The organism is uncultured Halovibrio sp. (assembly GCF_913056445.1).
Classification (GTDB): domain Bacteria; phylum Pseudomonadota; class Gammaproteobacteria; order Pseudomonadales; family Oleiphilaceae; genus Halospina; species Halospina utahensis_B.
The window spans coordinates 1-53,145 of record NZ_CAJXMA010000011.1; the positions used below are offsets into that span (position 1 = coordinate 1).

A 53,145-nucleotide genomic window follows, 5' to 3' on the forward strand; every position below is an offset into this window, starting at 1 on the left:
GTGGTCGCCCCGTTCGGGGTGTGCTCCCGCCGTCGAAAGAGCGTACGGGCCCCCACCCGAGAACGCGACGAGCCGCGCGGTGTCCACGCCCGCGTCGTCGAGTACCGGCGTGACGAACTCGGCGGCGTCGGCGACCGATCGGTTCGGCCACGGCGATGAACGACCGTATCCGGGCCTCTCAGGGGCGAGTACGCGGACGTCGTGCCTCCGAGCGGCGCGATCGAGCAGCGCCCCGAGGCGACGGGATCCCGGCGTTCCATGGAAGAAGACGAGCGGGGTTCCGTTCGATCGGCCGTACTCCGCGTACGCGATCTCTCGTTCTCCGTCGACGCGAACGATACGGGTCTCGCTGCGGTTCCGGTCTCTCTCGTCGCTCGACGGAGCGGACATCGTCATCGGTCGGTGGTTGTCATTGCTGCTCCGTGTCGGTGGTGCCGGACTGGTCCGCCGGTTTAAGTATTGTCTCGATGACCACCGTTCACGATTAGCACCCGGCTGGAATCGGTTGGACGATATATCGCCTCCCGAGACGACCCGTCACGTGGATACGATGACTGTGTCAGATCTGATGCGGACCGAAGTCGTCACCGCCCGAGCGGACACGCACGCCAGCGAGCTTGCCGCGCGGATGCGCGACGAGCAGGTCGGGAGCGTCGTCATCACGGAGGAGGAACGGCCGACCGGGATCGTCACCGACCGCGACCTCCGCAGCCGGGTACTGGCGGCGCGCCGTTCGCCGGACACCCCGGTTTCCGAAATCATGACGGCGGACCCGGTGAGCCTCGAGCGTAAGGCGACCCTGTTTGACGCCACCCTGCTGATGACCCGCCACCGCATGCACCACCTTCCGGTGCTTGAGGACCGCAGGCCTGTAGGCATCCTCACCACCTCGGACCTGATCACAGCCCGCCAGGACGACCCGGTCTACATCGTCCAGCGCCTGTCACGCCAGGAATCGGTCGCCACCATGCAGACGGTGCTTCGCGACATTCCCCAGTTCCTGCTGCGCTGGACGGATGCCGGGGTACCGGCGGATCAGGTCAGCCACATCCTCACCGCCATCAGCGATACCGTAACCAACCGGCTGATCGAAATGGCCCTGGACGAACTGGGCCCGGCCCCGGTGCCCTTCGCCTGGCTGTGCTTCGGCTCCCAGGCGCGGGCGGAGCAGCTGCTCAACGCCGATCAGGATAACGGCCTGGTGATCGCGGACAAGGCCACCGACGAGGACGTGGCCTGGTTCGAGAAGCTGGCCACCAGGGTCAGCGACTGGCTCAATGAGTGCGGCTATGTCTACTGCAATGGCAACGTCATGGCCACCAATCCCTTCTGGCGGCGCCGGCTCACGGGCTGGTACGAGGCCGTGGACAACTGGGTCACCAGTTTCAGCCCACACCATGTGATGGAGATCAGCATCGCCTTCGATCTCCGCACTGTCCACGGCGACGCCTCTCTTACCAGCCGGGTCCAGTCCCACATGCTGGAACGGGTCCGGGCCAACTCCATCTTCCAGGCCGCCCTGGCGGAGAACGTGCTGGAAGGCAGCCCGCCCATCGGCATCTTCCGGCGCTTCGTGGTGGAACGCAACGGCGATCACAAGGACACCCTGAACCTGAAGAAGCGTGGTCTGCTGCCGATCATCGAAATTGTGCGGCTGCACGCCCTGGCATCCGGGGTTGACCGCATCAACACGCTGGAACGGTTGGACGAGCTGGCCCGCGGCAAGCACATGACCCGGTATGACGCACGCAACCTGCAGGACGCCCTGCGCTTTCTGATGCAGGTGCGGCTCCAGGTACAGGCGGACCAGATCCGTGAGGGCGAGGAGCTGAGCAACTACTGCAACCCACGCAACCTGCCCAAACTGGCCCGCGAACAGCTGCGTGACGCCTTCCAGCTGGTGGACAGCGCCCAGAAGTCGGTGCGCCTGGCCTACCGCCAGGGGATGCGCTGATGTGGCTGACCCGCGCCCGCCGGGAGCGGGCACGGCGCCGCTATGCCCGCCACCCCTTCCCGGACCCGACGCTGCAGCGCCTCCTGGCAAGCCCCTGGCCGGACACCAACGCCCTCTGGGATGAGGTGGACTGGCTGGCCATCGACCTGGAAACCACCGGCCTCGACCCGAAGACCGGCTACATCATCAGCTTCGGCTGGGTGGCGGTGGACCGCGGCCGGATCCGGCTGGACACGGCCCGGCACCTGCTGATCGACAGCCGCAACCTGGTGGGCGACAGCGCCACCATCCATCACATCCGGGACACGGACCGCAGCGAAGGCGTGGATCTGCCCTCCGCATTACGCATGCTGGCAAGGGCGATGACCGACCGCCTCCCGGTCATGCACCATGCACCTCTGGACACAGGGTTTCTGCGCGCCGCCTACCGGGAACAGTTCGGCATGGACTGGTTCCAGCCCACGGCGGACACACTGGTGCTGGAGAAAAAACGCCTGTTCCAGCGCGAGCAGACAATGCCGGGGAATGTCCTGCGCCTGAACCGGTGCCGCGAGCGTTACGGCCTGCCGGAAACCAATGCGCACAATGCGTTGGAGGATGCCCTGGCGTGCGGGGAACTCTTCATGGCCTGGGCCCGCCACTTCGGCGGTGACGGCCCCAGGGTCAAGGACTGCCTCAGCCGGGTCTGACCCTACTTCAGCACCATGATGGCATCCATCTCCACCTGCGCGCCCTTGGGCAGTGCCGCCACGCCAATGGCGGCGCGCGCGGGATAGGGCTCGGTGAAGACGGTGGTCATGATCTCGTTGACGATGGCGAAGTTGCCCATGTCGGTGAGGTAGATATTGAGCTTGACCAGATCCTGGATGTTGCCCCCGGAGGCCTCACAGACGGCCTTCAGGTTCTCGAAGACCCGCTTGACCTGTTCCTCAAAGCCGCCGGGCACCAGGTCCATGGTCCGCGGATCCAGCGGGATCTGGCCGGAGAGATAGACCGTATCCCCCGCCTTCACAGCCTGGGAATAGGGGCCAATGGCTTCGGGGGCGGTATCCGTCTGGATAATGGACTTGTTCGTCATGGGTTGCGGCGTTCCTGTCGTCTGTAGCGGAAAAACACGATGCTCGCCCGCTGGCGCGGCGCTGTCAACGGCGTACCCGGGTAACGGATTTGACCGTGCGCAGGTTGCGGATGCGCCGCATGATCCGTGCCAGCTGGGTACGTCCGCGCACATGCAGGGTCATGACGACGACACTGTGGCGGGCGTCGTACTCGTCCACGTTGATCCCCTCGAGGTTGGCCTCCGCCAGGGCCACGGTATTGGCCAGCTCGGCAATCAGCCCGCGCTTACGCGCCGTCTCCACACGCAGCTCAACCGAGAAGTCATCGGTGATGTCCTTGGCCCAGCTCAGATAGACCAGCTGGGGTGAGTCCGCGTCCAGATGGCGCACGCTCTCGCAGCGCTCGGAGTGGATCACCATGCCGCTGCCGGAACTCATGCGGCCCACGATGGGGTCCCCCGGAATGGGCTGGCAGCAGTCCGCGAACTGGATGACCGAGCCCTCGCTGCCGGCAATGGTCATGGTCTGCCCGGCGCGGGTATCCTCCAGCGCCGGCGCGGCGTCGCTGTCCTGTCCGGTATCCGGTGCCAGCTGCCGGGCGACGATGTAGGCCATGCGGTTGCCCAGCCCGATGTCCGCCAGCAACCGGTCGAAGCTATCCACCTGGTTGTGCTCCAGAACCCGCTGGACGCGTGCGTCACCGAGCTCATCCAGGCGTGACCCGAAGCTGTTCAGGGAGCGGCTGAGCAGCTGCCTGCCAAGCTCCACGGACTCGCGCCGCTGCTGGGTCTTGAGAGCGTGGCGGATGCTCGAACGCGCCTTGCCGGTCACCACGTAGTTGAGCCAGACCGGGCTCGGCCGGGCGCCGGGCGCGGTGATCACCTCCACCGTCTGGCCGCTATGCAGCGGCTGACTGAGTGACGCCAGCTGACGGTCCACACGACAGGCGACGCAGGCGTTGCCGATGTCCGTATGGATGGCATAGGCGAAATCCACGGGCGTGGCCCCGCGCGGCAGCTCCATGATCCGGCCCTTGGGCGTGAACACGTAGATCTCGTCCGGGAACAGATCCACCTTCACGTGCTCGATGAACTCCAGCGAGTCGTCCGCCCGCTCACGCATCTCCATCAGCCCTTCCAGCCAGCGGTCGACCCGCCTCTGGTTGACCTCGCCCACCTCGGAATCGTGCTTGTACATCCAGTGCGCCGCGATGCCGTGGTTGGCCACGCTTTCCATCTCCTCGGTGCGGATCTGGATCTCGATATTCACGTGTTTGCCGAACAGGGTAGTGTGCAGGGACTGGTAGCCGTTGGCCTTGGGCATCGCGATGTAGTCCTTGAAGCGCCCCGGCAGTGGCTTGTAGAGGCTGTGTACCGCGCCCAGGATGCGGTAGCAGTCGTCCACAGAGTCGGTGATGATCCGGAAGGCGTAGACGTCCATGATCTCGCCAAAGGATTTGTGCTTGAACTTCATCTTGTTGTAGATGGAGTTCAGGTGTTTCTCGCGCCCCAGGATACGCCCGGGCAGTTCGCGCTCACGCAGCTTGTCCTCGAGTCCGGCGCGGATCTCGTTGATGATCTCGTGATGGTCGCCCCGCAGCTTGCGCACCGCCTTGGCGATGTACTGCGAGCGCATCGGGTACATGGCGGCAAAGCCCAGATCCTCCAGCTCCACGCACAGGCTGTGCATACCCAGGCGGTGGGCGATGGGCGCGTAGATGTCGAGGGTTTCGGTGGCGATCCGGCGGCGTTTCTCGGGGTTGAGCGGCCCCAGGGTGCGCATGTTGTGCAGCCGGTCCGCCAGCTTGACCAGGATCACGCGGATATCGCGTGCCATGGCCAGGGTCATCTTCTGGAAATTCTCGGCCTGAGCCTCGGCGCGGGAGCGGAATTCGATCTGGGTGAGCTTGCTGACGCCATCCACCAGTTCGGCCACTGGTGCCCCGAACTGCTCGATCAGGGCATCCTTGGGAATGCCCGTATCCTCGATCACGTCATGCAGCATGGCCGCCATCAGGCTCTGGTGATCGAGGTTGAGCTGGGCGAGGATGTTGGCCACTGCCAGCGGGTGGCTGATGTAGCGCTCACCACTGCGGCGATACTGCCCCTCATGGGCCTGTTCCGCATAGAAATAGGCCCTCCGTACCTGATTGACCTTCTGGTCATCCAGGTAGTTTCCGAGGCGTTCCGCCAGAGACTCGATCGTCGACATCGGCTGTTCAGGATGCTCCGCAAGGTGGTGTTAAGCCGGCTTCCTCCCTGCCCTGCTGCAAGTTTCCGAATTCCCTTTTCCCAGATTATAGCGTGTACAGGCATAAAAAAACCGGGTCGGGCCCGGTTTTTACAGGATCACGGCCGGCTGGTTTCAGCCTGCGGCTTCGCCTTCCTCGCCGGATGCGGCCTCGGTGCTGCGTGAGGGCGACTCCGCGGATTCCGCCTGCATTGCCCGCTCATCGGCTTCGACGCTCTCGAAGCTGATCTTGCCTGCGGCAATCTCGCGCAGTGCCAGAACCGTGGGCTTGTCGTTCTCCGGCGGAACCTTGGGCTCACTGCCATAGGTGGCCAGCTGGCGGGCCCGCCTGGTGGAGAGCATGACAAGCTGGAAGCGGTTGTCGACGTGGTCGAGACAGTCCTCAACGGTGACGCGTGCCATGGAGTACCTCTGTTCGTGTTTGGGTCACTGCGGATCGCACAGTGTAACCCAGTGATCGGTTTCTGGCCATCACTGATCGGCCAGGGAGAGGGCCCTCAGCAGGGTCTCATGACGCTGGCTCTGACGGCTCAGGCACTGGCGCTGGGCGCGGAAGACCACCAGCAGTTCATCCAGGGCCCGTTCAAAGTCGTCATTGACCACCAGGTAATCGTATTCGGCCACATGCCGGCACTCCTCAGCCGCCTCGCGCAGCCGGCGCTCGATCACCTCGTCACTGTCCTGGCCGCGCCCCTGGAGCCGCTCGCGCAGCGCTTCCGGCGAGGGCGGCACAATGAACACGGAGACAGCGTGCGGGCGCAGTCGCCGGATCTGCTGCGCGCCCTGCCAGTCGATCTCCAGGATCACGTCCAGGCCGGCGGCAAGCTGCTCATCCACCCAGTCCCCGGAGGTGCCGTAGTAGTTGTCGAACACCTGCGCGTGCTCCAGGAAGGTGCCCGCTTCCATGAGCGACAGGAACTCCTGCTCGGTGACGAAGTGATAGTTGACGCCATCCTGCTCGCCCGGGCGCGCCGGCCGTGTGGTGTGCGACACCGAAACGGTCAGTGCCGGGTCGCGCTCCAGCGCCTGGGATACCAGGCTGGTCTTGCCCGCCCCGGAAGGCGCCGACACCACAAATAGCGTGCCCAGGTAAGGCTGCTCGCTCATGATCGGATTACTCCACGTTCTGTACTTGTTCGCGCGTCTGTTCAATCAGCACCTTGATCTCCACCGCCACACGGGTCAGTTCCGCCGCCGTGGACTTGCTGCTGAGGGTGTTGGCCTCCCGGTTGAGTTCCTGCATCAGGAAATCCAGGCGCCGACCCACCGGACCGGTCTGTTCCAGCGCTGCCCGGACTTCCGCAACATGAGCATCAAGCCGGTCCAGCTCCTCGGATACGTCCGCTTTCTGGGCCAGGATTGCCAGTTCCTGCGCCAGGCGCTCATCCGCCGGTTCAGCTCCAAGCTCCGCCAGACGCTCCACCAACCGCTGGCGCTGCTGCTCTCGCCATTCCGGCATGCTCCGACGCAGTTCCGCCACGTACGCCTCAATGGCACCCAGCCGTTCCTCCAGCAGGGGCACCAGGCGCTCACCTTCCCGGCGGCGCTGCTCATCCACGTCATCAAGGGTAAGCTCAAGCAGCTCGTCCGCGGCTGCCACAACGGCTTCCTCCGGCAATTCGCCACCGGAGAGCACGCCCGGCCACCGCAGGACATCCAGTGGTGAGACCGGTGCCGTGTCCCCGATCTCCTGCTCCACCCGGACCATGGCCTGGCGCAGGCGGCGCAGCGCCACCGGGTCCGGCTCCTCACCGGACGCCCGCTCAGCCTCCTCCAGCCGGAACTGGAGTTCCACCCGCCCCCGTGAGAGACGCAGGCCAAGGCGTTCCCGGTACGCCATCTCCCGGTGACGCAGCGGTTCCGGCAGACGCAGGGATGGATCCAGATAGCGGTGATTCACGGTGCGGCATTCGCACGTCAGCGTGCCCCACGCCGCCTGGCTCCGGCGGCGTGCGAACGCCGTCATGCTGTTCAGTGTGGCCATGGCCACTCCCGTTGCGCTCGAGCATGAACCGCGCAGTATATCACCGCTGGCAAGCGCACGCCCGTACCCCGGCTGGCATGCTAGACTCTGCGCCCTGACCATCCATCAACCCTGAGGAGCGAGCATGCGCCCGAGTGGCCGAAACCCCGATCAACTGCGCGATATTCGCCTGACCCGCCACTACACCAAGCACGCCGAGGGGGCCGTCCTGACCGAGTTCGGTGACACCCGCGTGATCTGTACCGCCAGTGTGGAGAACAAAGTGCCCCCCTTCCTCAAAGGCCAGGGCCAGGGCTGGGTAACCGCCGAGTACGGCATGCTGCCCCGTTCCACCGGCGACCGCATGGGCCGTGAGGCCAGCCGCGGCAAGCAGGGCGGGCGCACCATCGAGATCCAGCGCCTGATCGGGCGCTCACTGCGCGCGGCCGTGGACCTGGAAGCGCTGGGCGAGCACAGCATCGTGATTGACTGCGACGTTATCCAGGCCGATGGCGGCACCCGTACCGCGGCGATCACCGGCGGCTGTGTGGCCCTGGTGGATGCCCTCAACACCCTGGTCGCCAACGGCCGGTTGAGCCGCAGCCCGCTCAAGCAGATGGTCGGCGCCATTTCGGTGGGCGTCTATGACGGCACGCCCGTTCTGGACCTGGACTATCCGGAGGATTCCTCGGCGGAGACCGACATGAACGTGATCATGACGGACAGGGGCGGCTTCATCGAGATCCAGGGTACGGCGGAAGGCGAGTCGTTCGAGCAGCAGGAGCTGGATGCCATGCTGGGTCTGGCACGCAAGGGCATCAACGAGCTGTTCGAGGCCCAGAAGGCCGCGCTTGCCGGGTAATCACTCCGGCGAGATGCGGTAATCCATCACCACGGGCGCGTGGTCGGAGAACCCCGCGTCCGTGTCGATCCAGCCATCCTCAAGCGCATCGTGCAGGCCCGGTGTCAGCATCTGGTAGTCCGTCCGCCAGCCGGCGGCCCGACGCCAGTTGCGCGCCCACTCCGGCCACCAGGACGCTGCCCTGTCATCCGCCTCCAGTGAGCGGAAAGCATCCAGGTAGCCCTGCTGGTTGAACAGCTCGTCCATCCAAGCCCGTTCATGGGGCAGGAATCCGGAAACAGGCTGGCGGTGGAAGAAGGAGTCGGCGTCCTCGTCCCGGTGGGCGGTGCGCAGATTGGCGCAGATGATGTACTGGCGCCGCTTCCGGGCGGTCTTGCCGGTATGGGTCAGGAAGGCCTCCATGAAGGCGTCGCGGGCCTGCTCCCCACCGGCCTCGTCGGCCGCCGGCGCCAGCACGGACGCCACACTCAGTTTCTGGAAGTCCGCCTGCAGATAACGGCCCTCCATATCCCCGGGCCCGTAGTTGAAGCCGTAGATGATGGCCTTGGGGAAATGCCGGGTGTAGAACCCCACACCGCCGCTTTCCGGATTCTCCGCATCCACGAACCAGGCCTGATAGCCCTCGGGGGTCAGCGCCGGATCATCCTCGATCTCCGCGACCCGAACCCGGTGATCCTGAACCGCCACCACGTCCGCATCCTGCTCCGCGAGCCACTCGAAAAACCCCTTGCTGATTGCCTCGCGCAATCCGTTGACACTGACTGTAACGACCCGCATAAATGATTCCAGTATCGATTTGTGTGTATCATACCCATGCTTGCCAATGGACAAAATACGCTGACCCCGAAGGCCCCTATGATCGAAACCTATCAGAGAGAGTTCATCGAGTTCGCCATTGCCCGCAAAGTGCTCCGCTTCGGGGAGTTCGAACTGAAATCCGGCCGCACCAGCCCGTATTTCTTCAATACGGGCCTTTTCCAGCGCGGCAGTGATCTGGCCCGGCTCGGCCAGGCCTATGCCCAGGCGCTGACGCGCAGTGACCTGGAGTGCGACATGGTCTTCGGCCCGGCCTACAAGGGCATTCCCCTGGCCACCGCCACCGCCTCAGCACTGGCCACCCACCATCGCCTGGACCTGCCCTGGGCCTTCAACCGCAAGGAAGACAAGGCCCACGGCGAGGGCGGCGACATCGTGGGCGCCCCGCTGGAAGGCCGGGTCCTGATCGTGGACGACGTGATCACCGCCGGCACCGCCGTGCGTGAATCCATCGAGCGCATCCAGGCCGCAGGCGCAACACCGGCCGGCGTCCTGGTGGCTCTGGACCGCCAGGAAAAGGGCCAGGCGGAACGCTCCGCCATCCAGGAGGTGGAGGCGGAATTCGACATACCGGTGGTGAGCATCATCAGCCTCGACCAGATCCTGGAGTACCTGCGCGAACTGCCGGACATGTCGGACTATGCTGAAGAAGTAGCCCGCTACCGGGACACCTACGGCGTGGCGTGAGCACGCGGACTGGAGAGAACCCCCGATGTACCGATGGTTACTGACTGCACTGTGCCTGACCCTGACCGCGCCCGTCTTCGGCGAGATGTACCGGTATGAGACCGAGGAGGGCAGGACGGTCATGAGCAACACACTGCCCCGGGAAGCGCTCAAACAGGGTTATGAAGTGCTCAACAAAAGTGGCCGCGTCATCGAGAAGGTCCCGCCACCGCCGACCGAGGAAGAGCTGGCCGAACGCCGTCGGGAGCGCGAACGCCAGGAACGGCTCGAAAAGGAACGCGAGGAACAGAAAAAAGAGGACCGGCGGCTGCTGCGCCAGTACAGCTCACCGGATGACGCGGTGCGCGCCCTTCAGCGCAAGCTGCGCGAGCGCTTCGGAACCGTGCGCCTGAAGCTGGCCAACATAAAAAATATCGAAGGGCAGATCGCGAACCTCCAGAAACGTGCCGCCAACCAGGAACGTACCGGCCAGGAGGTTCCGGAATCACTGCGTGAGAAGATGGAAACCCAGCGCGCCGAAAAAACCGCTCTGCTGAACGAGATCCAGCAAGAGATCAGCAGGGCGGAACAGACCCGTGAGGACTACCGGGACAAGATCAAACGCCTTGAGAAGCTGACCGGGAAGAAGCGCAGTTTACCCCTGACCATCCCGGAGGAAGAGACGGCCCGCGAGGAACTGGCCACGATGGGCGACTGACATTCCATAAAAAAACGGGCAGCGGCTCGCGCCACTGCCCGTTCCATTTCAGCCCGAAGGCTGAGGCTTTACGCGGAAGCCTGACTCTCAGTCTGCTTCTTCGCGCCGCCGGTGCTCTTCTTGGCACCGCTGGACTGCTTGCTGGCGCTGGATGCGGACTTCTTCTGGGCGCCGGACTGGGCACTGCTGGCGCTCTTCTGCTCAGCCTGCTTCTCAGCCGGAGCTGCTTCCTTGTCGAAGCGGCCGATCAGGCTGTTGGCATAGTCGCCCAGACGCTGGTTCCACACGCGCAGGGTTTCGTACGCGGTATTGGCGTAGTCGTCGTGCTTGGCGCGCACGGACTTCACACTGTAGCTCTTGGCCTGCTGCTCAACCTTCTCGGCAAGTTCGAAGGGCCGCTCGGCCAGGGTCTTGTGCTGCTTCTCAACAGTGTTGATGCCCTTTTCGATCACGTCCTGTACCTGCTGCTGATAATCGCGGATCTTACTCATGATGAACCTCCTTTGAATGGATCATTCGGCGCGCCTGCGCCCATTGATTACTTCACCATGCACACTACGGGGAATAATTAGAATACACATACTAATGGTGTAAAAAAGCGGGTTGCAGTCGCCGGAAATAACCTCATAATGGCGTCCATGTTCGGATTCCGCCTGAGATTATACGCCCTGATCCCCGTCTTTCTGATTTCAGGGTGCGTGTCCAGCAGCGACGAGGACAACACCGTAACCCTGGGCTGGGAGGCACCGCTTACCCGCATCGACGGCAGCAAGCTCTACCCCGGGGAAATCGAGGGGTACCGGGTCTATTACCGCCAGTCGGGGGACCCCGACTTCGATGTCCAGGTGATTGAGCAAGCCGGCACCACTCAGTGGCAGCCCTCGCAGCTGCCCTCAGGGGAATACCAGTTCGCCGTCTCCACCCTGGACACCTCTGGACTGGAAAGCCCCCGTTCTGAAACACTCCGCGTTACCATACCCTGAAGCGACACCTCCATGATTGAGCTCAGCAAAGACCGCCCTGTCGTCCTAGTGGACGGCTCTTCCTATCTGTTCCGCGCCTTCCATGCCCTGCCGCCACTGACCACCTCCAACGGCCAGCCCACGGGTGCGGTCAAGGGCGTGATCAGCATGATCCGCCGGCTGCAGCAGGATTATCCCGGCTCCCCCATTGCCGTGGTCTTCGACCCCCGCGGCAAAACCTTCCGGCACGAGCTGTACGAGGACTACAAGGCCAACCGCCCGGAAATGCCCGAGGAGCTGGCCGGCCAGATCCAGCCCATCCACGCCATCATCCGCGCCATGGGCCTGCCGCTGCTGATCGAAGAGGGTATGGAGGCGGATGACGTCATCGGCACCCTGGCCAACGAGGCCACGGACAAGGGGGTGGACGTGATCATCTCCACCGGCGACAAGGACATGGCCCAGCTGGTCAGCGACCATGTCTCACTGATCAACACCATGAATGAGACCACGATGGACCGGGAGGGCGTGATCGAGAAGTTCGGCGTGACGCCGGAGCAGATCGTGGACTACCTGGCACTGGTGGGCGATACCGTGGACAACATTCCCGGCGTAACCAAGTGCGGGCCCAAGACGGCCGTGAAGTGGCTCCAGCAGTACGACAACCTGGACAACCTCATGGCCCATGCGGATGAAGTGGGCGGCAAGATCGGCGAGAACCTGCGCGCGGCCCTTGACCAATTACCCCTGAGCCGGGATCTGGCCCGTATCCGCACGGAGCTGGACCTGGGCTACAGCGTGGAAGCGCTGGATCCTGAACCGGTGGACCGGGATCAACTGCTGGAACAGTTCCGGGAGATGGAGTTCCGCGGCTGGATCCGGGAACTGGAAAACGGCGGCGGCGAGCAACCGCAATCCGACGCAGGCGAGAATCCGAACACCGCGAACACACCGGCGAGCACGGATTACCACACTGTCCTGGATCAGGAAGCGCTGGATGCCTGGCTGACCACGCTGCGCGATGCGCCGGCGTTCGCCTTCGACACGGAAACCACCAGCCTCAATTACATGGACGCGCGCATCGTGGGCGTTTCCTTTGCCGTCGAGTCCGGTACCGCCGCCTACGTGCCCCTCGGGCACAGTTATCTGGGCGCACCGGATCAGCTGGAATGCGACGACGTACTGGAGCAGCTGCGCCCACTGCTGGAGGACCCGGCACGGGTCAAGATCGGCCAGAACCTCAAGTACGACATCAATGTGCTGGCCAACCACGCCATCACCCTGCGCGGCGGCATCGAAGACACCATGCTCCAGTCCTACGTGCTGAACTCATCGGGCTCGCGCCACGACATGGGCACCCTGGCCCAGCGTTACCTGGAGCGCGAGGTCACCAGCTTCGAGAGCATCGCCGGCAAGGGCGCCAAGCAGAAGCGCTTCGATGAGATCGAACTGGAGACCGCCGGCCATTACGCCGCCGAAGATGCGGACATCACCTTCCAGCTCCATGAGACGCTGCGCCCGCGCCTGAAGGACGACCCGTCCCTGGAGTCGGTCTACCACGACATCGAGCTGCCGCTGGTGCCGGTGCTGGCCCACATGGAATACCGCGGCACCCTGGTGGATGCCAACCTTCTGGCCACCCAGAGTGGCGAACTGGCCGAGCGCATGAAGGCCCTGGAGGAGCAGGCCTGGGAGCAGGCCGGCGAGGAGTTCAATCTGGGCTCGCCCCAGCAGCTGCAGAAGATCTTCTATGAGAAGCTGGGCATGCCGGTGCTCAAGAAGACGCCCAAGGGAGCGCCTTCCACGGCCGAGCCGGTGCTCCAGGAACTGGCGGTGGACTACGAACTGCCGCGCGTGATCCTGGAGCACCGCAGCCTGAGCAAGCTCAAGTCCACCTACACGGACCGGCTGCCGGAGGTGATCAACGCACGCACCGGGCGTATCCACACCTCCTACCACCAGGCGGTGACGGCCACCGGGCGGCTCTCGTCCTCGGACCCGAACCTTCAGAACATCCCCATCCGCACCGAGGAGGGCCGGCGCATCCGCCAGGCCTTCGTCGCGCCGGAGGGCTACCGGCTGATCGCGGCGGACTATTCCCAGATCGAGCTGCGCATCATGGCGCACCTGTCCGGCGACCGGGGGCTGCTGAACGCCTTCGCCCATGGTGAGGACATCCACAAGGCCACGGCCTCGGAAGTCTTCGGCGTGGCGCGTCAGGACGTGAGTGACTCCCAGCGCCGGGATGCCAAGGCCATCAACTTCGGGCTCATCTACGGCATGTCGGCCTGGGGGCTGGGGCGCCAGCTGGGCATTCCCCGGGATGAGGCCCAGGGCTACATCGACCGCTATTTCGAGCGTTACCCCGGCGTGCTCGAGTACATGGACCGCATCCGCAAGACGGCCCATGACCAGGGCTATGTGGAGACGCTGTTCGGCCGGCGCCTCTACCTGCCGGAGATCAACAGCCGCAACGGTCAGCTGCGCCAGGGCGCGGAGCGCACGGCCATCAACGCACCCATGCAGGGCACGGCAGCGGACATCATCAAGAAGGCGATGGTGATGGTCGAGAATCGCATCGCGGACTCCGGGTTTGATGCGCGCATGACGATGCAGGTGCACGACGAACTGATCGTGGAGGTCCGGGAGGACCAGGTGTCGCAGTTGGGGTCGTTGCTTGAGGAGCTGATGAGTGGGGCGGCCCAGCTTGAGGTGCCGTTGCTCGTTGAGGCGGGTGTAGGGAAGAACTGGGACGAGGCGCACTGATTCCCGTCAGGGTCTAGATCGATGCACCGCCACTGTAGGAGCCTGCTTGCAGGCGATTCCTGTCTTATCGCGAGCAAGCTCGCTCCTACATGGGAAACAAACCGGGAATCATTATGAAAACCACCTTGCAGCACGAGTGGCAGGCCTTCTGGCTCTGTCTGGGATTCATCAGCCGTATTCCGATGCCGGTGCGGATTGATTATTCGCAGCAGCTGATGAACCAGAGCAGTATGTACTTCCCGCTGGCGGGACTGGTTCTGGGAGCGCTCTATGCTCTGGGGTACCAGGTGCTGGCGGCGTTCTTTCCGCTGGTGGTAAGTGTCATCGGGGTGGTGATTTTCCACCTCTGGCTGACCGGCGCCTTTCATGAGGATGGGCTGGCGGATGCGGTGGATGCGCTGGGCGGCGGGTTCACGGTGGAGAAACGTCTGACCATCATGAAGGACAGCCGCATCGGGACCTACGGGACGGTGGCGCTGGTCGGGGCGCTGGCACTGAAGGTGGCGCTGCTGGTGGAGCTCGCGCCCCTGCCAATCTGGGTGGTGTTGCTGGTCACGCCGGCGCTGGCGCGCGTGACGCCGTTGTTCCTGATGGCGCTGATGCCCTATGTGACGGACACGGATACGAGCAAGACCAAACCGGTCGCGGATACGTTCCCGTTGCCCCGGCTGACGGTGGCCACGGTGTTCAGCGTGCTGCTGGCCGGGGTGGCTGCCTGCTGGCTGCCGGGATTGATGATGGCTTTCGTGGTCGCCACGGCCCTGGTCGGGCTTCTATGGGGCTGGCAGCTGCACCGGGCACTGGGAGGTTACACCGGGGATGCGCTCGGCGCGGCCATCGTGCTGACGGAACTGGTGCTGCTGGCCCTTCTCGTGGCGCTGTAATCAGGCCGCCTGTTCGCGCGCTTTCTTGATACGGTCGTACGCGTTGGCGATTTCCTGGGTCTTTTCTTCGGCCATCTCGCGCATGCTATCGGGCATGCCGCGCCCGGCCAGCTTGTCCGGGTGGTTCTCGCTCATCAGCTTGCGATAGGCCTTCTTGAGTTCGGCATCGCTCACCTCCGGGGAAACCCCCAGTACCTTGTAGGCATCCTCCAGGGACTGCTGCTGTTCCGCGGCACCGCCGGCGGCGCCACCGCGCAGCATGGCCTCGAGCTGTTCCACCTGGCTCTCCGACAATCCCAGCCCGCGGGCCACGCGCACCAGCATGTCATGCTCGTTCTCGTGCACTTCCCCGTCCGCGGCAACGGCGGCGACCTGCACCTGCAGGAACATCTGCAGCAGGCCGGACTGGCCACCGCTGCGGCGCAGGAATTCACGCAGCTCGGCATCCAGATCGAAGTCATCGGCCTTACCGCGGTTGAAGGCGGCCTTGGCGGCTTCGCGCTGGCTTTCATTCAGATGGAAGCGCTCAAACAGGGCCTCGGCCACCTGGATCTCGTCCTGGGTGACAACACCATCGGCCTTGCAGACGGCCCCCATCACCGCGAAAACGGATTCCATGAAGCGCGACTGGACCTCACGTACACGCCGGTACAGCTTCATGCGCCCCCAGTACACCAGGCCGCCACCAATGAGGGCGCCGATGAGGGCACCGGGCAGGCCGAAGGCCGAGCCGATCAGGCCGCCAATCAGTATCGCAAGGAACATTCAGTCCATCTCCGTCGTTCGCTGGCACAATCTCCGCCATGGTAAAGGAATGGCCGACCGGGGGACAGGCGGATAACAGGACCGACATGCCTGGCCCCGGCCTCTGCGCTTGTATAGGCTGATGCGGAAAGGAACCTACAGGAGGGACAATCCATGAGCCGCAACCCCATTCCATGGACGCCCGCGGACATTCCGGATCTCACGGACCGCACGGTGCTGATTACCGGTGCCAACAGTGGGCTCGGACTGGAATCCACGCGCAGGCTGGCCCAACGGGGCGCCCACGTCATCATGGCATGCCGCAACCGGGAGAAGGGGCAGTCAGCCATGGACCACATCCGGGCCCGTGCCCCGGATGTCGACCTCAACCTGATGCAGCTGGACCTGTCAGACCTGTCTTCGATACGGGACTTTGCCCAGCGCATCTACGACCACTACCCGAAGCTGGACATACTGCTCAACAATGCCGGCGTCATGGCGCCGCCCCTTCAGTACACCCGGGATGGCTTCGAGATGCAGTTCGGCACCAATCATCTGGGCCACTTCGCCCTCACCGGCCTTCTCATGGATCGACTGCGGGCGGCGGAGCGCGCTCGCGTGGTGACCGTCAGCAGCCTGGCCCACCGCATTGGCAGCCTCGATTTCGAGAACCTGGATGCCAGCAGGGGCTACCAGCGCTGGCGGTTCTACGGCCAGAGCAAGCTGGCCAACCTGATGTTCGCCCTGGAGTTTGACCGGCGGCTGCGCAGCGCCCGGGACACCATCCAGTCAATCGCTGTACACCCGGGCTACTCAGCGACCAACCTGCAGCGCACCATTCCCGGGCACAGCCTGTTCAACGCGGTGACCGCGCAGTCCCAGGAGAAGGGGGCCTACCCCAGCGTGTTCGCGGCCACCTCACCCCAGGCGGAGCCTGGCCAGTACTATGGCCCCCATGGTTTCCAGGAGCTCTGGGGCATGCCAGCGGAAGCCAATATAAGGCGACTGGCCCGCAACCAGGAAGTCGCCCACAAGCTCTGGTCCGTCTCCGAGGACCTGACCGGTGTCCGCTACGCCGACCTGGAGCGCTGAGCCGTCAGACAAACAGCAACACAAGGAGGGCCACCACCGCGCTCGCGAGGACCAGTGACGTGCCCTGCCAGAAGCGCACCGGGTCCCTCTCCACAAGAGGCAGCGGGGCCTGGCTGTAGGCCTCGCGGCCGGGGTGGCGCAGATTGAAGGTGAATTCCGAAAGGGCCTCGTAGCGCCTGTAGGGATCCGGGTGCAGTGCCTTTCGCAGCACTCCATCCAGCCAGACCGGCAGCTCCGGGTTATAGAGGCGCACCGACTGGTAACGCAGCCGGTGCATGGCAGAACGGCTCCGGGCCTTCGCCACCTCCGTGCCGTAGGGCAGCTGGCCGGTCAGCATCTGGTAGGTGATCACCCCCAGGGAATAGATGTCCGAGCGCATCGTACCCTCCCCCTCCAGGAAATACTCCGGCGCGGAATAGGCGGCAGTGCCCAGCGGGCCCTCATCGACGACCACCGGAACCATTTCCAGGACGCCTGGGACCCGGGTCGAGCCGAAATCAATCAGCTTGGCGGTGCCCTCCTGGTCGATCATGACATTGGCCGGGCGCAGATCCCGATGCACCATCTCCAGGCGATGGAAGGCCTGCAGCCCTCTGGCGACCTGTTCCACGATGTCCCGTACGGCCTCGAGTGTCGGCTGCGGGTTGTCGGTCATCCACTGGGCCAGGGTGCGCCCCTCAATGAATTCCATGACGGTGTAGAGGTAGTGCCGTTCCTGCTGCGGCGCACGGGCGCCGGCCACATGCGCATGATTGATGCGCTGGGCAATCCACTCCTCCATCAGGAAGCGCTCCACCTGCCCCGGGTCATCGCGCATCTCCGTGGCCAGTGTCTTGAGTGCGACCCGTTCGCCGGTCCTTTCCACCACCGCCAGATAGACATGGCTGCGGGCGCTGGCATGGAGCTGGCGCTGCAGGCGATAGCCCTCGAATATCACGGGCGGGTCCAGCACCGGGGGAAACGGCAGTCCGATCAGGTTCTGTACGGCCTCCGCGGGCTGCGCCTGTTCCGGCACCGAATCAATGCGCACCACCTGCACGGTCAGATTGTCATCACTGCCCTCGTCGTAGGCCTGATCGACGATCTGGCGGGCCACCCCATCAAGGTCGCCCCCACCTCCGGCGATCATCCGCGCCATGGCGGCGGGCCTCAGGAATTCATGCACGCCATCGGTCGTGAGCACAAAGACATCACCGGGCTCGATGCGTACACGCTGGTAATCGATCTCCACTCGCTCATCCCCACCCATGGCCCGTGCCAGGTGGCTCTCCTCCGGGGAGACCCGGATGCGGTGATCCTCGGTGAGCTGCTCGAGCGTGCTGCCCTGGAGCCGGTAGATGCGGCTGTCACCGACATGAAAGAGGTGGGCGGAAGTGCCCTTCAGTACCAGGGCACTGAGGGTACAGACGTAGCCGCGATCCATGTCGTAGCGGTACTGGCTGCGGCGGGTCTGGGCGTGAAGCCAGGAGTTGGTGGCGGCAATCACCCGCTGGGCGGCGTTACTGACGGACCAGGCCTCGGGCGTGGCGTAATAGTCCTCGAAAAACCCGGTAACTGCTGCCTGGCTGGCCACCTGGCTGACATCACTGCTGCCGATGCCGTCCGCCAGGGCCACAGCGATCCCCTTGGTCTCCAGTTCCGACCCCTGTGGCCGGCATGCACCGTAAAAATCCTGATTAACGCCTTTGTGCCCCTTTCTGGAACACTGGCCAATGGAGACCGTCAGCCTGGATGCCATGAATGCGGAGCCGCCCTGCCTTGCCGGGTGAATGACCCGGCAGTATATGCAAGTGCGATACCAGCGTTCAGGACGTCTCCAGCCAGCAGCGGTAGAACCAGGCCATCACACCGCCTTCCGAACGCCCGCGTTCGATCTCCTCACGATACTTGGCGACATCCTCACCGGCCGCTGCACGCTCCTGCAGCTGCTGCTGGAGACGCTGGTATTCACCGTCCGTCAGCGGTGGATGTTCCGAGGGCTTCATGTTGACGTAGGCCGCAGGCCCACCACCCAGACTGCACATGAGGTTACTGCCTGGATTGTTCCCAACCTCCTGCTCCTCGGCACCGGTGTCGGTCGCGGGCTCCGCGTCAGAAGCGGATGCAGTCTCAGTCTCCGGCTCCGGCTCCGGCTCCGGCTCCGGCTCCGGCTCGGATGAAGGCTCAGGTGCCGGCTCAGGCTCGGGTTCAGGCTGCGGTTCCGGTTCAGGATCGGACGCAGGCTCGGGCTCAGGTGCTGGCTCCGGGTCTGTTGAGGCGTCAGCCATCTGCTCATCATCCGCTGCTCCGGACGCCCCGGCCTCCGTGCTTCCGGCCTCCTCTTCGGCAGCGGCTGCCGTCGCCTCTGTCGCGGTGTCCGTATCAGCCCCGGAGGTGGTGCTCTGACTCTCCTCTGCTGCGGCATCGTCCTGACGATCCGGCTCCGCGGATTCCGATGCCTGCGCAGTCTCCGCCGTGTCCCGCGCTTCCATCTCCTGGGATCCGGTGGTGCGCTCGTCGGAATCCCATTGCCAGTAACCACCAGCGCAGCCCGTCAGGGCCAGCGACGCAATGACCAGTACCACCGTGTGTTTCATGTAAAGCCCCGTCGTATCGGATTATTGTTGGAGGTGACGCGCTATTGATGCATGCAGTAAAGCTCAGTTCTAACACGGACGCCAACAAGCCGGCGTGTCAGTGCGCACAGTTCAAGGCAACCGGCATGGGTTCCGGGGGTTGTTCCAGGCATTACAGGACGCACAGCGCCCTGTCAGACGTTAATCCCCCCTTACCGTCCACAACCGGTCCCCCACCCCGCACAGCGCATGGTACCGCTTCTCCTCCCCGGATTAACCGAGCGCCTGTCCATTACCGCTGCCTGAATGGATTGTATTTTGGACAGCTGACTGCCCCCGGTAGCGTACGAGTCAAACAATGAAAAACAGGAAGACCTGAGGTGAAACAGAGTTCAAACCCAACTCCCGTCACGGAGGAAGCGAGTCATGAAACGCACCCTCAATATCGCAATCATCGGCATCAGCCTGTCGCTCGCCACACCAGTAGCTGTTTCGCAGACCAGTGGTGACCGTGAGATCCGCCCCTACCTGGGTGGCGGCATCGGTTACTACCGGCTGGACGATGAGGATTTTCTGAACGAGAACGACCGCCTCAAGGATGACCACAGTGCCTGGCGGGCCTTTGGCGGTGTCGAATTCGGCCGGATCTTCAGCCTCCAGGCCGGGCACATCGACTTCGGCGAAACCAGCGACGGCAACGCTGACATGGAGGCGGACGGCCAGACCATCTCCGGCATGGTGGCATTGCCGCTGACCGATACATTCGCGCCCTATGCGAAAGTGGGCAACCTCTCCTGGGACCGTGAACGCAGTCTGGGCCCAATCACCAGCAGTGACAGTGGCGATGATCCCTTCTATGGCGCCGGCGTCCGCCTCACCCTGACCGAGCATACGGACCTGCGCCTGCAGTATGAGCGCTTCACCCTTGAGGATACGGATCTGGACATGGCCTCCGCGGCTGTCCAGTACAACTTCTGATCACCACAGCGTCATAGGACGCTGTGGCGGGGCGGCCTCACAGCGAGGGCGCCCCCTCTCCCCTGAACCGGCCGTCCAGCCAATCCACCACCTCACGCGCAGCAGGATGCTCCCAGCCGGCGTAGATGGCGCGCAGATGCTGCTTCTGCACACTGCCCATTGCCAGCCCCGCGTCCTGGAGTGCCGGAAGATCCGCAAACATCTGCGCAGCCAGGGATTCCCCGAGTACCTCGACCATCGCCGTGAGCGTGGATTCCATGTACTGGTAGGCCTCACCCTGGCGATAGCTGTCCGCCAGCGTAAGCGCGGGAATGCAGGCAAGCGTGGGCTGCAGGGCGGGGTTGATGGCGTGAGCGGAACACAGTGGGCCCATCGCGGCCGGGCGGCCGGTAAAGCCCCGCAGGTGCAGGCGATCAACCATGCTGGCGCTGTCGTTCACCGGGTAGTTATCCCACAGGAAGGGGCGGCGCTGGAGCTGTTCCGTCACCCGTTCCAGATGCCCCGGGGACCACTGGCGGGCGCAGATCTCCTCACCCGCCCAGAATACCTCGATGCGGTCATCGAGGGAGGCGCCCAGCGTCTCCAGGTAGCCTTCAGGACGGGTGCCGAAGAGCGCATCCAGCATGGGATCGTCGGAGTAGTAGCTGGGGCAGACAATGATCCGTTCGGCGGCGGAATGCTCACGCACCCAGTGCACCAGCTCCACCTGGCGCGCGGCCAGATCCGGCAGCTCCGCCAGGGCATCGTCAAACTGGATCACGAGATCCTGGACCCCGATCCCATCGAGGGTCTTCAGACGGTGGAGCAGGGCCTGGCGGATGACGTCGTCAAAGGCTTCCAGTGCGCCCAGCGGGCTCAACCCGACCCCGAAGCGGACGCCCTGCTCCCGACAGGCCGAGGCGAATGCTTCCATGTCGGCCCGGGTATCCTCGGGCACGGGCTCAAACCACTGCTCACGCAGCAGGGGATCGCCCTTGGGGGCGTAGAGGTAGAATGAGTAGCCGTAATGGCTCAGCCGTTCCATCACACGCCGGCGTTCCCGCCAGGACCAGAGTGGCCCGTAGAACCCCTCGATGATGCCAAGCGGTGACTGCATACGCCCTCCCGATGGTTCCGGTTGAAGCACTGACCCGGAGACCGGGCCTATCGGAGCAGCAGCAACGGTATCCGGGTACGGCGCAGCATATCCGTGGTGGTGCTGCCCACCAGCAGGTGCCGGATGCGGGAATGGCCGTAGGCGCCCATCACCAGCATATCGATGCCCTGCTCTTCCTGGTAGGCGTGCAGGGTGCCCTCCACTTCGCCCGGACGGATGGCGCCCTCGGCATCGTGGCCGGCCCCACGCAGGGTCTCCAGGGCCCAGTCCAGATGGGAACGGTTGTCGGCCAGGTCCCCGCCGACGATCACCACATGCACCGTCACCCCCTCAAACAGAGGACTCCGGGCCAGCATTTCCACACCCTTGCGCGTGGTTTTGCTGCCGTCAAAGGCGATCATCACCTTCTCGGGGCGGGTGAAAGCCGGCGGTACCATCAGTATGGGGCGATGCAGGGTACGGATGACCCGTTCGAGGTTGGAGCCGAGGTGCTCACTCGCCTGGTCCACGCCCTCGCCCCGCTTACCCAGTACCAGCAGGCGGATCTCACTCTGCAGCTCCTCCAGGGTCTCCACCAGGGTACCGTTGCGCTGGCGGGTGGCGGCCTCGGCCACACCGTCCTCAAGGGCACGCTCCTTCGCCGCCTGCAGCATGAGCCGCCCCTGCTCCTGGGCCACCCGGGCCCGTTCCTCATCAAGGCGTGAGAGCTCTTCCATCAGGTGCTCACGCGCCCCGAGGCTGAGGTTGCCGGAAAGATCCTGCTCCTCGGGGGCGGTATGATTGTCATTCACGTGCAGGAAGGTCAGCGGCACGCCCAGCGCCTGGCTGGCCCAGGCGGCACTGTCGCAGACCGCTTCCGAGAACTGTGAGCCGTCGATGGCGGCCATTACCTGTTCGGTCATGTCATTCCTGTTGTTGTTATCGCCCTGAGTCATCAGTGGCCTCCCATCAGTTTCTCGACCGCAGCCGGATCATCATGCACGGCATAGCGGTCGACGATGGTGGCGCTCGCCTCGTTGAGACCGATCAGCTCCACCGCTGTGCCTTCGCGGCGGAACTTGATCACCACCCGGTCCAGCGCCTCCACGGCGGTGATGTCCCAGAAGTGGGCTCGGGACAGGTCAATGGTGACCCGCTCCACGGTCTCCTTGAAATCGAAGGCGTCCATGAAACGCTCCGATGAGGCAAAGAATACCTGACCCACAACGCGGTAGATACGGTGCTCGCCCTCGTCGGTTTCCTCAGAGCCCACATACAGGATCTGGCCCACTTTATTGGCGAAGAACATCGCCGCGAGCAGCACGCCCACGAAGACACCGATCGCCAGGTTGTGGGTGCCCACGGTCACCGCCACCGTCGCCAGCATCACGATGTTCGTGCTCATGGGGTGTTTCTTCAGGTCACGGATGGATTCCCAGCTGAAGGTGCCGATGGACACCATGATCATCACCGCGACCAGGGCCGCCATGGGGATCTGCGACACCCAGTCCGCCAGAAAGACCACCATGATCAGAAGTGCCACCCCCGCAAACAGGGTGGAAAGGCGGCTGCGGCCGCCGGACTTGATGTTGATCACCGACTGACCAATCATCGCGCAGCCAGCCATGCCACCCAGCAGCCCAGAACCGATGTTGGCAATGCCCTGCCCCCGGCACTCGCGGTTCTTGTCACTCGCGGTATCGGTCAGGTCATCCACAATGGTGGCGGTCATCATCGATTCCAGCAGACCCACCACCGTCAGCATCAGCGCGGTCGGGAAAATGATGGTCAGGGTTTCCAGGTTGAGCGGGATGTCCGGCCACAGGAAGACCGGCAGGCTGTCCGGCAGCTCACCCATGTCACCCACACTGCGGATCTCCATGCCGGTGATCATGTAGACCGCGGTCAGCACCACGATGCACACCAGCGGCGAGGGAATGGTGCGGCCGATGCTGGGCAACCAGGGAAAGCCGTAGATGATGGCGAGGCCGGCCGCGGTCATGGCGTAGACGTGCCAGGTGACGTCCGTGAGCTCCGGCAGCTGGGCCATGAAGATCAGTATCGCCAGGGCGTTGACGAAGCCGGTCACCACCGAGCGCGAGACAAAGCGCATCAGGTCGGCGAGCTTGAGATAACCGGCGACAATCTGAAGCACACCGGTGAGCAGCGTGGCCGCCAGAAGGTACTCCAGCCCGTGCTCTTTCACCAGCGTGACCATCAGCAGGGCCATGGCCCCGGTGGCCGCCGAGATCATCCCGGGGCGCCCGCCCGTGAAGGCGATCACCACACAGATGGCAAAGGAGGCGTAGAGCCCCACCTTGGGATCCACACCAGCAATGATGGAGAAGGCAATCGCCTCGGGAATCAACGCGAGGGCCACGACGATGCCCGACAGTACATCGCCCTTGAGGTTGGAGAACCAACCCAACTTTATCTTTTCGTACATGGTACAGCCTGATCCTAGGAAGGGAACGGAGGGGGCTGAGCCGGCTCCGTTAAAAGCGCGGCATCATACACGAAAAGGGGGCGGATAGCATCCGGAGTTCTACTGGCCCCGGTTGATGCCCTCGACGGCATCCAGCACGCGCTGGGCGCCACTGCGGATATCGTCAACGATGGCGACGGCGTCGTTCATCTGGCTGCGACCCTCGGTGGCGACGGTGCCCACGCGGTCGATCTGTTTCTCAACGTCCGACGACAGCTCCACAATGGAGTTGATCACGCCCGAGATATCACGGCTCGCCTCGCGGGAGTTGAAGGCGAGCTTGCGCACCTCCTCGGCCACCACGCCGAAGCCACGCCCGTGTTCTCCAGCCCGTGCCGCCTCAACCGCAGCATTCAGCGCCAGCATCTTGGTCTGCTCGGCCACACCGGAGATAGTGGTCACCATCTCCTCAATGCTTTCGGTCTTCTGGTTGAGCTGCTCAACCACACTCCTGACCCGTGCAACGCCGTCGTCGATCTGGGTGGATGTCTCCAGGGACTGGTTCAGGGATTCGCCGGCCCGCCGGGCGATGTCCGCCGTTTCCGAGGCGGTTGAAGAGGCCACCGACGCCGCCTCCTGGGTACGCAGGGACTGCTCCATGTACGCCGTGATGTCACTGGCGAACTTGACCACCTTCAGGGTGTTGCCGGCTTCGTCCAGAACCGGGTTGTAGGAGGCTTCCAGCCAGACCTTGCTGCCGTCCGCCCGGCGCCGCTCAAACTGGCCTGTCATGAACTCGCCGTTGCCCAGACGCTCCCAGAAATCCGGATTCTGCTCGTAGAAGGCATCAAAGCAGAAGATCCGGTGATGGCGCCCTTCCACGTCCTGGGCGCGATAGCCGATCACATTCAGGAAGTTGTCATTGGCCTGGAGGATGGTGCCGTCCGGGAGGAACTCGATCACCGCCATGGAACGGTTGATGGCATCGAACACGGCCTGCTGGTCCATGAGCAGTTCATGTTCCTCGGTCACATCCGATGCGATCTTCATGATCCGGCTAACGCGCCCCTGATCATCCAGAATGGGGAAATAGGTCGCATCCAGCCAGATCCGATCACCGTTGGCCGTCACGCGCGGGAAGGTGCCCTTGTGCGATTGTCCGGAACGCAGCTGCTTCCAGAACTCACGGTACGCCCGGGATTCGATGTAATCCGCATCGCAGAAGATCCGGTGATGCGCCCCCAGCACCTCGTCGGCCTGGTAACCCACGGCGCTCAGGAAATGATCGTTGACGTCCGCAATGATGCCATCCGGCGTGAATTCGATCTTAGCGATGGACGACTCGATCGCCGCCATGCGCGCCGCAAGCGCGGCATCACTGTGCCCTGTATCGCTAACCGGGTGCTTGCTTCCGGTCTCTGTTGAAGCCACTGGATCACCTGCCTTTACACTGGCTGTTTACTGAACCTGTGGCCTTTTACGCGGCTGCGGCAGGAAGAGTTCAGACCGCCAACAGAACGTTACACCAGCGGCTGCCAGACGTGGGGCAGGAAGCGGTAGCCCTTTCCGTCCACGGCGACGTAGCCCACCCCGGGGAAGTCGACGTGATGACCGCCGACCAGCTCCCCGGACTCAGCCACCTCGGCCATGATCCGCTGCCGGGTGGCCGCGGCCTGGTCCGGATCCACATCAAAGGCGACCGTGGCATCCGGGCGCGGGAACTGGATGTGCGGCAGGTGGACGATGTCCGTCCAGAGCAGCACCCGGTCCTCACCGGAGACCACACGATAGCCGGAATGGTCCGGCGTATGGCCCGGCAGCGGTACACGCGTGATGCCCGGCAGCACATCCGTGCCCTCCAGGCGCTGCATCCGGGAGCCCATGGCGGCGAGTACGCGGTGCGCCGCGTGGAACTGGTTCGTCAGCATGCCGGAGGCGTCTTCCGGAATGTCGCCACCCCAGTAGTCCAGCTCACCGGCCGGAACCAGAATCGCCGCGTCCGGGAAGACCGGCTGATCCTGCGTATCGATCAGTCCACCGACGTGATCCGGGTGCATGTGGGTGATCAGGATGGTATCGATTTCAGCTGGCTTTACGCCGATGCGCTCCAGCCCCTCCATCAGGTAGGGACCGGCATCCCCGGCAAAAGCCCCGATACCGGTATCGACCAGGACGATCCGGTCACGGCCCTGGAGCAGGTAAGCGTTCAGGGTGACCCGGGGCGGCGTGGGGCGGCGGCTTTCCGTGTGCAGGCGCTGGACCTCCTCCTCGCTGATGGACTGGATCAGCCCGAAGCTGCCCTCCATCTGGGCATCAAGCAGGGTTGTCAGGACGAAGTCACCGATGCGCATCTGGTGGACGTTGGCGGGCTGGCGCTGGGTCATGGTGTCACTCGGGGTCGCAGTGTTGGGATCGCCATTCTCTCAGCCAACACCCGTGCATCATAGTCCACTGCTGCAGCCCCCATTGAGCACGATCTTTCTTTACAATGCGCCCTTTCCCATTGCCTGACCCGAGAGAACCATGGCTGAGCTGACCACACTGCAGTACGGGCTGATCGCGCTGATTTTCGTCTGGAGCGGGTTCGTCCGGTCCGGGCTGGGCTTCGGCGGAGCCGTGCTCTCACTCCCCTTCCTGCTGCTGGTCCACAATGAGCCGCTGGTCTTCCTGCCGATCATCTCCGTGCAGCTACTGGTCTTCGCCTCCCTGACCATCGCCCGGAACAACCGGGCCGCTGCCCTTAACGCGCCGGAGAGCCACGGAGGCACAGTGAACTGGCGGTACCTGGGGCGGATACTGGCGATCATGATCGTGCCCAAGATCATCGGGGTCCTGGGGCTGATTACCCTGCCCAATACGATCATGAGCCTGATCATTTTCGGGATTGTCTCGGTCTACTCGCTGTCCTACCTGCTCAACCGCCCCTTCCGGAGCAACAGCCGGGCCCTGGATGTGGTGTTCCTGGTGCTGGGCGGCTACATCAGCGGCACCTCACTCATCGGCGCGCCACTGATCATCGCGGTGGCCGCGCAGCATCTTGAGCGCCATCAACTGCGCGATACGCTGTTCGCGCTCTGGTTCATTCTGGTCACCATCAAGATGGCCGCTTTCATCTACGCCGGGGTGGATCTCCAGCTGATCCACCACACCTGGCTCCTGCCCTGCGCCGCACTCGGCCACGTCCTCGGGCTCTACGCGCACGACCGCATCCTGAAAGCGGAAACGCCAATCTTCTACCGGGTACTGGGTGGCGTACTGCTGACCATCAGTGGCGTTGGGCTGTGGCAGAGCCTTGGGCAGCACCTGGCTGGCTGACGCCTGACTGAACACCGCCGCTGGCCCGCGCTGCGTGCAGCTTGCGATAGCTCTCCAGCATCCGCTGGTGTTTTTCCAGGCCTTCCAGCTGCGTGTTCGTTGGCGTCACCCCGTGGAAGCGGACGCTGCCGTCCACCGAACCGACCGCCGCCGCCATGGTGTCCTCACCAAACATCCGCCCAAGGCTGTACCGGTAATCCGCCAGTGACAGCTCATCATCCAGGGTGATTTCCAGCACCGCCTGGACCGCGCGGAAGAACAGGTTGCGGGTGACGTGGTTGTCGTTGAACTGGAGGAACATCTCCACCAGATCCAGCGCCTCCTCATGCTCCTGCAACGCCAGATGGATCAACAGCTTGAGTTCCAGAATGGTGAGCTGCCCCCAGACACTGTGCTCATCGAACATCACTCCGATCAGGGTGCCGATGCCGGTATAGATATCAATGTCGCTGTCATCCAGGCGCTCCACCAGCGCCCGCAGCTGGTCGTCCTGCAACCGGTGCAGGTTCAGGATATCCTCGCGGAAATCCAGTGCCATGTTGGTGTTGTCCCAGACCAGGTCCTCCACCGGGTAGATCTCCGAGTAGTCCGGCACAAGAATCCGGCACGCCGGCAGCCCGAGTTCCTCGTACATGGCCACGTACACTTCCTTGCCCATGTCCCGGAGGATGCCGAAGAGGTGGTCGGCTTCTTCCCCGCTGGTCCCGGAGAAATCCCATTCACAGAACGCGTAATCCGAGCGGGCACTGAAAAAGCGCCAGGACACCACACCACTGGAATCGATGAAGTGTTCCACAAAGTTGTTGGGCTCGGTGACGGCCATGGAATTGAAGGTCGGCAACGGCAGGTCATCCATGCCTTCAAGGCTGCGCCCCTGGAGCAGTTCCGTCAGGCTGCGTTCCAGGGCCACCTCGAAGCTGGGGTGCGCCCCGAAGGAGGCAAAGACACCACAGGTCTGGGGGTTCATCAGCGTGACGCAGGCCACCGGGTAACGGCCGCCCAGCGAGGCATCCCTGACCACCACCGGAAAGCCCCGGGCCTCCAGCGCCTCAATGCCTTCCTGGATATGCGGGTACTTCGCGAGCACTTCCTGGGGGATTTCCGGCAGTGCCATCTCCTGTTCGATGATCTCCTTCTTCACCGCCCGCTCAAGGATCTCGGAAAGGCACTGGACCTGGGCCTCATGGCGGGTATTGCCCGCGCTCATGCCGTTGCTCAGGAACAGATTCTCGATCAGGTTGGACGGGAAGTACACCGTCTCGCCATCCGACTGGCGCACGAACGGCATGGCCACAATACCCCGGTCACGCCGCCCGGAGTTGGTATCGATCAGGTGGGAGCCGCAGAGTTCGCCATCGGGGTCATAGATGGCGCGGCAGTGCTCGTCCAGAAGGCCTTCCGGCAAAAGGTCATCGGAGCGCAGCGGGAACCAGCGTTCATCCGGGCGGTGGACAAAGTCACTGCTGGCAATCGCCTCGCCCCAGTAGAAATCGTTGTAGAAGAAGTTACAGCTCAGCCGTTCGATGAACTCCCCCAATGCTGAGCAGAGGGCGCTTTCCTTGGTGGCCCCCTTGCCGTTGGTGAAGCACATGGGCGAAGCGGCATCCCGGATATGCAGGGACCAGACGTTGGGCACGACGTTGCGCCAGGAGCCCACTTCGATCTGCATGCCCAGCTTTTCCAGGATGCCGGTGATGTTGGCAATGGTGTCCTCCAGGGGCAGGTCCTTGCCCGGGATGCGGGTCCGCTCCCCGTCCGGCTGGATGGTCAGCAGCGCCTGGGCATCCTCATCCAGGTTATCCACGGCCTCGATCTCAAACGTGGGATCGTTCTGCACCACCCGTTTCACAGTGCACCGCTCCGCGGAACGCAGGATGCCCTTGCGGTCCTTCTCGGACAGGTCCTCCGGCAGCTCCACCTGGATCCGGAAGATCTGGCTGTAGCGATCCTCAGGATCCACGATGTTGTTCTGGGACAGGCGGATCTTCTCGGTGGGAATATCACGCGCCAGGCAGTAGACCCGGATGAAATGGGCGGCACACAGTGCCGAGGACGCCAGGAAGAAATCAAAGGGGCCAGGGGCCGAGCCATCGCCCTTATAACGTGCGGGCTGATCGGATATTACGCTGAAATCGTCGAATTTCGCCTCAAGACGGCGGTTTTCGAGGAAGTTGACCTTGATTTCCATGAACGGTACCGGGTTGTTGGGTGGAGCGGGTGCAGAGGCTTGGCGGGTGATCGCGCCCTCAGGCGCGATACAGTAACAATTATTGGAGGCCGAAGGACACTGGCTTCAGAGCCCCTGGGCGCCACGACGCAGCCAGTTGTGCACGAAGGCCATCTTCTGGCGGGCGTGATCCGAGAGCACGAAGGGGTAGATGTCCGACAGCCCCATGGAACGGTTCACGTGATTGACCCCCACCGTGAGCGACGCGGCGATGTTGATCAGGCGCTCCGCGTCCGGCTCCGAGTAAGGATCCCAGCCGGGATGGGGAATCTGCGGCGATGACAGCCCGGTTGCCACGAAACTGTCAGCGATGTCCGTCAGATGCAGCAGGTGCGCCGCCGTTTCCGCCCAGTCCTCATGCGGGTGGGCGGAGGCGTAGCTGGTGAGGTAGTACTGCTTCCACTCCGCCGGCGGGCCATTCTCGTAGTGATACTGAAGGGCGGCCGGGTAATCGATGCGTTCGTCACCGAACATGGCCCGGAATGCATCGAGGAAATCCTCGCGCAGACTCAGCCGCCACCACAGCATGTGGGCGATCTCATGGCGCATGTGGCCGATCATGGTGCGGTAGGGCTCGTCCAGTGCCTCCCGGCGGGTGGTGACCAGCACCGGATCGACCTCCGCCACACTGATGGTCACCACACCGCCGGCATGCCCCATGGGAGCGGGGGTCGCCCCTTCGGCAATCAGATGGAACGCAGGCCGTGCCCCCGGGTCCTCGGGTCGGAACCAGTGCCAGCGCCCCAGGTTATCCAGCACCCAGCGCTTGGCCGCCTCGGTCTGCGCCCAGTTGGGGATGGCATTGGGAATGGAAGGATCAGGCGCCAGCTCGGTCATGGCGCAGGAGCGGCAGAAAGCCCCTTTCTCAGGCGCGATCCAGTTGCAGCCGATGCGGTCCCGGTTGGCGCAGAACGGCGGCATTGGTAGAAACGCCCGCGCCTGGGGATCATAGGCGACTGGCGTACCATCGGCCGTGGCGAGGTTATCGAACCAGAGCGAGCCGGCACCGACCGGGTTGGCGAAAACGCGCATGAAGGGCTCCAGAAGGGGAATGGACTGCCAGAGTGCGCCAAGGATCCAGCGATCCGCAAGTAGGCCGGACCGAAAAGCCGCCAGCAGTAACGCCTCAGGAGCCTCCCTGCCAGTCCCTCACGATATCGATCTCGAAGACGTGCCCATCCAGCCGGAAAACCACGCCGGCGGTGGTGATTTTCTCAATGACCAGCCCCTGGAAACGGGCACCTTCGCGCAGCAACCGGTTATTGATCATCACGCTCCGGGAGGAGGCCCTGGAGGACCAGACATGGCCGTTGAACGTCATCTCCGGCACGCGCTGTTGGACTGAGCGGGGCATGTCATGGATCGATGGCACCTCTTCCTCTGGGGCATCCGCCGTGCGGTCCGGGGAGGAGTCGTTATCTGGCGGGTTCTGGTCCGGCGCCCCGGAGGAGGGGGCGGTCGATTCCATGGCGGACTTCGTTGGTTGCTCTGCCGTTGTCTCTTCCGCGGGCCGGGGGCTCTGTACCGGCGCCACATGCTCAGGCACCGCGGCCTCGTCTTCGGGAGCGTATTCAGGCCAGACCAGATAGGCCACCACGGCGGCGTTGGCCATCAGGGCCAGCGCCAGCAGGTAGGGCCAGAGCTCGCGCTGTTTGCCTGGCGTGGACGCGAAGGATACCCGGTGACCGGCCTCACCCGGTTCCGTATTGGAACGTTCGGCCTCGGATTTTTTCAGGGCATCCAGGATATAGGACATGGGACTGCCTCAGCCTGACAACGGATCGGATGATGCACGGGAAAGCGTCGGAACGGAACGCCCCATGTAGTGATTCAGGCGGATGATCGTCAGGGGGCCGATAACCCCATCCGTCCGCAGCCCCTCGCGGCGCTGGAAGGCCGTGATCCGCGGCTCAAGCGCATCACCGGGCGCGCCGGGCTCCAGGGACAGCGCCTCCTCCGCCCTGCTCAGGGCCTGCTTCAGCCAGAGCTCACGGTTCCGGGTGCTGCCGGGCTCGATCAGCCGGGACTCCCACGGTGGTACACGCCACAGCAGCGAGTAGCCACCGAACCAGACCGTTTCCACGGCTTCACGGGAAACCCACTGCCGTTCGCCTCCCACCTCCAAGCGTGCCCGGCCAGGCTCCAGCGCCAGCAGAACCACCGACACCGGCTCTCCCTGCTGATTGATCAGTTCCAGAACGGCAGGCCGGTCGAGTACCGCCAGACGGCTCCAGTTACCCTGCCGGTGCAGGCACCCCAGCCCGCGGGTCTGGCCCCAGTCACAGGCCTGGCCGTGCTCACTCGGGCGGTAATCATAACCCCAGACATCGAACAGGGTCTTATAGGCCCGGGTGCGTGAAGCATCGGAGCTCAGCGAGCCAAGGGAAAGGCCCGCTTCCTGCTGGTTGGTGCCGGGACCGGTTTCTCGCTCAACACGCCCTTCGCCTGCGGCATCGCCTTCATCGACCGCCGGGCTCTCGGGCCCGCCCTCGGCAAGCATCAGGCCCGCCGCCACCGTCAGCACAAACACACCAACGCCCAGCCTGAACTGGGAAGCCCCTCGCCTGAACCAGCCCAGGCGGGAACGCCCCGCACGCTCATCACCACGAACCTCCCGCGCCGCTCGGCGAACGGTGGCCGCGTTCACCGTCAGGGAATTGCGGGTATAGGCGCCCAGCAGACTGCGGTCGCAGATCAGGTTGATCAGCCGGGGAATGCCATGGCTGTGCCGGTAAACCGCCGCCAGCGCACGCCGGCTGAAAATCGTGCCTTTCTGGCCCGCAACGGACAGACGGTAGGCAATGTAGTTACAGGTCTCCCTGCGGCTCAACTGATCCAGGTGGTAGCGCGCGGTGATGCGCTGGGAAAGCTGGCGGAGGCGGGGGCTGTCCAGCAGGGTGGCCAGCTCCGGCTGACCCAGAAGGGCGATCTGGACCAGCTTCTTCTCCGAGGTTTCCAGGTTCGTCAGCAGTCGCACCTGCTCCAGAACGTCCGCCGAGAGGTTCTGGGCCTCATCGATCACCACCAGCGTATGCCGGCCCTCAGCATGGGCCTTCAGGAGGTAATCGTTGAGCTGGTTGATCATCTCCATGGTCGAGTACCGGCTGACTTCCGGAAGGCCCAGCTCGCGGCCAATGGTGGCCAGGAGCTCCCGGGCACTGACCTTCGGATTGAACACCAGGGCGATATCCACATTCTCCGGAATCTCTTCCAGGAACCGCCGGCACAGGGTCGTCTTCCCGGTGCCCACCTCCCCGGTCAGCACCACGAATCCGCCCTGCCCGGAAACGCCATACAACAGATGCGCCAGCGCCTCCTTGTGGCGCTCGCTGAGGTAGAGATAGCGGGGGTCGGGCGCGATCGTGAACGGCGACTCGCGGAACCCGAAAAACTCGTTATACATTCGCTCTGCGCCGCGCCGTCTCAGCCAGCACTGACAGGTCCTTATCCCCGTCGCCTGCCGCCATGGCCTCGGTCAGCCGCTCCCGCGCCGTCGCGCTCATGGGCATGGGCACATTGCCGGCATGTGCTGCGGTCAGTGCCAGGTCAATGTCCTTGGCACCAAGCCTCAGCTTGAAGCCCTGGGGGTTGTCGTAATCCCGTTTCTCCATTGCCGGGGCATACCCCAGGTAAGCAGGGCAGCTGAAGATGGAACTGGTAATGATCTCCAGAAAATCGCCCGGCTCGATCCCGTGGGCCGCTGTCATGGCCGTGGCTTCAGCCATGGACTCGACCGCTGAAACCAGCATGGTATTGGTGGCGAGCTTGATGGCATTGGCGCGAACCGGCTCGTCACCACAGGGCCAGACTTTCGCCCCGATCCTGCCCAGCGCAGGTCGTGCCTGCTCAATCGCATCAGCAGGCCCCGCGGCCACGATGTTGAGCTTGGCAGCCGCTGCCAGATCCGGCCGTCCGAGCACTGGTGCCGCCACATAGGCTTTTCCGGCAGAGGCGTGACGTTGCGCCAGCTCAACGGCGGTCGCTGTTGAAACCGTGGCCATATTCACATGCACGGTCTTCGCAGCCATGGCCCCGATCAGATCATGCTCCCGCAGTACGGCATCGAGCGCCGCATCGTCGGCCAGCATGGTTATAAGAACATCGGCCGTGGCACATTCCGCGGGCGACTCGGCCTGCCTGGCACCGGCGGCTACCAGTGGCTGGCATTTTTCACCGGAACGATTCCAGACGGTGACATCAAAGCCCGCATCGATGAGGTTTTTTGCCATGGGATTCCCCATGGCCCCGATTCCGATAAACCCAATCCGCATGGCATGGCCCCTATTTCCGGCACTCATTTCGACAGTTCACTGCCTGCAATCTACAACTCCAAGCTCAAATGGCCAAGGAGGACCACAGCCAGACAATACCGATCCATGCAAAACTGCATTGGGTCTTCCCCGCGAAGATCAGTAAAGTGGTTGCTAACAATACAGGACTGCTACTGTCGACTGACCCATGAAGGTACACCCATGACCCTTTCTTCCAATACCACCTTTGTGGTCAACCGCGAGAACCTCCACAAACACAGTGTTCTGGAACAGGATCCCATCCAGCCCGAGGAGCTGGCCGAGGGCGAGGTACTGCTGGCCATTGACCGGTTCTCCTTCACCGCCAACAACATCACCTACGCCGCCTTGGGCGATGCATTTCACTACTGGGATTTCTTCCCCGTCGAGAAGCCGTGGGGCCAGATCCCGGTCTGGGGCTTCGCCGATGTGGCCGCATCACGGCATCCGGACGTGACGGAAGGCACACGGATCTACGGTTACCTGCCCATGGCGCGCCAGCTCAGGGTGCAGCCGGGGCGTGTCAGCAAGAGTGGCTTCACTGACATCGCCGCCCATCGCCAGGACCTTCCGGGCATCTACAACCAGTACGTGTTCACCGCCAACGACCCGGCCTACCGGCCGGAACACGAAGCCTTCCAGATGCTGCTGCGCCCGCTTCTGGTCACCTCCTTCCTGCTGGACGACTTCCTGGCCCGGCAGACCTTTTTTGAGGCGGAGCAGGTGATCCTGACCAGTGCCTCCAGCAAGACAGCGCTGGGGCTGGCGTTCATGCTCAACCATCAGCGTGAGACGCGCGGCGGGCCCAGGGTCCTGACCGCCCTGACCTCCCCCGGCCATGCCGGATTCGTGCGCCGGCTGGGCTATTACGACCGGGTGGTGCCCTATGATGAACTGGAGACGCTGGATGCCGACCAGGCCAGCGTCTCCGTGGACTTCGCCGGCAACGGCCAGGTGCTTGGCCGCCTGCATGAGCACTTCGGCGACCAGCTGCAGTTCAGCTCACTGGTGGGCGCCTCCCACTGGGACCAGCGCGGTGGCGGCAAGGGCCTGCCCGGCCCCAAACCGGAGCTGTTTTTCGCGCCCAAATACTGGGAACAGGCCGCCGGGGAATACGGCACAGCCGCGCTCATGCAGCGTTTTGCAGGCCTCTGGGCGCCTTTGGTTGCGTCCATGGAAGGCTGGATGACAATCCGTGACGTGCGCGGCGCTGAGGCTGTGGCCCAGGCGTATGAGGATACCCTGGAAGGGCGCATCAACCCCGACCAGGGATTGACCCTGACGCTCGCCCCCTGACGCGGGCGTTCAAAACCTTCATTCACGGCATACCATGGCCGTGTTAGATTCATTCTGGAAACCGGGTGGCGCCACGCGCCACCGGATACGCGGACGGGCAGATATTATGAACGTAATCGTCATCGGCGCGGGGATCATGGGAACCACTTTTGCCGCCCTGGCAAAGGAAATGGCCCCCGAACTCGACATCACGATTCTGGAACGGACGGACAGTGTGGGAGCGGGCAATTCGTCCGCCTTCAACAACGCCGGCACCGGCCACGAAGCGAACTGCGAACTCAACTACACACCGGTCGACGAAGAAGTCATCTCGGTCGATAAAGCCCTGAAGATTCACGCGCAGTTCAATGTCGCCAAACAGTACTGGGCATACCTGGTCAGGCAGGGCATCATCAACGACCCCAGAACGTTCATCAATCAAACCAAACACTGCACCATCGTCCCATCCCAGGCCATTGATCTTTTAAAGCTGCGCCACCGGGACATGTCCGCGCATCATTTCTTTGAGCAGATGCGCTACTCGGAAGACTTTGATGAGATCAAGCGCTGGATTCCCTACACCATGGAAGACCGGCCCCGCCACGAAAAAATGGCGGCCACCGTTGTTGAAACCGGCACGGACATCAATTTTGGCGCCCTGACCAGCCAGATCGCGAGCCACCTGGTACAGGACCTCGGTGTGACCATTGAACACGGGGTGCATGTGAAGCGGGCCCACCGCAGTCCCACAGGGAGCTGGCTCGTCGAAGCGTATCGCCACGGAGAGCCCGTGCAGTACAAAGCCGATGTGCTGTTCGTCGGTGCCGGCGGCGGCGCCTTCCCGCTGCTGAAGAAAAGTCACCTGCCGTTCCGCAGCCGCTACGCGGGATTCCCCGTGGGTGGGCGCTTCCTGCAGGCCGAGATCAGCGCGGAAGAGGCCAAACGTTACACCGCCAAAACCTACGGTAAGGCGAAAGTCGGCGCGCCGCCCATGTCCGTGCCGCACCTGGACCTGCGGGTGGTGGAGGGCAAGCATTACCTGCTGTTTGGCCCCTTCGCCTCGTTCAATCCCATCCTCGAGAAAGGCCGCGGCTTCTTTGATTACCTGCGGGCCCTGCGCGTGCACGACATCCCCAGCCTTCTCTCCGTGGCGATGGAACACTTCCCGCTGGTGAAGTACCTGCTCTCCGAATCCTTCAAGGGCAGCAAGAGCATGTTCGAGGAGCTGGAGCAGTTCGCACCCGGTATGAGTAAGAAGTTCGACTGGAAGCCCATCCAGGCCGGCCAGCGGGTGCAGATCATCAAGGACGGCGACCTGCAGATGGGAACCGAAATCGTGGTGTCCGAGGATAAGACCTATGGAACGCTGCTGGGGGCCTCACCGGGTGCCTCGGTCTCGCCCGAGGTAATGCTGCGCTGCCTGGAACAGCTGCTGCCATCCATCTTCTCGACGGAAGAGGCGCAAAAGAAACGCAAGGAGATCTTCCCTGAAGACGACCTGGAAACGCTGATCCATAACGCCGAGCGATACCGGGCCATCCGGGATGAGGTCAACGGGCAGCTGGGGATTGTCCCGCGGGATTCAGATCGCCCTGACCCGGAATGAGCGACCTTTCAGTTTGCCGTCACGCAGTTTCTGCAGGGCGGGTTTGGCGGCGTCGCGCGCTACGGCCACATAGGCCCAGTTCTCGGCGATATCGATCTTACCGACCTGCTTACCGGCAATCCCCCTATCGCCGGTAAGGGCCCCGAGCACATCGCCGGGGCGGACCTTCTGCTTCCGGCCGCCATCAATCTGCAGCGTCACCATCGGCGCCTTGTAGGCGCGCTCCTCAAGCCGTTCAGACGGCGGCAGTGACTCGGGCTCAATGCTCAGGTCCAGTTCGGCCTCCAGCCGGACCACCTTATGGCTCTCTTTCTCGGTATACAGGGTGTAGGCGCTGCCCTGCTCCCCGGCGCGGCCCGTGCGGCCGATGCGGTGCGTGTGGGCGTCGCTGTCGCGGGCGATGTGGTAGTTGAACACCGCGTCCAGCGCGTCAATGTCCAGCCCCCGGGCCGCCACGTCCGTGGCCACCAGGATCGAGGCGCTCTGGTTCGCAAAGCGCACCAGGGTCTGGTCGCGCTCCTTCTGCTCCAGATCCCCGTGCAGGGCCAGTGCATCAAAGCCGTGCCGGCAGAGCTCATCCGCCAGATCCCGGGTATCGCGCTTGGTATTGCAGAAGACCACGGCAGAGGCCGGCCGGAGCTGCAGCAGGAGCAGGCGCAACGCGGTCATGCGTTGCTGCTCATCCGGCAGGCGGATGAAGTGCTGGCGGATACTGCTGTCGTCGTGGCTTTCCTCCACCTGGACGCGAACCGGGTTGTGCATGTGGCGTTCCGCAACGGCCTGGATCGCATCGGGGAAAGTGGCGCTGAACAGCAGGTTCTGGCGCTTGCCCGGAACACTCCCGAAAACCGCCTCAAGGGCGGACTCGAACCCCATGTCGAACATCCGGTCCGCTTCATCCAGCACCAGGGTTTCCAGTCGGCCCAGGTCGAGGGTGCGCTTGCGCAGATGATCCTCAATCCGCCCCGGCGTGCCCACGATGATGTGGGCGCCATGCTCCAGCGAGCCGATCTGCGGCCCAATGGGCGTGCCACCGCACAGGGTCAGCACCTTCACGTTGGCCGTCGCCCGGGCAAGCCGGCGGATCTCCCGCGCTACCTGGTCCGCCAGCTCCCGCGTGGGGCAAAGCACCAGGGCCTGAACCTGAAAGCGCTCGGCATTGAGCCGGCTCAACAGCCCCAGACCAAAGGCCGCGGTCTTGCCCGAACCGGTCCTGCCCTGCCCGATGACGTCCTGCCCGGCCAGGATGGGCGGCAGGCTCTGAGCCTGGATCGGCGTCATGGTCTCGTAGCCCAGCGACGACAGGCTCTCAAGCAGCGCCGGCTGCAGCCCCAGGGTGGAAAAAGACATCTGGCTCAACGTAGGAGGTTCCTTGGCTCATGGGATGGTGGCGCAGGATAAAGCAGATATCAGGGGCGGGACAGGTTTTCCTGCTCCACCAGTGCCATACCAATGGCCAGCCCGCGGCCAAAGAAGACCCCCCATTACCGACTCGGAGGCGCCATGAATTCGGGCCCAACGGGATCATCAATGCAACGGGCCAGGATCTCATCGATGGCAGTCATCGCTTCCTTATCCAGCGACCAGCCGTCGATCTCACCGACCGGATCCAGCTGCTCCGGTCTCCTGGCACCCCAGAGCGCCGTCGTCACACCGGGCTGATCCACCAGCCAGCGAAGCGCCAGCGCGAGGACGTTCTTCTGGTACCGCTCCCGGGCGAACCGGTCCAGTTCCGCCACGGCGTTCAGGTACTGGCGATAGCGTTCACCCTGGAACTTGGGATCGTTCTTACGCAGATCGTCACCGGTGAACTGGGTATCCTCGCGCATCTTGCCCGTCAGCAGGCCTCGGCACAGGGCGCCGTAGGTGATGGTCGCAATGCCGTTTTCCCGGCAATAGGGAAGGGTCTCCTGCTCGATGTCCCGCTCAAACAGGTTATAGGGGGGCTGCAGGCTGTGCAGGGGCACGGTTTTCTGCAACTCGTCCATCTGCGCCGGCGTGAAGTTGCTGACACCGATGGCGCGGATCTTCCCCGCCTGGTAGAGCTTTTCCAGCGCCCGGGCGGTCTCCTCCATGGGCGTCTCCGGATCCGGCCAATGGACCTGGTAAATGTCGATCCTGTCCGTCTGCAGACGCCTGAGGGAATCGTCTACTTCCTGTTCAATGCGCGACGCACTCGCGTCCCGCCAGACCTTATCGTGATCATCGTTCCAGTTCAGGGCGACTTTCGTGGCCAGCGCCACCTGATCCCGACGACCGTCGGCCAGCGCCTTGCCCACAATCTCCTCGGAGCGGCCGAAACCGTAAACCGGCGCCGTATCGACCAGACCGATCCCCTTGTCGATGGCCCTGTGAATGGTATCGATGGACTGGGCTTCGTCCGTACCACCCCACATCCAGCCACCAATGGCCCAGGTGCCGAGCCCGACGGGGGTCACCTGAATGTCTGTGTTGCCGAATGCCCGCTTTTCCATGCTTCCTCCCGTTGGCTGGAACATCATCTGGAGAAATGGCATCACTGTGAATGCCCTGCACCAGAGATATGCGTGGGAGCGAGGGCGAATTCAACCCCGTGCCCCACCACACCCCGGACCTGCACCAGAGTAAAGGTGACCTGCAAGCGGTCCAGCTCCCTGGATCCAGTTCAGTACCCCCAGGGACGTGGGGAGATGCCTGCTCTGCTCTGATTTGACAGTCCGCGCATTAGAATCTATTAATATTCTAATAGAAGGCCGGTCAGTCAGGCACCGGGAAAGCCGAACCCCATCCAGGAGCGAGCGCATGCAACGTCGCCATCGACTCGGGCCCCTGCCAGCGCTGTTACTCATCGCACTGGCGCCGGCAACAGCCGCAGCCAACGATCTCGGCGAGAAACTGGCGAAGGAGGGCAATGACAACGGCGCGGCTGCCTGCGTCACCTGCCACGGAGCCGATGGGGGCGGCAACGGCGCGGCCGGCTGGCCACGCATGGCCGGCATGAATGCCGACTACCTCGCCAAGCAGCTCGACGACATGGCCAGTGGTGAGCGCGACAACGCCACCATGAAGCCCATTGCCAGCGGCCTCTCCGCCGAGGAACGCCGGGCGGTGGCCGAATACTACGCCGAGATGGAAGTGCCGGCAGAGGCGCCGGGCACGGATGCCGCCAAGTCCGTTCTGGAACGCGGCCAGGCTATTGCCCAGCAGGGCCTGTGGCGCAAGGGGGTTCCCTCCTGCGTCGCCTGTCATGGCCCCGGTGGTGACGGCGTGGGTGCCGATTTTCCCGCCATTTCCGGGCAGCACGCGAGCTACATCGAGAACCAGTTTACCGCGTGGCAGGACGGCAACCGCCAGAACGACCCCAATGACCTCATGGCCTCAGTGGCCAAGCGCCTGACCGAGGAAGAGATCAAGGCTGTGGCCGCCTGGTTCGCCTCGCAGCCCGCCCGTCCGTCCGCCGAATAGCCATCGTGGAGGCCATCGTGAACAAGACCCATCAGGATACCATCGGGCTCGCCCGCCACACCGCGCTGTTCCTGGCGGCCGCCCTTCTCATCCCCGCTTCGGCGCTCGCCCAGGACGATGAGACCCTCACCAAGCAGGTGGAGCTGGAAGAGGCGCCCGAGGCCAAGGGCGAGAGCTACTTCGACTACCCCGGCATGGACGAGCTGCCCGAGGGTGAGTTCGGCGAAGCCGTACGCAGCGGCATGGAGGCCTTCGTCAACACGCTGCAGCACCCGGAGGCCAAACGCCACGTAGGCAACGGCCAGAACTGCGCCAACTGCCACCTGGGTGGCGGCATGGCCGCCAACTCCTCGCCCATGTGGGGCGCCTGGGGGATCTACCCCAAATACCGTGGCAAGAACGACCACGTGAATACCATGGATGAGCGCATCCGCGGCTGCTTCACCTACTCGATGAACGCTGGAGCCTCCGAGGCCGGCGGCCCGCCGAAGCCGGACAGTCAGCTCCTGAAAGACATGCAGTCATTCATGTTCTGGTCCGCCAGGGGCGCGCCCATCGGCGAGAACCTGCCCGGGCGTGGCTACCGCAGTGTCGAGAAACCGGAGGACGGCTACTCCATCTCCCGCGGGAAGTCCATCTACGAGGCCCAATGCGCCGTCTGCCACTCCGGGGACGGCAGCGGCAAGTTCACCGCCGACGGCAAGCAGATCTTCCCGCCTCTGTGGGGCGAGAAGGCCTATAACTGGGGCGCCGGCATGCACCGCATCAACACCGCAGCCGGTTTCATCAAGTACAACATGCCCCTGGGCAAGGCCAACCCCGTGAAAAAGCACGCCGCCCTCTCCGACCAGGAGGCGTGGGACGTGTCCGCCTATATGAACAGCCATGAGCGGCCCCAGGATCCCCGCTGGGAGGGCGACAAGGCCAGCACTGCAGAGAAGTGGCATGACCACGCCTGCCTCTACAACCAGGAGGTTCGCGGCCACACCCTTGGGGAGGGCACGCAGTAACGACCCGGACATGTGATCGCGAACAGCCACAAGGAATCCATCATGAACGGCACCCACGTGCGCATCGCGCTCGCGACGGCGCTGGCCCTGGTCACCGCGCCAGCCGGCGCCGCCAACTGGCTGGTACTCAACAGCGCCGAGGCGCCCGAGGGCGCCCCGACCATGTCGGTCTTCGGCTTCATCCAGCCGACCTACCGCGACATCGACGACAGCGACAAGGCACCCAACGGTCAGCGCCCCATCTTCAACACTCTCTCCCCGGACCGCTCCAGCAGCTCCGGCTTCAACCTCTCCCAGGCTCGGGTTGGCGTGCGCGGAGCGTTGAACAATACTGACGAGGACATCCACTACTTCTTCCTCACCGAGTGGGGCAACAACGGCATCACCCGCCTGGCCGACCCCGACGGCGGCAGCCCCAGCCCCCAGCTCACCGATGCCTCCATGACCTTCCGCCATTTCGCTGGCGGCGGCAGCGACGACATCTGGGAGCCCGGTGTCAGCCTGCGTATCGGCCAGTTCCAGTGGCCGCTGGTGGACGAGGGGCTGCGCGCAATTCCCGCCTACGACTACATCAGCTTCTCGGAGGTGAGCCGGCAGCAGGTGCTGGAGCGGTACGTTCGGGCCAACAAGGGGCCGAGCGATGAAGATCCCGGATTATCAGGCTTCGACGGCTCCATCAGCTCCTACCGCGATATCGGCGCCATGGCCTTCGACGAGTTCCGGATCTCCGAGCACTGGGAGGGCACCTGGGCCGCCGGGCTGGGCAATGGCAACGGCATCAACCGCAGCGACAACGACGACAACCGCGACCTCTACATGCGCGCCCAGGCTGCCTACGTCTTCGACGGCGTCCACCGCGGCAACCCGCGCCGGGAGGACATCAAGTTCTTCGCCTGGGGCCAGCAGGGGGAGCGGGTCTTCGATGCCGGCGGGGACGGCACCATCGACGAAGGCGACGAGTTCGAACGCAACCGCTACGGCCTGGGCTTCCACTACTACCGCCAGCCCTGGCGCTTCTCCGGGGAGTACGTCTTCGGCAACGGCATGGTCTACAACGGCACCAATCCGCCCTTCGCGAACCCGGGTGAGGACCTCGGCGACGTCACTCCGCGGATGGCCCCCGGCGAGGACAACGAGTTCGACGGCTGGTACCTGGACGCCGCCTGGTTCGTAAAGCCCAACAAGCTGGCGCTGCAGGCGCGCTACGACGTCCTGAACCGGCTCAACGACTTCGATGCGGATGAATTCGCCAACCAGGGACATCCGGAGCGGCGGTTCTCCACGTTGACCCTGGGGCTGCAGTACTGGAACCACCCCATCAAAAGCCAGTGGACCCTCTCCTACCGCATCCGCGACCTGGAGGCGCCCCACAATGCCGCGGCCGACGCGGTCGGCAGAACCATGGGCAACGAGATCCTTCTGCAGTACTTCCACCTGTTCAACACCGGCGGTTGAACGGAGATGGTGAACCGCACAATTTAATCAACGAGCATGAGCTCAGCCCCAGGCGCGTTGCCGCAGTTTGACCCGCGCCATCAGAGCACAGGGCGTAATAATCAGCGTCAGGATCGTCGCAAAGGCCAGCCCGAACACAATGGCCGTGGCCAGACTCAGCCACCATTCGGTAATGGGCGCCCCAAAGGCCACTTCGCGGTTAAACAGGTCAATATTCACGCGCAGCATCATGGGCATCAGGCCCAGAATCGTGGTGACGGTGGTCAGCACCACCGGGCGCAGTCGCAGCAGGCCGGTGCGCAGTATGACTTCCCGTGGGTCGGCGACGCGCTTCTGGAGCCGGTCGTGGGTATCAATCAGCACGATGTTGTCGTTCACCACAACCCCGGCAAGCGCAATGATGCCCATACCGGTTACGACAATGGAGAAGGCCTGATTCGTCAGCAGCAGCCCGAGGAAGGCCCCGATGGTTGAGACCACCACGGCGGAAAGCACCAGGGCGGCGCTGAAGAAGCTGTTGAACTGGGTCACCAGAATCACGGCCATCAGGAAAAGCGCGACGAAAAGGGCACGAACAAGAAACGCTTCAGCAGCACGCTGCTCCTCATCCTCCCCCTTGAACTCATAGCTGACACCGTCCGGGAGCGGATCCGTGGCAAGCCAGTCGCGCAGCTCGCGGACCTTATCGTCGGCGAGCACGCCGGGGGCGGTATTCGCGCGCACCGACATGGCACGAACGGCGTCCACCCGTCGCAGGTTATCCACCTTGGGTTCGGCCCGGCGCTCGATGAAGTTGCTGATGGGCACCGCTCCGCCAGCCGTGGTAACCCGGAGCTGATCCAGCTGGTCCAGGGTCCGCCAACGTTCGGGGTAGCGCACCACAATGTCGATCTCTTCATCCGTGTCGTCGGGCCGATAGCTGCCGATGCGCAATCCATTGGTGACCAGCTGGGCAGCGTTGCCAATGGTGGTGACATCAAGCCCGAACTTGGCCGCCTGGGCACGATCCACCTGCAGCTCCCACTCGATCCCGGGCAACGGGCGGTCATCCTCGATGTCCGTCAGTCCCTTCAGGGACCTGAAACGCTGGCTCACGATTCCAACCGCCTCTGGCAGGAGGCCCGGATTGTTCGCGCTCAACAGTAACTGAACCGGTTTCCCGACGGGCGGGCCGGCCTCCAGCTTACGCACTTCGACCTGAACCCCGGCCAGCTGATCCGTGCGTTCGCGAATCGCCTGCAGGATCTCATTGGCGGGCGGGCGCTTGTCCCAGTCATCAAATTCGATGGAAACACGTCCAATTACATCTTCAGCCACGTCGCCCATGAAACTGAAGCCACTGTCGCCGGCGGTGCGTGCGTAGACACTCTCGAAAGCCTCATCGAAAGCGAGCACTTCGGCCTCCACTTCGCGAACCAAAGCGTCCTTCTGCTCAACGGAGAGGTTACCCCTGGCATGGACCATCAGGGTCGCGAAATCCGGCTCCACCTTGGGGAAGAATTCGACGCCCTTACCGAAAGCACCGTAGAGCAACCAGGCAGCAAGCAGGCCCACGAGGGTAAGCCCCAGCACGCGCCCCGGATGATCCAATGCTTTGTCCAGCACCCTGAGGTAATGCCGAGCCGGGCCGGTAATCTGACTCAGGTCGCCGTTTTCAGCCGCCTGCAGGTTGCGCCGTTGCCATGCTGCTTCAGCACCGGCCCTGCCCATATGGGCTCCAAGGGTGGGCACAAAGATCAGCGCCATCAGCAGGGAAGCTGTCAGCGTCGTTATGAGGGTGATGGGGAAGTAGCGCATGAACTCACCCACAAGCCCGGGCCAGAACAGCATCGGCACGAAGGCGGCCAGCGTGGTCAGGGTGGCTGACACAATGGGGCTGCTCATGCGCCGCACCGCCAGGACATAGGCACGGTAGCGGCTTTCACCGGCTGCCATGTGGCGTTCGGCGTACTCCACCACCATGATGGCACCGTCCACCAGAACCCCGATGGCCAGGATCAGCGCGAACAGCACCACCATGTTCACGGTATAACCGAGCAGATGGAGCACCAGAATGCTGGCCAGGAAGGACCCCGGAATGGAAATGCCCACCAGCAGCCCGGAGCGCAGCCCCAGTACGCCGACAACCACAACCATCACCAGCACCACGGCGCTGACAACGTGGTTCTCCAGGTCCGTGAGCATCGTCTCGATGAACTCGGACTGATCCTGGCTGTAGGAGACCACCAGATTCGAAGGCCAGTCGGCTTTCAGGGCATCAACTCTGGCGCGCACCGCCGCCACTGTATCGATCACGTTCTCACCGGTGCGCTTGGTGACCTCAAGCGTCACCGCCGGCAAGCCGTCCACGCGGGCATGCCCATCGGCGTCCTTGAAGGTCCGCTTGACCGAAGCAATGTCGCGAAATCGCACGACGGCATCGCCGTCGACCTTCACCGGCATGTTGAGCACGTCCTCAGCGGTCTCGAACAGCCCCGGCACCTTGATCGCGAAGCGCCCTTCCCCGGTATCCAGATTCCCCGTGGCCACGAGCCGATTGGAGCGACTCAGGTACTGGATGATCTCGCCGACCTGTAAGCCGTAGCTTTCCACTTTCAGTGGATCGACAATGACCTCCACCACCTCCTCGCGCTCACCGGCGATGGTCACATCCAGCACGCTGGTGATGGACTCGATTTCATCCCGGGTGGTGCGGGCTAGCTGCTGAAGCGTTCGTTCCGGCAGATCGCCAGCGAGTGTGACCAGCAACACCGGGAAGATACTGGTGTTGATCTCCTCGACCACCGGGTCGTCGGCATTGGCAGGGAGTTCCGGCTCGGCTTTGTCGACAGCATCCTTAACGTCCTGGAGCACCGCATCAGCATTAAAACCGGCGTCGAATTCCAGCACGATCTGACCACCGCCTTCGGTGGCGGTCGCCTGCATTTCCTTCAGCCCATCAATGCCACGCAGCTCCACCTCCATGGGCCGGATCAGCAGGCGCTCGGCATCCTCGGGTGATACCCCCTCCAGGCCCAGATGAACGAAGATGAAGGGAATGTCCACATCCGGCTCCGCCTCCTTGGCGATATCGGTGTAGGCCCAGGTCCCTGCAATCAACAAGAGCGCCAGTGCGGATAATACGGCCCGGTGGCGGGTGAACAGCCATTCAATCCAGCCGCTCATCCCGATGCTCCTGGCGCAGCCAAGCTTTCATAGGGCACGGTTTCAACCTTCTGACCGGCACTGACGAATTCCTGCCCCACGACGATGAGCTGGACCGTCTCGGGGAGTCCGGTGAGCCACACGCCCTCGGGCGTGTCACGCACAACCTCCACCGGGTAAAAGACGACCTCGCTGTTGTCGCTCACCCCCTTAACGCCGAGTGTGCCGTCATCCGCCAGAGTCAATATTGACGAAGGCAGACGGTGGGCGACCACGGTTCCCGCAGAGAGGGTGACTTCGGCGGTAAGCCCTTCAATGATGTCCCCCTCGGGGTTGTCGATAACCACTTCAACCGGGAAGGTCCGGGTTTTTGGACTGGCGACACGCCCGACAAAGGCCACCTCGCCCTCGTGCTCGGAGCCATTGATCAGTGTCACGGTGGCAGGGCTTCCGGGCTCGATGCGATTCAGATAGCGTTCCGACAGAGAGCCTTTCACACGGATCGGGTTCAGATCCACAAGGGTGGTCACGGGTGCGCCGCGGTTCAGGAAATCGCCCACCTCAACGTCCCGGGTTTCCACAACACCTTCAATGGGCGCTTTCAGGCGCGTGCGCCTGGCTTCCTCCAGCGCCATCCTGAGCTGAGCCCGCGCCGACTCCAGCGCTGCTTTTGCCCGGGCCAGCTCGTTCTCTGCAATCGAGTCCTTCTGTCGCAACGACTGCGCGCCGCGATACTCGATCTCACGCTGCTCCACCAGGGAGCGCGCCTCGAGCAAGCGAGCTTCGCGATCTTCCATGGCCAGCTCAACCAGCATATCGCCTTCGTTCACCCGATCGCCGCGCTCGAAATGGAGTTTCTGAACAACGCCGTCGGTTTCCGCTTTCACAGCCACCGATCGGTCGGCCAGCGTTCGACCACTGATGATGATCTGGTCCCGAATGGTCTGGTTGGTGGACTCCAGGACACGCACGGACATGTGGTTATCGGCCTTGTCCGACACCGACGGCTCAATCTGGGATGTCGAATCCCGGAGCGTGCCCGAGAGCATCCAGAGAATCACGCCCAGCAGAATCAATGCAGCGGTGAGCGCTGAACGATGTTCCTGCAGGGTTGCTCTTGACCATTGTTTCATCGCGTTACTCGGGAAGGGGGCTCAAGTAGCCAGAATAATCGATGGCCCCGCATTCACAAACGATTCCAGTCAGCGAATCCCCCGCCGCATTCAGTAGGGTTTTCCCATAAAGGGCACGTCTGTGTGGCAGATTGGCTCAAGCAAAAGGATGACCCCTGAATGAGGCTGCAGGGAGACGGTTCGTGGGAGGTGAACGGGCCGTTCATAATGACCGGCCCGTGATGAAACCAAATGGCGTCAGCGTGATGGGCGCGCTCTCAGGGATGTCGCCGCGCCCGCTAAAGGGGGCAACTTATCGACGACGCGCTGAGATACCAAGGCCCGCCAGACCGAGTCCGAGCAGCGCGAGGGTGCCGGGCTCAGGCACCGAGGCTGTCACGGATACGTCATCCAGAAAGTTGCCGAGTGTTCCGTCCGGGGCGACACTGGCGAACTTCAGGCGTGAGCTGACAGAGGTCGCCTTAAACGATCCTTCATAGATCGACCAACCTGACGTGGTATGGTCATCCATTGTTTCGCTCAGGTTGTTGATGATCATGTCAGTAACCGCGACGCTGAAAACTTCGAGGCTGTTTACGCGAGCACGGTATGCAAACGAGAGGTCATACCATTGCCCGGTGACAGTACTGAAGTCCTGGTAGATACCGAAATCTGAACCAAGGTCGGGGTGAGCATTCAGTTCGGCGAACTGATCGCCCTCTTTGGCCTCAAAACTGACCATGCCGCTATCCCAGATTTCGATGCTGTTGCCTTCCCAATCCGGCACATCAACAGTGTCCGCGCCTTCAAAATATTCCCAGGTGCCCGGTGCGATATTGGGATTCTCGAAACTGCCATTACCAATCAGGTTGGCGTTTGTGGTACCGGCGGCGAGCAAAAGCGCACCGAAGAAAAGACCTTTGCGGGTGAATGCTGTAGCTTTCATGGACTGCTTCCTCTGCATGAAATTGAATGTCTCTTCCTCTGAAAGCAATTCTGAGGCCATAAAAAATAAATGCAGGGAACATAGAGGGTTAGTCCATGATCTGGCAGGTGCTGCCGGTGTTTTCCAACAATGATGTAAAAAAAGTCGACATCAGCCAGTCCCGGACACATGGGCGGGATGCATGCCCTGTTATTCGGGATCCGGCGGCTCGACTGACAACACCTCAATCTCATTTTCCAGGATATGCTGATACTCGCGAATCCTCTGGACATAACGCACCGGCTCGTAACCTCGCGCATAACCGTATTTGAGATTCTGGTAAATGAACTTCTTCGAAAGCAGGGGTAATACCTGCTTGACGTCGCCCCAGCGGTGCGGATTGAGGTCCTGTTCCCGCGCCAGCCGCTGGGCATCATGCAGGTGGCCACGCCCGACGTTATAGGCCGCCAGTGCCAGCCAGGTGCGGTCCGGTTCTTCTACCTTATCCGAGAAGCGCTCATTCTTAAGCTTCGCCAGGTATTTGGCACCCCCGAAGATACTTTGTTTGGGATCCAGCCGGTTATCCACGCCCACTTCTTTTGCCGTGTTCAGCGTCAGCATCATGATCCCCCGGACCCCGGTCGGGCTGCGGGCACGTGCACGCCAGTGCGACTCCTGGTACCCCTGGGCGGAAAGCAGAATATAAGGAAGATCGTATTGTTCAGCGGCCGTCTCGAAATAGCTTCGGTATTTCGGGTAGCGCTCGTCGACCCTGCGGATCAAACGGCGCGTGTCCACGTAATCAAAAACCTCAAAGTAGCCGTAATAATGCTCTTTCACGACCTCCAAACGCCCGCTCTTCCTGAACGATTCCAGCCAGGACGCAACGGCGCTCTCAAGGTCCTTGCGCGGCTGCGCCATCATCCAGCCCAGTGACTCTGAACGGTTGAGGTTGAACGGCGCGATCAGCTCCGGGAAGTAACGCCGGTTGTGATCGACAATATTGGAGTCCGCAATGGTGCAGTCGATCTCGCGCTGCCAGACGTCGTAGAGGAGCTGCTCAGTCGAGCGGTTATCCACGGTTTGCCACTCAAGCTCAGGATGGCTCTCTTTAAGCGCTTCCAGTCGCTCCACATAGCTGCTATCCGCGATCACAGTAAGTTCCAGCCCCACCAGCTCCTCAACAGACTCGGGCTGGACGTTATCGCGACGGCACACAACCTGCTGGGTCACATCCTGGTAGGGCGGCCCGAAACGAAAGCGTTCCTGGCGTTTGGGGGTGATCGTCAGTCCAGCCGCAGCCAGATCCCCTTCGCCGTTTTCAATGCCTTCGATGATGGAGCGGATCGACGGCTTGATGTTGTATGCCACCTCAACACCCAGGTGCGATGCAAAAGCCTCGACCATATCGTACTCAGGCCCCGTGGGTTTGCCGTCGCGCCCCAGATACCAGGTGGTCGGCGCGTTACGGGTCAGCACCACCAGCTTCCCCTCCTCCTTGATAGCCTGAAGGCTGCGTGCCTGCCCCTCATCATGTGTGCAGCCAACCACAGCCAGTATGGCCACCAGAAACACAATACGCCTGACTCGGTACATACGCCGCTCCGAGAGAAAGACAACAAAATAAAGGGTAGTATGTGTTTCCTTTAAACACAGTCAAAACATTGCTTGAGTACGAGGAATACGACAAACCGGCGGCGGCGATGACGCGGTGCGCGGCCTGGAAGCATTCTGTCAGGGCGCGCCGCTGCAACGCCTCAAGGCTCAACCCTCTCTAAGGGATTCTTCTGCAGCTTTAGCGATGTAATCGCGACGCTCGTCATCCAGGGCAGACACAAACTCCTCGGCCTCAAACGCGTCCAGAACTTACTGCTCATCCTGTTCCAATTTGATGTTGTCCATATTCCCTCCACCACTCAAATAACGTTTTCAAGCTTACGCAGGATCGCATCACAAGTCCCCTCCCCGGATCGATCCAGGTTCAGCTCTCGCCAGCGTACAGCGGGAAGCTTTTCGGCTCCTTGCAGCCCAACCAGCTCCCAGTCCGGTTTACGTTGGTAAAATGACCGAAGAAACTGCTTGTGGGAATCCGGCATGTTTTTCACAACGTCCGCGATCACCTGTTCCCTGGCCTCTATCAACTGTTCCAGAGTTACCCCGTCATCAGCCATACCAGCAAAACTCTGCATGAAATCCTGGGTGATGTCCTTCCGGATTGGATCAAGCAGGGAATGAGGCGAGTGGTCATGACTGACCAAGTAGACGATCAGCGCGGCTCGAAGCGACTCATTGATCCCTTCGGTCGCGAGTAGATGGTGAACGTCAAACAGATCCCTTGGGTGCTGACGATCCAGGGCCGCAATAATCTTCCCGGCATAGAGATCCGCAAAGGAAAGAACCTGTGCCTCTGCAAAGCCAAAATCATCTTCCACCGACTGTGAGACCGGCATCCATTGAGCCTCATAGACCGCGCCTCTCAGGACCGGAGTCACCTCAATTTTGATCTGTACACCATCCCGGGAGCGGATGAGCAGTTTGGTGATCTCATCCTGGCTGGCGGGTGTTGACCGCGTTATCCGAGCGTCAGGCTCTGAGGACTGGATACGGGATTCAATGCGCTTCAGTGCCGCGTCGATTTCGGCCAATGAACGAGCCCATGGCTCGATGGGCAGATAGGTCAGATCGATGTCCACCGATAGACGGGGCATATCCCTGACAAAGAGATTGATGGCAGTGCCGCCCTTCAGGCCGAAACAACCCTCCTCAGCCACATGTGGCAGGATTCGAACCAGCAACTCAACCTGACGTCGATATTGCTCGTTAAATGCCATTGCCTTCCTCCCTGGCAAATTCAGTCGGTACGGTAATCTGATATTCTTGGTCCAGAACTCCCCCCTTAACCAGCATTCGCTTCCCGGATCCCAGATTAATCCGGTTTCGGTCGATACGCTTAAGCCACGCGTGACGTTCGCGGTCAGCGAAGAAAAAGAACAGCCGCTTCACCTTAATGCTGCGTGTGGATTCCAACAGCGACTGCAAGTACCGGGGCCGAAGGTTGCCCAGCCCTTCCATAAACGTATCCGCCATGTGAAAGGTCCCTCGGTTCGGTAACTCATCCAGGAACTCCAGGTAGGCGCGCTCAGGCGTGGAAACGATCAAGGGCCAGCTCCAGTGGCCCCAGGAGCTAACCCTTAAAGCTCCCGGAAGCGGCGTCCCGCTTCCAGCGGATGAGTCTGTCAAAGAAGTTGCCCAGGATGGCACTTCCACGGCGGGCAGAAACCGCTGACGGTTATGCACCACAAACTCCGGTTCAATCGGAAGTTTGTTCACCCAGCCTGGCAACTTCACATCCGAGTAAAGATGGACCTGCAGCTGCTGGAACGGGAGATAATGGGCATAGCCCTGAAATTCCAGAGCAGTGCGGCCACCTACTGAAACCGGGTACTGCAGCAGGGTCTGGAGGGAGATTACAACCTGCTCCCAACTCACCTCCCCTCGCGGCCGACGAAACACACCTCGTACCGGCTGCTCCAGCCAGCCAGCAGTAACGTACTGACTACGTAGCGCACGGGAATAACCATGCCGCTCCAGCCACGCCGCATCCACCAGGAGGCCTTCCGGAAGTAATTGGGTTAACCGGTTTAGTTTTTCTCTATTTCGTATAGCCATACTTAACAAAATAGAGAAATCTTAAACCAGCTACAACCCTAACTGGTTCTGATCAAACCGTAGGCCTCCAAACATGCGGCAAAAACCGAAATTCACCACTGTCCTCGGCCAGATGACCAATCCCCGGAAAATCCAGATGGTGCCCGGCGATCAGTTCCCGGAATGGTCCGGCGAGTGGCCCGGTAGCACGCTCTCAGGATCTACTGTTTAGAGGCTTACAATCTCCTTTTCAGGGTACCTTTCGCTCCCTGATCGTCCAGACGGTGCCAGCTATTGCTCCGAGTATGGAGGGCATAAAAGATAGGAAACCTGGCTCTATTCCTGACAGACAATTGCTCGCCGCGTGGCTGCTGCCTATGGGCCAGCAGCCGTCGATTCCGAGGATAATCAAACCGCCCAGCAGTGCGAGAACGAGAGTAAAGCTGAAAGTGGAGATGATCCAAAGGAGCACCGTTTTCTCGGATACGAACTTTTCCAGCATCGCCGAACACCACTGTACGCAGCTTCTAGTTTGTTTTTCTGCGCTTGAGAAGCATATTGGTCCTGAGTTCAGGTTCTACTTTTCCATCGGCGCGGATCACGGCGTACGTGCATAACCGCAATCACCACAACCGAATCCCCGGTAACCACATAATGAACGCCAAAAGGAAATTTCCTGATCAGAGCTCGGCGTGAGTCTCTGTGAACAACAGGGTAAAGGGAAGGATTCTCACTGATGCGATTCAGTGTCTGCTCCACCGAATCCATGAATTCATGCCCCAATCCCTGGCGCTGCAACTCATACCATTGGGCTGCGTCTTCAATATCCCTCTCGGCGTCCGGACGAATCCGAACGTTGTAAGTCATAGTCTCCGGCGTATCCCTTCCAGAACTGTTCCAGCATCACTGCCTGATTGGCCATCCTGCTCATAGACATTCAGCCTTCGATCCAGCTCTTCCCGCTGTGCCTGAGTCAACTCAAGCTTTTGCTGATCCTCAGCGATGCTGTCCCAGACGTCTTCCACGAGCTGGATACGCTCGTCGATGGGCAAGTCTCTGATACCTGAGTTCATAAAACACCTCCTGAACCAAAACGATACCGCACCGAAAAGATAAGGGGAATACTGCGCTCAGGACCTGGGCGCGCTAAAGCTTAGGCCTCCAAACATGTGGCAACCCCAAACCACCCCTGGAAAACCCGAATGATGCCCGCCGACCAGTCCCCGGGACTTGGCCGATCCAGTCAAGATGCGGTGGGTAGTAGCGGCCTGAGCAGGATTGCGCGAAGATGAACCATGAATAGGGGTACGGAGAGGTACCAGTGGGAGAAGAGCCCGTTATGGACGAATCTGGTCAGCAGGCACAGGGCCGAGCAGTGAAAAAGGGCTTCAGTGGCTGGCAGGTACTGGGGATTGTACTGCTCGCCATCGTTGTCACCTTCGGGGTCAGTTACTGGCTGTTGAGCCAGTATGTGTTTGTTGAAGCGTTCGATCCCGTTGAGCTGAACACCTCCGAACAGCGCACACTCCAGAGCAAGCTGCAGGTCCTGGGCGTTGATGCGCAGGCGCCCTCAAGCCCTGCAGCGGAGCCCGAACCCTACAGCGAAGAAGGCGCCAGCAGGGAGGTTCGCTTCAGTGAGCGTGAGCTCAACGGGATGCTGGCGAACAACACGGATCTGGCCCGGAAGCTGGCCGTCGATCTGTCCCAGGACCTGCTCAGTGTCGTGCTGCTGGTGCCGCTTGAAGAGGGTTTTCCCGTGCTCGGCGGGCAGACCCTGCGGGTTCATGCCGGTGTGGAGCTGGCCGTTAACAACGACAAACCCGTCGTCAGACTCAAGGGCGTCAGCGTCATGGGCGTGCCCCTTCCGAACGCGTGGCTGGGCAACCTTAAGAACGTTGATTTGGTCCACGAGTACGCAGACGACCCG

General features: G+C 62.6%; 48 protein-coding genes. 17 read left to right on the plus strand and 31 right to left on the minus strand.

The window, feature by feature from the left end:
* A partial coding sequence (locus QZ501_RS04035; protein WP_295717376.1) for an alpha/beta fold hydrolase occupies positions 1 to 396 on the minus strand: 396 nt, incomplete at its 3' end.
* Between the two features lie 154 nt (positions 397 to 550).
* On the opposite strand from QZ501_RS04035, the gene QZ501_RS04040 reads away from it, so the two are divergent.
* The gene (locus QZ501_RS04040) at positions 551 to 1,954 is read left to right on the plus strand and encodes a putative nucleotidyltransferase substrate binding domain-containing protein (protein ID WP_295717378.1); all 1,404 of its coding nucleotides are present in this window, start codon (positions 551 to 553) and stop codon (positions 1,952 to 1,954) included.
* The gene (locus QZ501_RS04045; RefSeq protein WP_095616498.1) at positions 1,954 to 2,643 is read left to right on the plus strand and encodes an exonuclease domain-containing protein; all 690 of its coding nucleotides are present in this window, start codon (positions 1,954 to 1,956) and stop codon (positions 2,641 to 2,643) included. Before QZ501_RS04040 ends, QZ501_RS04045 begins: the two co-directional genes overlap by 1 nt.
* A 2-nt stretch (positions 2,644 to 2,645) precedes the next feature.
* On the opposite strand, the gene QZ501_RS04050 is transcribed toward QZ501_RS04045, so the two are convergent.
* From QZ501_RS04050 to QZ501_RS04070, 5 genes are all read right to left on the minus strand, one after another.
* Positions 2,646 to 3,032, minus strand: a complete 387-nt coding sequence (locus QZ501_RS04050) for a RidA family protein (RefSeq protein WP_095616497.1) — start codon at positions 3,030 to 3,032, stop codon at positions 2,646 to 2,648.
* Between the two features lie 64 nt (positions 3,033 to 3,096).
* Positions 3,097 to 5,223, minus strand: a complete 2,127-nt coding sequence (locus tag QZ501_RS04055) for a RelA/SpoT family protein (protein ID WP_295717382.1) — start codon at positions 5,221 to 5,223, stop codon at positions 3,097 to 3,099.
* Positions 5,224 to 5,376: 153 nt separating this feature from the next.
* Entirely contained in the window at positions 5,377 to 5,664 is a 288-nt protein-coding gene (rpoZ, locus tag QZ501_RS04060; protein ID WP_095616495.1) for a DNA-directed RNA polymerase subunit omega, read from the minus strand.
* A gap of 69 nt (positions 5,665 to 5,733) precedes the next feature.
* Positions 5,734 to 6,369 carry a guanylate kinase gene (gene gmk / locus QZ501_RS04065; RefSeq protein WP_160897700.1) on the minus strand — a complete coding sequence of 212 codons (636 nt, stop codon included), beginning with the start codon at positions 6,367 to 6,369 and terminating at the stop codon, positions 5,734 to 5,736.
* Between the two features lie 7 nt (positions 6,370 to 6,376).
* On the minus strand, positions 6,377 to 7,246 hold the full coding sequence (locus QZ501_RS04070) for a YicC/YloC family endoribonuclease (protein ID WP_295717389.1): 870 nt from the start codon (positions 7,244 to 7,246) through the stop codon (positions 6,377 to 6,379).
* A gap of 124 nt (positions 7,247 to 7,370) precedes the next feature.
* Here QZ501_RS04070 and rph point away from each other — a divergent pair, with 124 nt between their 5' ends.
* Positions 7,371 to 8,087, plus strand: a complete 717-nt coding sequence (gene rph, locus QZ501_RS04075; RefSeq protein WP_151441197.1) for a ribonuclease PH — start codon at positions 7,371 to 7,373, stop codon at positions 8,085 to 8,087.
* Here the strand turns inward: rph and QZ501_RS04080 are convergent, their stop codons facing one another.
* A complete protein-coding gene (locus QZ501_RS04080) occupies positions 8,088 to 8,864 on the minus strand; it encodes an exodeoxyribonuclease III (RefSeq protein ID WP_095616480.1) in 777 nt (258 codons plus the stop codon).
* Positions 8,865 to 8,942: 78 nt separating this feature from the next.
* Here QZ501_RS04080 and pyrE point away from each other — a divergent pair, with 78 nt between their 5' ends.
* On the plus strand, positions 8,943 to 9,590 hold the full coding sequence (pyrE, locus tag QZ501_RS04085; protein ID WP_202405495.1) for an orotate phosphoribosyltransferase: 648 nt from the start codon (positions 8,943 to 8,945) through the stop codon (positions 9,588 to 9,590).
* Between the two features lie 25 nt (positions 9,591 to 9,615).
* Positions 9,616 to 10,287 carry a DUF4124 domain-containing protein gene (locus QZ501_RS04090; RefSeq protein WP_151441196.1) on the plus strand — a complete coding sequence of 224 codons (672 nt, stop codon included), beginning with the start codon at positions 9,616 to 9,618 and terminating at the stop codon, positions 10,285 to 10,287.
* A 68-nt stretch (positions 10,288 to 10,355) separates the two neighbouring features.
* On the opposite strand, the gene QZ501_RS04095 is transcribed toward QZ501_RS04090, so the two are convergent.
* The gene (locus QZ501_RS04095; protein ID WP_151441195.1) at positions 10,356 to 10,778 is read right to left on the minus strand and encodes a hypothetical protein; all 423 of its coding nucleotides are present in this window, start codon (positions 10,776 to 10,778) and stop codon (positions 10,356 to 10,358) included.
* Between the two features lie 207 nt (positions 10,779 to 10,985).
* Between QZ501_RS04095 and QZ501_RS04100 the strand changes: the two genes are divergently transcribed.
* The 3 genes from QZ501_RS04100 to cobS all read left to right on the plus strand — a co-directional run bounded on the left by QZ501_RS04100 (position 10,986) and on the right by cobS (position 14,899).
* Positions 10,986 to 11,270 (plus strand): fibronectin type III domain-containing protein, encoded by a 285-nt coding sequence (locus QZ501_RS04100; RefSeq protein WP_295717395.1) that lies wholly within the window; start codon positions 10,986 to 10,988, stop codon positions 11,268 to 11,270.
* Between the two features lie 12 nt (positions 11,271 to 11,282).
* Entirely contained in the window at positions 11,283 to 14,015 is a 2,733-nt protein-coding gene (gene polA / locus QZ501_RS04105; RefSeq protein ID WP_151441193.1) for a DNA polymerase I, read from the plus strand.
* Positions 14,016 to 14,128: 113 nt separating this feature from the next.
* Positions 14,129 to 14,899, plus strand: a complete 771-nt coding sequence (gene cobS, locus QZ501_RS04110) for an adenosylcobinamide-GDP ribazoletransferase (protein ID WP_295717400.1) — start codon at positions 14,129 to 14,131, stop codon at positions 14,897 to 14,899.
* Here cobS and djlA read toward each other — a convergent pair whose 3' ends face one another.
* Entirely contained in the window at positions 14,900 to 15,664 is a 765-nt protein-coding gene (gene djlA, locus QZ501_RS04115; RefSeq protein ID WP_160897697.1) for a co-chaperone DjlA, read from the minus strand.
* Positions 15,665 to 15,817: 153 nt separating this feature from the next.
* Between djlA and QZ501_RS04120 the strand changes: the two genes are divergently transcribed.
* Positions 15,818 to 16,735, plus strand: coding sequence for an oxidoreductase (locus tag QZ501_RS04120; RefSeq protein WP_295717405.1), 918 nt, complete (start codon positions 15,818 to 15,820; stop codon positions 16,733 to 16,735).
* 4 nt (positions 16,736 to 16,739) lie between these two features.
* Here the strand turns inward: QZ501_RS04120 and QZ501_RS04125 are convergent, their stop codons facing one another.
* Complete coding sequence (locus QZ501_RS04125; RefSeq protein ID WP_295717408.1) at positions 16,740 to 18,473, minus strand: bifunctional protein-serine/threonine kinase/phosphatase; 1,734 nt, start codon at positions 18,471 to 18,473, stop codon at positions 16,740 to 16,742.
* Positions 18,474 to 18,540: 67 nt separating this feature from the next.
* Positions 18,541 to 19,311: a hypothetical protein gene (locus QZ501_RS04130; protein ID WP_295717410.1), complete on the minus strand. Its 771-nt coding sequence runs from the start codon at positions 19,309 to 19,311 to the stop codon at positions 18,541 to 18,543.
* Positions 19,312 to 19,716: 405 nt separating this feature from the next.
* On the opposite strand from QZ501_RS04130, the gene QZ501_RS04135 reads away from it, so the two are divergent.
* Entirely contained in the window at positions 19,717 to 20,268 is a 552-nt protein-coding gene (locus tag QZ501_RS04135) for a porin family protein (RefSeq protein WP_160897694.1), read from the plus strand.
* Positions 20,269 to 20,305: 37 nt separating this feature from the next.
* Here QZ501_RS04135 and QZ501_RS04140 read toward each other — a convergent pair whose 3' ends face one another.
* From QZ501_RS04140 to QZ501_RS04160, 5 genes are all read right to left on the minus strand, one after another.
* Positions 20,306 to 21,364 carry a beta-N-acetylglucosaminidase domain-containing protein gene (locus QZ501_RS04140; RefSeq protein ID WP_295717414.1) on the minus strand — a complete coding sequence of 353 codons (1,059 nt, stop codon included), beginning with the start codon at positions 21,362 to 21,364 and terminating at the stop codon, positions 20,306 to 20,308.
* A 47-nt stretch (positions 21,365 to 21,411) separates the two neighbouring features.
* Positions 21,412 to 22,266 carry a universal stress protein gene (locus QZ501_RS04145; protein ID WP_295717467.1) on the minus strand — a complete coding sequence of 285 codons (855 nt, stop codon included), beginning with the start codon at positions 22,264 to 22,266 and terminating at the stop codon, positions 21,412 to 21,414.
* A 32-nt stretch (positions 22,267 to 22,298) separates the two neighbouring features.
* Positions 22,299 to 23,789 (minus strand): SulP family inorganic anion transporter, encoded by a 1,491-nt coding sequence (locus QZ501_RS04150; protein WP_295717416.1) that lies wholly within the window; start codon positions 23,787 to 23,789, stop codon positions 22,299 to 22,301.
* A gap of 99 nt (positions 23,790 to 23,888) precedes the next feature.
* Complete coding sequence (locus tag QZ501_RS04155) at positions 23,889 to 25,199, minus strand: PAS domain-containing methyl-accepting chemotaxis protein (RefSeq protein WP_295717418.1); 1,311 nt, start codon at positions 25,197 to 25,199, stop codon at positions 23,889 to 23,891.
* Between the two features lie 89 nt (positions 25,200 to 25,288).
* Entirely contained in the window at positions 25,289 to 26,152 is an 864-nt protein-coding gene (locus QZ501_RS04160) for an MBL fold metallo-hydrolase (RefSeq protein ID WP_295717420.1), read from the minus strand.
* Between the two features lie 139 nt (positions 26,153 to 26,291).
* Here QZ501_RS04160 and QZ501_RS04165 point away from each other — a divergent pair, with 139 nt between their 5' ends.
* On the plus strand, positions 26,292 to 27,083 hold the full coding sequence (locus tag QZ501_RS04165; RefSeq protein WP_151441187.1) for a sulfite exporter TauE/SafE family protein: 792 nt from the start codon (positions 26,292 to 26,294) through the stop codon (positions 27,081 to 27,083).
* On the opposite strand, the gene QZ501_RS04170 is transcribed toward QZ501_RS04165, so the two are convergent.
* The 5 genes from QZ501_RS04170 to QZ501_RS04190 form a co-directional block, all read right to left on the minus strand.
* Positions 27,034 to 29,271 (minus strand): OsmC domain/YcaO domain-containing protein, encoded by a 2,238-nt coding sequence (locus QZ501_RS04170; protein WP_295717422.1) that lies wholly within the window; start codon positions 29,269 to 29,271, stop codon positions 27,034 to 27,036. The two genes, QZ501_RS04165 and QZ501_RS04170, sit on opposite strands and share 50 nt — an antisense overlap.
* A gap of 105 nt (positions 29,272 to 29,376) precedes the next feature.
* A complete protein-coding gene (locus QZ501_RS04175; protein WP_151441185.1) occupies positions 29,377 to 30,342 on the minus strand; it encodes a putative zinc-binding metallopeptidase in 966 nt (321 codons plus the stop codon).
* Between the two features lie 94 nt (positions 30,343 to 30,436).
* The gene (locus QZ501_RS04180; RefSeq protein ID WP_295717425.1) at positions 30,437 to 31,066 is read right to left on the minus strand and encodes a general secretion pathway protein GspB; all 630 of its coding nucleotides are present in this window, start codon (positions 31,064 to 31,066) and stop codon (positions 30,437 to 30,439) included.
* A 9-nt stretch (positions 31,067 to 31,075) separates the two neighbouring features.
* Entirely contained in the window at positions 31,076 to 32,713 is a 1,638-nt protein-coding gene (locus QZ501_RS04185) for an AAA family ATPase (RefSeq protein WP_295717428.1), read from the minus strand.
* On the minus strand, positions 32,706 to 33,608 hold the full coding sequence (locus QZ501_RS04190) for an NAD(P)-dependent oxidoreductase (protein WP_295717431.1): 903 nt from the start codon (positions 33,606 to 33,608) through the stop codon (positions 32,706 to 32,708). Before QZ501_RS04190 ends, QZ501_RS04185 begins: the two co-directional genes overlap by 8 nt.
* A 174-nt stretch (positions 33,609 to 33,782) precedes the next feature.
* Between QZ501_RS04190 and QZ501_RS04195 the strand changes: the two genes are divergently transcribed.
* Together QZ501_RS04195 and QZ501_RS04200 are read left to right on the plus strand one after the other, a co-directional pair.
* Entirely contained in the window at positions 33,783 to 34,895 is a 1,113-nt protein-coding gene (locus QZ501_RS04195; protein WP_295717434.1) for a DUF2855 family protein, read from the plus strand.
* A gap of 106 nt (positions 34,896 to 35,001) precedes the next feature.
* Entirely contained in the window at positions 35,002 to 36,480 is a 1,479-nt protein-coding gene (locus tag QZ501_RS04200) for a malate:quinone oxidoreductase (protein WP_295717436.1), read from the plus strand.
* Here QZ501_RS04200 and dbpA read toward each other — a convergent pair.
* Together dbpA and QZ501_RS04210 are read right to left on the minus strand one after the other, a co-directional pair.
* Positions 36,457 to 37,830 carry an ATP-dependent RNA helicase DbpA gene (gene dbpA / locus QZ501_RS04205; protein WP_295717438.1) on the minus strand — a complete coding sequence of 458 codons (1,374 nt, stop codon included), beginning with the start codon at positions 37,828 to 37,830 and terminating at the stop codon, positions 36,457 to 36,459. The genes QZ501_RS04200 and dbpA overlap by 24 nt on opposite strands.
* Positions 37,831 to 37,964: 134 nt before the next feature.
* A complete protein-coding gene (locus QZ501_RS04210; protein WP_295717441.1) occupies positions 37,965 to 38,954 on the minus strand; it encodes an aldo/keto reductase in 990 nt (329 codons plus the stop codon).
* Between the two features lie 307 nt (positions 38,955 to 39,261).
* Between QZ501_RS04210 and QZ501_RS04215 the strand changes: the two genes are divergently transcribed.
* The 3 genes from QZ501_RS04215 to QZ501_RS04225 are packed head-to-tail and all read left to right on the plus strand — an operon-like array spanning position 39,262 to position 42,389.
* Positions 39,262 to 39,924 (plus strand): c-type cytochrome, encoded by a 663-nt coding sequence (locus QZ501_RS04215; RefSeq protein WP_192497376.1) that lies wholly within the window; start codon positions 39,262 to 39,264, stop codon positions 39,922 to 39,924.
* A 17-nt stretch (positions 39,925 to 39,941) separates the two neighbouring features.
* Positions 39,942 to 40,934 (plus strand): c-type cytochrome, encoded by a 993-nt coding sequence (locus QZ501_RS04220; protein WP_225741756.1) that lies wholly within the window; start codon positions 39,942 to 39,944, stop codon positions 40,932 to 40,934.
* A gap of 42 nt (positions 40,935 to 40,976) precedes the next feature.
* Complete coding sequence (locus QZ501_RS04225) at positions 40,977 to 42,389, plus strand: hypothetical protein (protein WP_295717450.1); 1,413 nt, start codon at positions 40,977 to 40,979, stop codon at positions 42,387 to 42,389.
* Between the two features lie 42 nt (positions 42,390 to 42,431).
* Here the strand turns inward: QZ501_RS04225 and QZ501_RS04230 are convergent, their stop codons facing one another.
* The 8 genes from QZ501_RS04230 to QZ501_RS04265 all read right to left on the minus strand — a co-directional run bounded on the left by QZ501_RS04230 (position 42,432) and on the right by QZ501_RS04265 (position 52,291).
* Positions 42,432 to 45,554: an efflux RND transporter permease subunit gene (locus tag QZ501_RS04230; RefSeq protein ID WP_295717452.1), complete on the minus strand. Its 3,123-nt coding sequence runs from the start codon at positions 45,552 to 45,554 to the stop codon at positions 42,432 to 42,434.
* Complete coding sequence (locus QZ501_RS04235; protein WP_295717454.1) at positions 45,551 to 46,666, minus strand: efflux RND transporter periplasmic adaptor subunit; 1,116 nt, start codon at positions 46,664 to 46,666, stop codon at positions 45,551 to 45,553. The genes QZ501_RS04230 and QZ501_RS04235 overlap by 4 nt, the downstream gene beginning before the upstream one ends.
* Before the next feature lie 292 nt (positions 46,667 to 46,958).
* Positions 46,959 to 47,591, minus strand: a complete 633-nt coding sequence (locus tag QZ501_RS04240) for a DUF642 domain-containing protein (RefSeq protein ID WP_295717456.1) — start codon at positions 47,589 to 47,591, stop codon at positions 46,959 to 46,961.
* Positions 47,592 to 47,780: 189 nt separating this feature from the next.
* Entirely contained in the window at positions 47,781 to 49,166 is a 1,386-nt protein-coding gene (gene mltF, locus QZ501_RS04245) for a membrane-bound lytic murein transglycosylase MltF (protein WP_295717458.1), read from the minus strand.
* 320 nt (positions 49,167 to 49,486) lie between these two features.
* Positions 49,487 to 50,401: a nucleotidyl transferase AbiEii/AbiGii toxin family protein gene (locus tag QZ501_RS04250; protein WP_160897675.1), complete on the minus strand. Its 915-nt coding sequence runs from the start codon at positions 50,399 to 50,401 to the stop codon at positions 49,487 to 49,489.
* A complete protein-coding gene (locus QZ501_RS04255) occupies positions 50,391 to 51,239 on the minus strand; it encodes a type IV toxin-antitoxin system AbiEi family antitoxin domain-containing protein (RefSeq protein WP_295717469.1) in 849 nt (282 codons plus the stop codon). Before QZ501_RS04255 ends, QZ501_RS04250 begins: the two co-directional genes overlap by 11 nt.
* Before the next feature lie 549 nt (positions 51,240 to 51,788).
* Positions 51,789 to 52,085 (minus strand): type II toxin-antitoxin system RelE/ParE family toxin, encoded by a 297-nt coding sequence (locus QZ501_RS04260; protein ID WP_160897674.1) that lies wholly within the window; start codon positions 52,083 to 52,085, stop codon positions 51,789 to 51,791.
* Positions 52,082 to 52,291 (minus strand): addiction module protein, encoded by a 210-nt coding sequence (locus QZ501_RS04265; RefSeq protein ID WP_295717462.1) that lies wholly within the window; start codon positions 52,289 to 52,291, stop codon positions 52,082 to 52,084. The genes QZ501_RS04260 and QZ501_RS04265 overlap by 4 nt, the downstream gene beginning before the upstream one ends.
* 266 nt (positions 52,292 to 52,557) lie before the next feature.
* Between QZ501_RS04265 and QZ501_RS04270 the strand changes: the two genes are divergently transcribed.
* The coding region (locus tag QZ501_RS04270; RefSeq protein ID WP_295717465.1) for a hypothetical protein at positions 52,558 to 53,145 on the plus strand (588 nt) is incomplete at its 3' end.

Excerpts from the sequence above, each read along its gene's own strand:
- QZ501_RS04040 (WP_295717378.1), top strand. The coding sequence starts at position 551 with ATGACTGTGTCAGATCTGATGCGGACCGAAGTCGTCACCGCCCGAGCG.
- QZ501_RS04045 (WP_095616498.1), top strand. The coding sequence starts at position 1,954 with ATGTGGCTGACCCGCGCCCGCCGGGAGCGGGCACGGCGCCGCTATGCC.
- QZ501_RS04050 (WP_095616497.1), bottom strand. The coding sequence starts at position 3,032 with ATGACGAACAAGTCCATTATCCAGACGGATACCGCCCCCGAAGCCATT.
- QZ501_RS04055 (WP_295717382.1), bottom strand. The coding sequence starts at position 5,223 with ATGTCGACGATCGAGTCTCTGGCGGAACGCCTCGGAAACTACCTGGAT.
- rpoZ (WP_095616495.1), bottom strand. The coding sequence starts at position 5,664 with ATGGCACGCGTCACCGTTGAGGACTGTCTCGACCACGTCGACAACCGC.
- gmk (WP_160897700.1), bottom strand. The coding sequence starts at position 6,369 with ATGAGCGAGCAGCCTTACCTGGGCACGCTATTTGTGGTGTCGGCGCCT.
- QZ501_RS04070 (WP_295717389.1), bottom strand. The coding sequence starts at position 7,246 with ATGGCCACACTGAACAGCATGACGGCGTTCGCACGCCGCCGGAGCCAG.
- rph (WP_151441197.1), top strand. The coding sequence starts at position 7,371 with ATGCGCCCGAGTGGCCGAAACCCCGATCAACTGCGCGATATTCGCCTG.
- QZ501_RS04080 (WP_095616480.1), bottom strand. The coding sequence starts at position 8,864 with ATGCGGGTCGTTACAGTCAGTGTCAACGGATTGCGCGAGGCAATCAGC.
- pyrE (WP_202405495.1), top strand. The coding sequence starts at position 8,943 with ATGATCGAAACCTATCAGAGAGAGTTCATCGAGTTCGCCATTGCCCGC.
- QZ501_RS04090 (WP_151441196.1), top strand. The coding sequence starts at position 9,616 with ATGTACCGATGGTTACTGACTGCACTGTGCCTGACCCTGACCGCGCCC.
- QZ501_RS04095 (WP_151441195.1), bottom strand. The coding sequence starts at position 10,778 with ATGAGTAAGATCCGCGATTATCAGCAGCAGGTACAGGACGTGATCGAA.
- polA (WP_151441193.1), top strand. The coding sequence starts at position 11,283 with ATGATTGAGCTCAGCAAAGACCGCCCTGTCGTCCTAGTGGACGGCTCT.
- cobS (WP_295717400.1), top strand. The coding sequence starts at position 14,129 with ATGAAAACCACCTTGCAGCACGAGTGGCAGGCCTTCTGGCTCTGTCTG.
- djlA (WP_160897697.1), bottom strand. The coding sequence starts at position 15,664 with ATGTTCCTTGCGATACTGATTGGCGGCCTGATCGGCTCGGCCTTCGGC.
- QZ501_RS04120 (WP_295717405.1), top strand. The coding sequence starts at position 15,818 with ATGAGCCGCAACCCCATTCCATGGACGCCCGCGGACATTCCGGATCTC.
- QZ501_RS04125 (WP_295717408.1), bottom strand. The coding sequence starts at position 18,473 with ATGGCATCCAGGCTGACGGTCTCCATTGGCCAGTGTTCCAGAAAGGGG.
- QZ501_RS04130 (WP_295717410.1), bottom strand. The coding sequence starts at position 19,311 with ATGAAACACACGGTGGTACTGGTCATTGCGTCGCTGGCCCTGACGGGC.
- QZ501_RS04135 (WP_160897694.1), top strand. The coding sequence starts at position 19,717 with ATGAAACGCACCCTCAATATCGCAATCATCGGCATCAGCCTGTCGCTC.
- QZ501_RS04140 (WP_295717414.1), bottom strand. The coding sequence starts at position 21,364 with ATGCAGTCACCGCTTGGCATCATCGAGGGGTTCTACGGGCCACTCTGG.
- QZ501_RS04145 (WP_295717467.1), bottom strand. The coding sequence starts at position 22,266 with ATGACCGAACAGGTAATGGCCGCCATCGACGGCTCACAGTTCTCGGAA.
- QZ501_RS04150 (WP_295717416.1), bottom strand. The coding sequence starts at position 23,789 with ATGTACGAAAAGATAAAGTTGGGTTGGTTCTCCAACCTCAAGGGCGAT.
- QZ501_RS04160 (WP_295717420.1), bottom strand. The coding sequence starts at position 26,152 with ATGACCCAGCGCCAGCCCGCCAACGTCCACCAGATGCGCATCGGTGAC.
- QZ501_RS04165 (WP_151441187.1), top strand. The coding sequence starts at position 26,292 with ATGGCTGAGCTGACCACACTGCAGTACGGGCTGATCGCGCTGATTTTC.
- QZ501_RS04170 (WP_295717422.1), bottom strand. The coding sequence starts at position 29,271 with ATGGAAATCAAGGTCAACTTCCTCGAAAACCGCCGTCTTGAGGCGAAA.
- QZ501_RS04175 (WP_151441185.1), bottom strand. The coding sequence starts at position 30,342 with ATGCGCGTTTTCGCCAACCCGGTCGGTGCCGGCTCGCTCTGGTTCGAT.
- QZ501_RS04180 (WP_295717425.1), bottom strand. The coding sequence starts at position 31,066 with ATGTCCTATATCCTGGATGCCCTGAAAAAATCCGAGGCCGAACGTTCC.
- QZ501_RS04185 (WP_295717428.1), bottom strand. The coding sequence starts at position 32,713 with ATGTATAACGAGTTTTTCGGGTTCCGCGAGTCGCCGTTCACGATCGCG.
- QZ501_RS04190 (WP_295717431.1), bottom strand. The coding sequence starts at position 33,608 with ATGAGTGCCGGAAATAGGGGCCATGCCATGCGGATTGGGTTTATCGGA.
- QZ501_RS04195 (WP_295717434.1), top strand. The coding sequence starts at position 33,783 with ATGACCCTTTCTTCCAATACCACCTTTGTGGTCAACCGCGAGAACCTC.
- QZ501_RS04200 (WP_295717436.1), top strand. The coding sequence starts at position 35,002 with ATGAACGTAATCGTCATCGGCGCGGGGATCATGGGAACCACTTTTGCC.
- dbpA (WP_295717438.1), bottom strand. The coding sequence starts at position 37,830 with ATGTCTTTTTCCACCCTGGGGCTGCAGCCGGCGCTGCTTGAGAGCCTG.
- QZ501_RS04210 (WP_295717441.1), bottom strand. The coding sequence starts at position 38,954 with ATGGAAAAGCGGGCATTCGGCAACACAGACATTCAGGTGACCCCCGTC.
- QZ501_RS04215 (WP_192497376.1), top strand. The coding sequence starts at position 39,262 with ATGCAACGTCGCCATCGACTCGGGCCCCTGCCAGCGCTGTTACTCATC.
- QZ501_RS04225 (WP_295717450.1), top strand. The coding sequence starts at position 40,977 with ATGAACGGCACCCACGTGCGCATCGCGCTCGCGACGGCGCTGGCCCTG.
- QZ501_RS04230 (WP_295717452.1), bottom strand. The coding sequence starts at position 45,554 with ATGAGCGGCTGGATTGAATGGCTGTTCACCCGCCACCGGGCCGTATTA.
- QZ501_RS04235 (WP_295717454.1), bottom strand. The coding sequence starts at position 46,666 with ATGAAACAATGGTCAAGAGCAACCCTGCAGGAACATCGTTCAGCGCTC.
- QZ501_RS04240 (WP_295717456.1), bottom strand. The coding sequence starts at position 47,591 with ATGAAAGCTACAGCATTCACCCGCAAAGGTCTTTTCTTCGGTGCGCTT.
- mltF (WP_295717458.1), bottom strand. The coding sequence starts at position 49,166 with ATGTACCGAGTCAGGCGTATTGTGTTTCTGGTGGCCATACTGGCTGTG.
- QZ501_RS04250 (WP_160897675.1), bottom strand. The coding sequence starts at position 50,401 with ATGGCATTTAACGAGCAATATCGACGTCAGGTTGAGTTGCTGGTTCGA.
- QZ501_RS04255 (WP_295717469.1), bottom strand. The coding sequence starts at position 51,239 with ATGGCTATACGAAATAGAGAAAAACTAAACCGGTTAACCCAATTACTT.
- QZ501_RS04260 (WP_160897674.1), bottom strand. The coding sequence starts at position 52,085 with ATGACTTACAACGTTCGGATTCGTCCGGACGCCGAGAGGGATATTGAA.
- QZ501_RS04265 (WP_295717462.1), bottom strand. The coding sequence starts at position 52,291 with ATGAACTCAGGTATCAGAGACTTGCCCATCGACGAGCGTATCCAGCTC.